General features: G+C 39.0%; 43 protein-coding genes (1 of these 43 cut by a window edge). 21 read left to right on the top strand and 22 right to left on the bottom strand.

The genetic code is table 11. The features are described 5' to 3' along the window. A protein-coding gene (locus ACVWYN_RS09265; protein ID WP_457288568.1) for a hypothetical protein crosses the window boundary here: on the top strand, positions 1-4,057 show its 3' portion. 1,400 nt of this gene lie to the left of the window's left edge; only the last 4,057 of its 5,457 coding nucleotides appear in the window; its start codon lies off the left edge, out of view; its stop codon occupies positions 4,055-4,057. A gap of 23 nt (positions 4,058-4,080) precedes the next feature. Here the strand turns inward: ACVWYN_RS09265 and fmt are convergent, their stop codons facing one another. Continuing rightward, positions 4,081-4,989, bottom strand: coding sequence for a methionyl-tRNA formyltransferase (gene fmt / locus ACVWYN_RS09260; RefSeq protein ID WP_457288639.1), 909 nt, complete (start codon positions 4,987-4,989; stop codon positions 4,081-4,083). Positions 4,990-5,044: 55 nt separating this feature from the next. Here fmt and ACVWYN_RS09255 point away from each other — a divergent pair, with 55 nt between their 5' ends. Next, positions 5,045-6,124 (top strand): DNA topoisomerase IB, encoded by a 1,080-nt coding sequence (locus ACVWYN_RS09255; RefSeq protein WP_457288567.1) that lies wholly within the window; start codon positions 5,045-5,047, stop codon positions 6,122-6,124. Here the strand turns inward: ACVWYN_RS09255 and ACVWYN_RS09250 are convergent. Continuing rightward, positions 6,121-7,395 carry an exo-beta-N-acetylmuramidase NamZ family protein gene (locus ACVWYN_RS09250; protein WP_457288566.1) on the bottom strand — a complete coding sequence of 425 codons (1,275 nt, stop codon included), beginning with the start codon at positions 7,393-7,395 and terminating at the stop codon, positions 6,121-6,123. The genes ACVWYN_RS09255 and ACVWYN_RS09250 overlap by 4 nt on opposite strands. Before the next feature lie 66 nt (positions 7,396-7,461). Between ACVWYN_RS09250 and ACVWYN_RS09245 the strand changes: the two genes are divergently transcribed. From ACVWYN_RS09245 to ACVWYN_RS09235, 3 genes are read left to right on the top strand one after another with little or no spacing between them, the layout of a single operon-like run. Next, entirely contained in the window at positions 7,462-10,347 is a 2,886-nt protein-coding gene (locus tag ACVWYN_RS09245; protein ID WP_457288565.1) for a PVC-type heme-binding CxxCH protein, read from the top strand. Between the two features lie 47 nt (positions 10,348-10,394). Continuing rightward, positions 10,395-11,615 carry an ABC transporter permease gene (locus ACVWYN_RS09240; RefSeq protein ID WP_457288564.1) on the top strand — a complete coding sequence of 407 codons (1,221 nt, stop codon included), beginning with the start codon at positions 10,395-10,397 and terminating at the stop codon, positions 11,613-11,615. Between the two features lie 9 nt (positions 11,616-11,624). Then, positions 11,625-13,379 (top strand): hypothetical protein, encoded by a 1,755-nt coding sequence (locus ACVWYN_RS09235; RefSeq protein ID WP_457288563.1) that lies wholly within the window; start codon positions 11,625-11,627, stop codon positions 13,377-13,379. Here the strand turns inward: ACVWYN_RS09235 and ACVWYN_RS09230 are convergent. Both ACVWYN_RS09230 and ACVWYN_RS09225 read right to left on the bottom strand, forming a co-directional pair. Next, positions 13,348-13,887: a YfiT family bacillithiol transferase gene (locus ACVWYN_RS09230; protein WP_457288562.1), complete on the bottom strand. Its 540-nt coding sequence runs from the start codon at positions 13,885-13,887 to the stop codon at positions 13,348-13,350. The two genes, ACVWYN_RS09235 and ACVWYN_RS09230, sit on opposite strands and share 32 nt — an antisense overlap. Before the next feature lie 32 nt (positions 13,888-13,919). After that, positions 13,920-14,183 carry a 4a-hydroxytetrahydrobiopterin dehydratase gene (locus ACVWYN_RS09225; RefSeq protein ID WP_457288561.1) on the bottom strand — a complete coding sequence of 88 codons (264 nt, stop codon included), beginning with the start codon at positions 14,181-14,183 and terminating at the stop codon, positions 13,920-13,922. A gap of 69 nt (positions 14,184-14,252) precedes the next feature. Here ACVWYN_RS09225 and ACVWYN_RS09220 point away from each other — a divergent pair, with 69 nt between their 5' ends. Beyond that, positions 14,253-16,163, top strand: coding sequence for an ATP-dependent DNA helicase (locus ACVWYN_RS09220; protein ID WP_457288560.1), 1,911 nt, complete (start codon positions 14,253-14,255; stop codon positions 16,161-16,163). Here ACVWYN_RS09220 and ACVWYN_RS09215 read toward each other — a convergent pair whose 3' ends face one another. The 4 genes from ACVWYN_RS09215 to ACVWYN_RS09200 form a co-directional block, all read right to left on the bottom strand. Continuing rightward, the gene (locus tag ACVWYN_RS09215) at positions 16,164-17,363 is read right to left on the bottom strand and encodes an FG-GAP repeat domain-containing protein (RefSeq protein WP_457288559.1); all 1,200 of its coding nucleotides are present in this window, start codon (positions 17,361-17,363) and stop codon (positions 16,164-16,166) included. Positions 17,364-17,396: 33 nt separating this feature from the next. Then, positions 17,397-18,263, bottom strand: coding sequence for an alpha/beta hydrolase (locus ACVWYN_RS09210; RefSeq protein WP_457288558.1), 867 nt, complete (start codon positions 18,261-18,263; stop codon positions 17,397-17,399). Positions 18,264-18,445: 182 nt separating this feature from the next. Next, complete coding sequence (locus ACVWYN_RS09205) at positions 18,446-19,606, bottom strand: aldose epimerase family protein (protein WP_457288557.1); 1,161 nt, start codon at positions 19,604-19,606, stop codon at positions 18,446-18,448. A gap of 2 nt (positions 19,607-19,608) precedes the next feature. Further along, a complete protein-coding gene (locus ACVWYN_RS09200; protein WP_457288556.1) occupies positions 19,609-20,745 on the bottom strand; it encodes a glycoside hydrolase family 76 protein in 1,137 nt (378 codons plus the stop codon). 107 nt (positions 20,746-20,852) lie between these two features. Between ACVWYN_RS09200 and ACVWYN_RS09195 the strand changes: the two genes are divergently transcribed. Continuing rightward, positions 20,853-22,358, top strand: a complete 1,506-nt coding sequence (locus tag ACVWYN_RS09195; protein ID WP_457288555.1) for a glycoside hydrolase family 76 protein — start codon at positions 20,853-20,855, stop codon at positions 22,356-22,358. Between the two features lie 126 nt (positions 22,359-22,484). Here ACVWYN_RS09195 and ACVWYN_RS09190 read toward each other — a convergent pair whose 3' ends face one another. From ACVWYN_RS09190 to ACVWYN_RS09170, 5 genes are all read right to left on the bottom strand, one after another. Beyond that, complete coding sequence (locus ACVWYN_RS09190) at positions 22,485-23,264, bottom strand: hypothetical protein (RefSeq protein WP_457288554.1); 780 nt, start codon at positions 23,262-23,264, stop codon at positions 22,485-22,487. Between the two features lie 12 nt (positions 23,265-23,276). Beyond that, entirely contained in the window at positions 23,277-23,480 is a 204-nt protein-coding gene (locus ACVWYN_RS09185; protein ID WP_457288553.1) for a hypothetical protein, read from the bottom strand. A gap of 437 nt (positions 23,481-23,917) precedes the next feature. Continuing rightward, the gene (locus ACVWYN_RS09180; protein ID WP_457288552.1) at positions 23,918-25,096 is read right to left on the bottom strand and encodes a TlpA family protein disulfide reductase; all 1,179 of its coding nucleotides are present in this window, start codon (positions 25,094-25,096) and stop codon (positions 23,918-23,920) included. Between the two features lie 1,203 nt (positions 25,097-26,299). Beyond that, a complete protein-coding gene (locus ACVWYN_RS09175) occupies positions 26,300-26,908 on the bottom strand; it encodes an alpha-ketoglutarate-dependent dioxygenase AlkB family protein (protein WP_457288551.1) in 609 nt (202 codons plus the stop codon). Between the two features lie 20 nt (positions 26,909-26,928). After that, entirely contained in the window at positions 26,929-27,387 is a 459-nt protein-coding gene (locus ACVWYN_RS09170) for a GyrI-like domain-containing protein (RefSeq protein WP_457288550.1), read from the bottom strand. A 109-nt stretch (positions 27,388-27,496) separates the two neighbouring features. Here ACVWYN_RS09170 and ACVWYN_RS09165 point away from each other — a divergent pair, with 109 nt between their 5' ends. Beyond that, positions 27,497-28,789: a DEAD/DEAH box helicase gene (locus ACVWYN_RS09165; protein WP_457288549.1), complete on the top strand. Its 1,293-nt coding sequence runs from the start codon at positions 27,497-27,499 to the stop codon at positions 28,787-28,789. Here the strand turns inward: ACVWYN_RS09165 and mazG are convergent. Genes mazG through mnmD form a run of 3 tightly spaced genes read right to left on the bottom strand, consistent with a single transcriptional unit; the run spans position 28,786 to position 31,417 of the window. Then, a complete protein-coding gene (gene mazG / locus ACVWYN_RS09160) occupies positions 28,786-29,592 on the bottom strand; it encodes a nucleoside triphosphate pyrophosphohydrolase (protein WP_457288548.1) in 807 nt (268 codons plus the stop codon). The genes ACVWYN_RS09165 and mazG overlap by 4 nt on opposite strands. Before the next feature lie 27 nt (positions 29,593-29,619). After that, positions 29,620-30,732 carry an AI-2E family transporter gene (locus ACVWYN_RS09155; protein ID WP_457288547.1) on the bottom strand — a complete coding sequence of 371 codons (1,113 nt, stop codon included), beginning with the start codon at positions 30,730-30,732 and terminating at the stop codon, positions 29,620-29,622. Between the two features lie 13 nt (positions 30,733-30,745). Further along, complete coding sequence (gene mnmD, locus ACVWYN_RS09150) at positions 30,746-31,417, bottom strand: tRNA (5-methylaminomethyl-2-thiouridine)(34)-methyltransferase MnmD (protein ID WP_457288546.1); 672 nt, start codon at positions 31,415-31,417, stop codon at positions 30,746-30,748. Between the two features lie 99 nt (positions 31,418-31,516). Here mnmD and ACVWYN_RS09145 point away from each other — a divergent pair, with 99 nt between their 5' ends. Together ACVWYN_RS09145 and ACVWYN_RS09140 are read left to right on the top strand one after the other, a co-directional pair. Then, entirely contained in the window at positions 31,517-31,852 is a 336-nt protein-coding gene (locus ACVWYN_RS09145) for an MmcQ/YjbR family DNA-binding protein (protein WP_457288545.1), read from the top strand. A 92-nt stretch (positions 31,853-31,944) separates the two neighbouring features. Continuing rightward, a complete protein-coding gene (locus tag ACVWYN_RS09140; RefSeq protein WP_457288544.1) occupies positions 31,945-35,007 on the top strand; it encodes a glycosyl hydrolase in 3,063 nt (1,020 codons plus the stop codon). A 22-nt stretch (positions 35,008-35,029) separates the two neighbouring features. On the opposite strand, the gene ACVWYN_RS09135 is transcribed toward ACVWYN_RS09140, so the two are convergent. Both ACVWYN_RS09135 and ACVWYN_RS09130 read right to left on the bottom strand, forming a co-directional pair. Next, positions 35,030-37,060 carry a M13 family metallopeptidase gene (locus ACVWYN_RS09135; RefSeq protein WP_457288543.1) on the bottom strand — a complete coding sequence of 677 codons (2,031 nt, stop codon included), beginning with the start codon at positions 37,058-37,060 and terminating at the stop codon, positions 35,030-35,032. Positions 37,061-37,189: 129 nt separating this feature from the next. After that, entirely contained in the window at positions 37,190-38,074 is an 885-nt protein-coding gene (locus ACVWYN_RS09130; RefSeq protein ID WP_457288542.1) for a DMT family transporter, read from the bottom strand. A gap of 134 nt (positions 38,075-38,208) precedes the next feature. Here ACVWYN_RS09130 and ACVWYN_RS09125 point away from each other — a divergent pair, with 134 nt between their 5' ends. After that, positions 38,209-40,920 carry a valine--tRNA ligase gene (locus ACVWYN_RS09125; protein ID WP_457288541.1) on the top strand — a complete coding sequence of 904 codons (2,712 nt, stop codon included), beginning with the start codon at positions 38,209-38,211 and terminating at the stop codon, positions 40,918-40,920. A gap of 7 nt (positions 40,921-40,927) precedes the next feature. On the opposite strand, the gene ACVWYN_RS09120 is transcribed toward ACVWYN_RS09125, so the two are convergent. Next, entirely contained in the window at positions 40,928-41,389 is a 462-nt protein-coding gene (locus tag ACVWYN_RS09120; RefSeq protein ID WP_457288540.1) for a type I restriction enzyme HsdR N-terminal domain-containing protein, read from the bottom strand. A gap of 45 nt (positions 41,390-41,434) precedes the next feature. Between ACVWYN_RS09120 and holA the strand changes: the two genes are divergently transcribed. Beyond that, positions 41,435-42,460 carry a DNA polymerase III subunit delta gene (holA, locus tag ACVWYN_RS09115; RefSeq protein ID WP_457288539.1) on the top strand — a complete coding sequence of 342 codons (1,026 nt, stop codon included), beginning with the start codon at positions 41,435-41,437 and terminating at the stop codon, positions 42,458-42,460. 79 nt (positions 42,461-42,539) lie between these two features. After that, on the top strand, positions 42,540-45,086 hold the full coding sequence (locus ACVWYN_RS09110; protein ID WP_457288538.1) for a zinc-dependent metalloprotease: 2,547 nt from the start codon (positions 42,540-42,542) through the stop codon (positions 45,084-45,086). Between the two features lie 80 nt (positions 45,087-45,166). Here the strand turns inward: ACVWYN_RS09110 and ACVWYN_RS09105 are convergent, their stop codons facing one another. Further along, positions 45,167-45,496 (bottom strand): hypothetical protein, encoded by a 330-nt coding sequence (locus ACVWYN_RS09105; RefSeq protein WP_457288537.1) that lies wholly within the window; start codon positions 45,494-45,496, stop codon positions 45,167-45,169. A gap of 128 nt (positions 45,497-45,624) precedes the next feature. On the opposite strand from ACVWYN_RS09105, the gene ACVWYN_RS09100 reads away from it, so the two are divergent. From ACVWYN_RS09100 to ACVWYN_RS09070, 7 genes are read left to right on the top strand one after another with little or no spacing between them, the layout of a single operon-like run. Next, positions 45,625-46,107 (top strand): c-type cytochrome, encoded by a 483-nt coding sequence (locus tag ACVWYN_RS09100; RefSeq protein WP_457288536.1) that lies wholly within the window; start codon positions 45,625-45,627, stop codon positions 46,105-46,107. 58 nt (positions 46,108-46,165) lie between these two features. Then, positions 46,166-48,160, top strand: a complete 1,995-nt coding sequence (nosZ, locus tag ACVWYN_RS09095) for a Sec-dependent nitrous-oxide reductase (protein ID WP_457288535.1) — start codon at positions 46,166-46,168, stop codon at positions 48,158-48,160. A 57-nt stretch (positions 48,161-48,217) separates the two neighbouring features. Further along, positions 48,218-48,829, top strand: coding sequence for a hypothetical protein (locus ACVWYN_RS09090; RefSeq protein WP_457288534.1), 612 nt, complete (start codon positions 48,218-48,220; stop codon positions 48,827-48,829). Next, entirely contained in the window at positions 48,813-49,262 is a 450-nt protein-coding gene (locus tag ACVWYN_RS09085; protein WP_457288533.1) for a nitrous oxide reductase accessory protein NosL, read from the top strand. Before ACVWYN_RS09090 ends, ACVWYN_RS09085 begins: the two co-directional genes overlap by 17 nt. Then, a complete protein-coding gene (gene nosD, locus ACVWYN_RS09080; RefSeq protein WP_457288532.1) occupies positions 49,255-50,490 on the top strand; it encodes a nitrous oxide reductase family maturation protein NosD in 1,236 nt (411 codons plus the stop codon). Before ACVWYN_RS09085 ends, nosD begins: the two co-directional genes overlap by 8 nt. Continuing rightward, the gene (locus ACVWYN_RS09075) at positions 50,487-51,203 is read left to right on the top strand and encodes an ABC transporter ATP-binding protein (protein ID WP_457288531.1); all 717 of its coding nucleotides are present in this window, start codon (positions 50,487-50,489) and stop codon (positions 51,201-51,203) included. The genes nosD and ACVWYN_RS09075 overlap by 4 nt, the downstream gene beginning before the upstream one ends. Continuing rightward, positions 51,196-51,963 carry an ABC transporter permease subunit gene (locus ACVWYN_RS09070; protein WP_457288530.1) on the top strand — a complete coding sequence of 256 codons (768 nt, stop codon included), beginning with the start codon at positions 51,196-51,198 and terminating at the stop codon, positions 51,961-51,963. Before ACVWYN_RS09075 ends, ACVWYN_RS09070 begins: the two co-directional genes overlap by 8 nt. Before the next feature lie 215 nt (positions 51,964-52,178). On the opposite strand, the gene ACVWYN_RS09065 is transcribed toward ACVWYN_RS09070, so the two are convergent. After that, on the bottom strand, positions 52,179-55,472 hold the full coding sequence (locus tag ACVWYN_RS09065; RefSeq protein ID WP_457288529.1) for a chemotaxis protein CheB: 3,294 nt from the start codon (positions 55,470-55,472) through the stop codon (positions 52,179-52,181). A 1,282-nt stretch (positions 55,473-56,754) separates the two neighbouring features. Here ACVWYN_RS09065 and ACVWYN_RS09060 point away from each other — a divergent pair. Continuing rightward, complete coding sequence (locus ACVWYN_RS09060) at positions 56,755-56,973, top strand: DUF4419 domain-containing protein (RefSeq protein ID WP_457288528.1); 219 nt, start codon at positions 56,755-56,757, stop codon at positions 56,971-56,973. Here ACVWYN_RS09060 and ACVWYN_RS09055 read toward each other — a convergent pair. After that, entirely contained in the window at positions 56,895-57,359 is a 465-nt protein-coding gene (locus tag ACVWYN_RS09055) for a hypothetical protein (RefSeq protein WP_457288527.1), read from the bottom strand. The two genes, ACVWYN_RS09060 and ACVWYN_RS09055, sit on opposite strands and share 79 nt — an antisense overlap. Positions 57,360-57,671: the final 312 nt, after the last annotated feature.

Here is a 57,671-nt window from a genome sequence, read left to right as displayed (position 1 = left end):
AGACAGGAACGATAAGTTGACTGCCGGAAATTTCTCTGTTACCGTGATTGATGAAGATAAGGTGCCTTTTAGTGAAGAGGGGGAAAGTACGATCTTTTCTAATCTATTACTGACTTCAGATTTAAAGGGGTATATAGAAAAGCCCAACTATTACTTTACAAAAGATAATATTCAGGTAAACAAAGCTTTAGATAACCTGATGCTAACGCAGGGTTACAGAAGGTTTGCCTGGAAGGGAATTGCGGGAACTGTTCCTAAGTTTAAAGTAGAGGGCCTTGGTATAGACATTTCTGGAGTGGTAAAAAACCTGGGGAGCAAGGTTGTCCCAAATGCAAAAGTGACACTTATGTCTACCAAGGCAGGTATCATTCAAAATACAACTACTGATGCCAATGGTAGGTTTAAGTTTGAAGGATTTGTACTTACCGATAGTCTAAAATTTGTTGTTCAGGCCAGAACAGAAAAGAACGGAAGTAAAGTGGAGATTGTGCTCGATACGGTACCTAAAGTCCTGATGACAAAGAACAGGAACATTGGTGATTTGAATACCAATATTTCTGGTACAATAAAGGCTTATATCGATAACGGAAAGAAACAAGATTCACTTTATACCAGGCTGGGCATGCTGAATAGGGTCCAACGGTTAAAGGAAGTTAATATTTCTGCTAAAAAAGCGGCGCTAGCGTTGGAAGCCCCACAAGGAATGTTTAAAATTCCGGCAGTTTCTGCCGATCAAACTTTGGTTCTTGATAATGCTGAAAAATGTGCTACGCTACTTACCTGCATACAAGGCAGGTTGCAAGGCGTCAGGTTCGAAAACGTAATGGGTAATACGGTGATTAAGGACACTAGGGGTAGCACTCTGAGTTTTATTGTGAATGGAAGTAGAATAACTGATCCAGTTGATATTTCCATGATGCTGGATGGGACACTTCTTCCTGAAGATATTATAAGAATTGAAGTAGTACGTACCAATCTGGCCATGATCAGTTTTCTAGGAGGGCCGGCAATTTTAATCATTACCAAGAATGGCGCCCTGTTAAGAAGACCTTACAATCCAAATGTAGCGAATATACAACCCAAAGGTTTTAACAAAGCCAGAGAATTTTACTCCCCAAGGTACGATCGTCCGGGCAGCAACATTGAGCTGCCCGACTTTCGCTCTACCATTTACTGGAACCCAAGCGTAAAGACATACAGTACTGGTAAGACCACGCTTAATTTCTTTAACGGAGACGGGCCGGGTAACTATAAGGTTATTGTAGAAGGTATCAACGCTGAAGGGGAACTTGGCCGACAAGTTTATCATTATGCCGTTGAAGGGGATCTTTTTAATGGTAAAGGGTTAAATGCAATGGCAAAGTTGAGTCCGCCGCAAGGGATTGCCAAATTAATCTCTACAGGACTGGACAGCATAAGGAAAAGATTGCCGATGGAAAAGGTGTATGTACACAGCGACAAACCCTACTATAATATTGGTGATACGCTTTGGTTTAAAAGTTATGTAATGGATGGCGCAAACTTATCCGCATCTAAACAAAGCAAACTCCTTTATCTGGAACTGGATGATGACAGTTCTGAGGTGGTTAGAAGAATAAGTATACCGATAACAAATGGCTTGGGATGGGGTCAAATTCCGCTGCCTGCTAAAATATTTCATGAAGGTGGTTACACCTTAAGGGCTTATACCAATTGGATGCAGAACTTTGGCGATGATTATGTCTTTAGTAAGAGATTTTACTTGGGAATTCCTAAAGTGAATACATGGCTTGTTAATTCAAAAGCAGAGATTAACCGGGTTGAGGAAAGAGATCAACTCGATGTAAATATTAAACTGCAGCGCACGGATAAATCACCAGTAGGATTAAAGCAGGTGGAAGTTAAGGTTTATGAAGGTGATCATTGGATTTTTAACGAGAAGATGCAGACCAGTCAGGATGGGAGCCTGCAGTTTAGCAAGCTTTTAAGGGATAGAACTGATGGAACAATTCTTAGGGTAGAAATCAGGAATGTAAATAAAGAAGAGGGATTACAAATATTACAGGTACCACTTACCATTAGCAGGAAAGGGAAAATTGATCTTCAGTTTTTGCCAGAAGGTGGGTATTTGGTAGCAGGACTAAGATCTGTGATTGGCTTTAAGGCCATTGGTGAAGATGGTAAAGGAGCTGCTGTATCAGGTACGCTATTTAATAGTAAAGGAGCCGAAATGCTTAAATTTGAAGCGTTACACAATGGTATGGGTTCATTTGAATTCACGCCAGAAGCCAATGAAATATATACCGCAAAATTGAATATGTCTGATGATGAGCGTAAGACTTATGCCTTCCCTAAAGCAAAAGCCTCGGGTACAGTTTTGCATGCAGATAACACAGCAGATAATTCTGCCATTAAGGTTACTATAAATGCAACAGCAGATGCACTAAAAGCAGATAGTTCCTATTACCTCATTAGTACTTCTAAAGGTGTAATGAATTTTTGGCAAAAGGTAGATTTCAATAATCAGGAAATCAATATCGCTAAAAATAAACTTCCTACAGGTGTTTCTAAGTTTACCCTGTTTCAGGGCAAAAGGCCAATAAATGAGCGTGCCGTATTTGTTGATCATCAGGATCAATTGCTTGTTCAGGTTGATCAAAGTAAGCCTTCCTATTTAAAACGAGATAGTGTTGAGCTGGTGATCCAGGTTAAAGATAAAAGCGGAATCCCTGTTAAAGGTAATTTCTCGCTTTCCGTAACCGATGATAGTCAAGTTAAATCTGATAGTACCGGAAATGGAGGCATAGTTACAAGTTTGCTCTTGTCTGCAGATTTAAAAGGAATAGTTGAATCTCCAGGGTATTACCTGAGTAGAAAAGATAAGAATGCCTGGCTTGCATTAGACAATTTGATGCTAACGCAAGGATGGACAGGTTATAGCTGGGATGATATTTTTAGTGAGGCCATGCCAAAATACCAGGCAGAAAAAGAGTTTAAGGTAAGTGGCGTTGTTACCAACATCTTCAAAAAGCCGGTGGCTAATGTTCCGGTATTGATTTCTTCCAAAAAGCCTTCTTTTATAACGACTACCGTTACAGATTTACAAGGTCGCTATACGTTTAAGAGCCTGCCTGCTATTGATAGTGGATCTTTCTTTATTCAGGCAAGAACCCTTAAAGGAAAGGAGATGACCTTTGGCGGAATTACTGTAGACCGCTTTAATGCACCAGAAATACCTTCTATGATTAAGAGTGCAGCCCTGCCATGGTATGTAAATACAGATACTTCACAAGTCAATTATGTAAAAAGAATTGCAGCAAAAGCTGAAGAATATGGTGTAAAAGGTACGGGAATACGTTTAAATGAAGTGACTATTGCAAAGCAAAAAAATATAAAGGGTTCAAGAAGACCTTTTACCAGTAAGGGTGAGGCTGACCTTGCATTTGACCAACAAGATATTAGAGAATCAGGGGTGATGAATTTATACCAATTGCTTAAGCAGAAGATCCCGGGATTCAAAATCTTTAGAAATTGGGAAATTCCTGGTGGCCCGGTGATGTTTGGTTTTGGAAAGTACAGGGGTATTTTATGGAAAGATCTCGATATCGATGGTAGGAGTTTAGATTTCAGCTCTTTAATTGAAGATACTTCTTCTGTGGCACAAAATACAGATGTTTTCAGTTCTTATCAAATTGAGACCTTCAAAGGTTTGGAGGTAACATATACTGGTTTGGCTCAAATACGGCCTTACTACTTTGCTGTTATAACAATTACAACACTTAATGGTGCTGGTTACCATCTTAATAACAAGCCAGGCGTTGTAACCTACAGGCCGCTCCCAATTCTTTATCCGCAGCAGTTTTACAGTCCGATGTATACTGCAAAGGCAGCAGATGCCTCAGAACCAGATTTCCGTTCTACTTTATTCTGGGAACCTAATGTAGTTACGGATGCAAATGGAAGAGCCAAGGTCTCATTCTACACTTCTGATATTATTGGTAACTATACCATAAGTGTTGAAGGGGCAGACATGAGCGGCAGCGTTGGAAGTGGTATGAAGAAGATAAAGGTGAAGTAATGCTACAAAACTGTGTTTTTATCCTAGAACCTAACACCTCTAAGGAACTCTTCAATGGTCATTCTTTTTTTGCCTTCGTACTGAATATCAAGTAATTTAATAAAACCATCTTTAGCTGCAAACTTTAAAAATGTTTTTCCATCACTTAGGAATTCTCCAGGAGTAATGGAATGTTCTTTATTTTCCAATTCTGCTTTGAAAACCTTAAGTGTTTTGTCATTCAGTTTAGTAAAAGCAGTAGGATAAGGACTCAATCCCCTAATCATATTATAAACAGTTTGAGCGGGCTGGTCCCAGTTAATTAAGCAGTGTTCTTTAAATATTTTAGGTGCGTGTTTTAGATCTTCGCTTTGCGGCTGCGGTTGCTCCTGGTAATTGCCACCTTGTATGGCCTTCACTGTTTTCACAATTAGAACAGCGCCAATTTCCATTAAACTGTCGTGTAATTGCCCTGCATTATCGTCATCTGCTATGGTTATTTTCTCAGAGAAAATAATGTCTCCCGTATCAATCTCCTGTTTTAAAAAGAAGGTAGTTACCCCGCTTTCTTTTTCTCCGTTTATGATGGCATGGTTAATTGGTGCCGCACCGCGGTATTGAGGCAATAGGCTGCCATGTAAGTTTATAGTGCCTTTGGCAGGCATGTTCCATACGATTTCAGGTAACATCCGGAAAGCGACCACTACCTGCAGATCGGCGCCAATAGATTGAAGTTCTGCAATAAATTCAGGGTCTTTCAACTTTATTGGTTGTAATACCTTTATTCCGTTTTGTACGGCATATTGCTTTACGGCACTTTCCTGTAATTTTTGTCCGCGCCCTGCAGGTTTATCAGCAGCGGTAACAACTGCGGCTACCTCAAATCCGGCTTTTACAAGCGCATTTAAAGAAGCAACTGCAAAATCGGGGGTACCCATAAAAACTATTTTCATCATCTTATGTTTATGTGTAACAGCAATCAAATTTAACGGATATTTCTGCATTTTTATGGTACAAACTCTGGAAGAAATTAAATCAAGCGGACTGACTTACGCAACGGATAGTCAGCCAGGCATATACCGTAAAGGTAAACCTGGTAAGTTTCATTATGAGGATAAAGATGGTAACCGCGTTGCAGATGATGATCAGCTCGGTAGGATAAAGGCGCTGGTTATACCGCCGGCGTGGACTAATGTATGGGTTGCAAACAGGAAAAGTGCTTATCTGCAGGTAACTGGTTTGGATGCAGCAGGAAGGAAACAATATAAGTATCATGCCGATTGGACCTCCCGCCGTTCAGACAGCAAGTATTTTAGGTTATTGGAATTCGGTAAATCATTGCCTAATGCTCGTAAAAGGATTGCTAAGGATTTACGCAGAAAGGCGTTTGATGAGCAAAAGGTGTTGGCAATATGTATGCAAGTGATGTTAAAAACGCTGATTCGCGTAGGTAACGAATCCTACAAACAGCTTTATGGTAGCTACGGTTTAACAACACTGAGAAACAAGCATGTTAAAATACAAGGCAATCATTTAAAATTGAACTTCATTGGTAAAAAAGGAGTAAAGCAGAATTTAGACCTGAATGATAAGTCGCTGGCTAAACTGGTTAAGAAGTGTATGGAGATACCCGGACAGGATTTATTCCAATACTACACGGAGGGTAATGAGCATAGGCCGATAGATTCTGGTAAGATTAACAATTACATAAGGGAAATTACGGGTTGCGATTTCACAGCTAAAGATTTTAGGACTTGGGGTGGAACGCTGGAGGCCTTAAGGCAACTGGCTAAGTGTTACAGCACAGATATAGACAAGCCTAAGAAAAAGGCTATTGTTGACGTTTTAGATTGTGTAGCCCACAAATTGGGCAATACAAGGGCAGTTTGCAAAACCTCTTATGTGTATCCTATCCTGTTGGAAGCCTTTGAAAACGACGAACTGGCTAAGTATTTAAAGAAGGTAAATACAAAACCCGCAGTAAGTGCCACTGCTATGGAAAACGACGAAAAAGTATTGATGGCCTTTTTAAAAGCAGCACAAAAGAAACCTGTTAAAGCTAAAGTAAAAAGCAAGAAAGCTGCTTAGTTGTACAACAGATATTTCTTGCGCATTGTTTTATATTGGCTTAATCCAGGCTCCCAGCTGGCCCTGATCTCTTTTTCTGTTTTACCGGCAATTACCTGTTTCCTGAAATCTGCCACACCAATTAGACGTTCTATTGTGCCCATTTGGTTACTCAATTTTGTATTAAAGAAATCAGCTTTATTGGGTGATGCGTTGTATAATGCTATCAGCCAGCTTAGGTTTAACTTTTTGTCTTTTCTAATTTTAGCCGTGTCGTAGTTTCTTAAATCAAGGCCAAAGCATTCCTGATTCATGAATAAGGGAGTCTCCGCCATCCCTTTGATGCTTTTGGGGGTGAAGGAGAAGCTGTATTTTCCTTTCAGGAAAGGAGAACCAATCACAGTAAATGGAAATTGTGTGCCTCTTCCGTGGTTTAAATAGGTTCCTTCAAATAAGCAGGTAGATGGATATAGTAAGATAGATTGTGCCGTGTTTAGGTTTGGTGATGGCTTAACCGGGAGCTCGTAAGGGGTATCGTGCGTATAATTGGCTACTTTAATAATTTTGAGCTTGCACTTCAGCTTATTGTCCAGCCAGCCTTCGCCATTTAACATCAGGGCATACTCTGCCACAGTTAAACCATGTACAATTGGAATTGGCTTTAAACCAATGCCCGACTTAAACTGAGGGTCTAATATTGGTCCGTCAATATAAAAGCCATTTGGGTTGGGTCTATCCAGGATCATCACTTCTTTATTATTTGCCGCGCAGGCTTCCATTACATGTTGCAGAGTGTTGATATAGGTATAAAACCGAACTCCAACATCCTGTATATCAAATATCATAATATCAATATCTGCCAAATCTTCTTTAGTAGGAATGGAGTGTTTTCCGTATAAAGAGATTGCCTTGATGCCCGTTTTCGCATCTATATCGTCATCTACATTAACACCTGCACTGGCGTTTCCCCTAAAGCCATGCTCCGGACCAAAAATTTTCACAACCTGTACACCCAGTTTCAGAAGGCTGTCTACCGATGTTTGTCTACCGATAATAGAAGTGGGATTAACGACCATACCTACCCTTTTGCCTTTTAAATAGGGAACATACAATTCGGTTTGCTCAGCCCCTGTAATTAGCTTATTGACTTTTGGCGGATCTATTTTTGCAAGATCTATTTTATAGGGGTTAGGTACGTTGCTGTTTATAATAATTTTAGGGGTTGATCCGCAGGCCTGGAAAGAAATGACCAGGAATGTTGAAAGCACAAAATGTACAAAGTATAATTTCATAGTTAGCAAAGTTAAAGTTTTCCAAAGAAGTTTATTATATTGTTGGCTCGTAACCAAATGATAACCATGAAGATCAAAATTATTGCCTTTGCAGCGGTGCTAACGGTAGCGTCAGGATATACCCTGATCAAAAAAGATTCACTTAAACTTGAAGAAAAATACAAATCGGATCAGACAAAACTGTTTTTGCCGGATGATCTGGAAGCTACATTATGGGCAGAATCGCCCAAATTTTATAATCCAACAAATATTGATGTGGATATTAAAGGGCGTATTTGGGTTACGGAAGCTGTAAATTATCGCAAGTACAACAATAAAGCTCCCCAATTTAAGGATAGGGTAGAAGGAGATCGGGTAGTTATATTGGAGGACAAGGATGGAGATGGAATAGCAGAAACTTCAAAAGTATTTGTACAGGATAAAGACCTGATTGCGCCACTGGGAATTGCGGTAATTGGAAATAAAACCATTGTATCCTGTGCGCCCTCTATCATCGTTTATACCGATGAGGATGGCGATGATAAGCCAGATAAAAAAGAAGTGTTTTTAACTGGTTTTGGTGGTAAGGACCATGATCACAGTTTACATGCCATGATTGCTGGACCTGATGGTAAATATTATTTCAATGCCGGTAATGCTGGTCCGCATATGGTTACTGACAAAGCAGGATGGAATTTAAGAGCAGGAAGTAATTACAATGGTGGCTCGCCGTATAATAACAGCAATAAAGGTGGCTTGGTGAGTGATGATGGTAAGATTTGGGTTGGTGGTATCGCCATGCGTGTTAATCCTGATGGTACAGGTTTAAAGGTAGTTGGTCATAATTTCCGTAACTCTTACGAGTTTACTGTAGATTCTTACGGAAACATGTGGCAAAATGACAATGACGATGATGGTAATCGTGGCGTAAGGGTTTCCTGGTTAATGGAAGGTGCCAATATGGGCTATGCAAGTATAGATGGAACACGCCGTTGGGAAGCCGACCGCAGACCAGGCCAATCGACCCCTGCTGCACACTGGCATCAGGACGATCCAGGCGTGCTTCCTTATGGAGACAATACTGGAGCAGGCTCTCCTACTGGAGTGGCATTCAATGAAAGTGATGCCCTTGGAGAAAAATACAGGGGTATGCTACTTACTTGTGATGCAGGTCGTAATGTAGTTTTTGCTTATAAACCTGCGGTAAACGGTGCGGGTTTTGATTTAAAGCGGCAGAACTTAATCACTTCTTTATCTGATGAAGAAGTAGCAGTAGCTCAGAGTTCAGTAAGGGAGGATGAGAAAACAAAATGGTTTAGACCAAGTGATGTGGCGATTGGTACCGATGGGGCAATTTATGTGGCAGATTGGTATGACAGCATGGTAGGTGGACATAGAATGACAGATACTACCGGAGCTGGTCGTATTTACCGGATTGCGCCAAAAGGTAGAAAGCTAGTTAACCCTAAAATCAGTCTTAAAACTACTAAAGGTCAGATAGATGCTTTACTTAGTCCGGCTGTAAATGTGCGCAATGCAGGTTTCGTATTGCTTGCCGCTCAAGGAAACAAAGCGGTAAAAGATGTTAAGAAATTATTGGACTCTACAAATCCTTACTATAGAGCCAGGGCAATCTGGTTGCTTTCTAATATGGGTGCCAGTGGAATTACAGAAGTGGAAGCGGCATTAAAAGACAATGATCCTAATTTGAGAATTGCGGCTTTCCGCGCTTTGCGCGAAGTTAAACCCGGTATAAGTGCTTATGCCATGCAGTTGAGCAAAGATCCATCAGCTGCGGTACGCAGGGAAGTGGCAGTCGCTATGCGTGACCTTCCTTTTAATGCGATGAGTGAATTGTTTATGCCTCTTGCTGTTGCCTACCAAGGTAACGACCGCTATTACCTGGAAGCACTGGGGCTGGCTGCAGAAGGCAAAGAAGAAGAATTATATCCTTTACTAAATGCAAAACTTGGTGGAGAGCCATTAAAATGGAGTCAGGCTTTTGCTGACCTGGTTTGGTGTTTACATCCTAAGGCCGCTGTTGCTGCGTTAAAGCAAAGAGCTGGGTCTGATCAGCTATCAGCAGATCAGCAAAAGCAAGCTATAGTTACTTTAGGTTTTATTAAAGACCAGAAAGCAGTTGATGCCATGCAAGGACTGATGAGTAACAAGGATGCCAAGATCAAAGAGCAGGCTTTGTGGTGGTTGCGCTATCGCCAAGGTAATGATTGGAGTAATTTTAAGATGGAGTTGCCATCAACCGGACCTGATAAAGATGCGGATGCCCAGAAAAAGATGCTTGTTCAAAAGCTGAAAATAGAAAACGGAACTACTTCTGCCGCAGATAAAGTAGAAGCCATCAAAATAATGGCCAAAGAAAAGGTGGGTGGAGAAATGCTGATCGGTTTAGCAGTTGATAAAAAGCTTTCTAAGCTGCTTATTGATGAAGTAAGTAAGGTGATATTTAGCAATCCGGATCAAACAGTACGTGTTTTGGCAAGTGATTATTTTAAAAAGCCAGGTGTAACTACTGCGCTATCCATCCCTAAGATTGCAAAATTACAGGGAGATGCCAAACTTGGCCGACTGCTCTTTAAAGAGAAATGCATGACTTGTCATAAAGTTGGAAATGAAGGTGCCAGCATTGGTCCGGAACTGAGTTTGATCAACAAGAAGTTTGAAAAGAACGGCTTACTTGATGCTATTGTTAATCCAAGTGCGGGTATGGCCTTTGGTTACGAGTCTTGGTTAATCACCAAAAAGGATGGTACAACGGTATCCGGATTTTTACAAGGTGACGGAGAAATGGTAGTTTTAAAGGATATGGCAGGTGGTAAACACAACATTAAAGCAGCAGATATTGCGAGCAGAAAGCAGTTTTCGACTTCCGTAATGCCAGAGCCTTCAGCGCTTCAGCTAAGTGAAAAGGACCTTGCTAATATTGCAGAATATCTGCTTACCCTTAAACAATAGTTATTAATTATTTGCATTTTTGCCGGGTAACCTAGAGATCGCAAATATTGAATACAGAATACTTTATTGCAGGGCGCATAGCCATCAAGTCTGAACGAACATTTTCTAAACTCATTGTTCGGATTGCGATTGCCGGTGTTATGCTTAGTCTTGCCGTAATGATGCTGTCTATTGCGATCATTAAGGGTTTTAAAACAGAGATTCAGGATAAGGTTAGGGGTTACATTGGCGATGTCAGGATTTTTAAGTATGACTTAAACAACTCCTTTGAGTTATCGCCTTTTATTCCGGCCGCAGAAACGATAAATAATCTTCGGAAGAATCCACAAGTCGTGTATTTTCAACCGTATGCCACTAAACCGGCTATTATTTCTGCAAATGATGAGGTAGAAGGGGTCAACTTTAAAGGAGTAGACCATACCTTTCATTGGGATTACATCCGTAAACATTTGGTTAGCGGATCTGTGCTGGATTTTACGGATAGTGTAAAGGCAATGAAGCAAATCATGATCTCTCAGTTTACTGCCAACAGGCTGAAATTGAAGGTTGGGGATGATTTTATCATGCACTTTGTGCAAAACCCTCCGCGCAGGAGGCCATTTAAGATTGTAGGTATTTATAGTATAGGTGTTGAAGAAATAGATAAGGGTTTTGTAATAGGAGATCTTAACCTGATTAGGCGATTGAACAATTGGAAGCCTAACGAAATTGGGGGTATAGAGGTTAGGATCAAGGACTTTGATAGGCTTAGACAAACATCAACGGCTATTTACGAAGGATTGGAGATTAAACTTAAATCTGAATCTGTTCAGGAATACTTTCCGGCCATTTTTACCTGGTTGTCTCTTTTAGATGTAAATACTAGGGTGTTGTTGGTGTTAATGATGGTTGTGGGGGTTATTAATATGATTACCGCATTGCTGATCATGATATTGGAGCGCACCAACATGATTGGTATGCTGAAAGCTTTTGGCATGACGGATTTTAGCGTGATGAAGATATTCCTTTATAACGCGCTATACCTGGTTGGGCTTGGATTGTTGCTCGGTAATATTTTAGGTTTGGGACTTGGGTTTTTACAAACGTACACCCACATTTTTAAACTGGATCAAACTTCTTATTACTTATCTTACGTCCCTATTGAAATCCATTTTATTGACGTATTGGTATTGAATGTTTGTATTGCCTTTGTCTGTTTAATTGTGCTTATTTTACCTTCATTGTTGGTTAGCAAAATAAGCCCATTAAAAGCAATTAGGTTTAAATAAAATATTTCGATGCATAAAATCCTGTTAAGCTTTCTCATTAGTACGGCTTCTTTAACCGCCAACTCGCAGGAAAAGTTATATAACTATTCTGTCACATTACCAGCTACAGATGCTTTAGGGAGAAAGCTTCCTACTTATAAAGAAGTTGGAGAGGTTAAGAAAGACCGTTTTGTAGGCATCTTTTACTGGACCTGGCACTATGCCCAGGCTGCAAACAAACCAAACAATACTACTACTTTCCTGCAAAAATACCCTGATGCGCTGTACGATTATAAGCATCCGGCATGGCCTCAAAATATTATGAATTTCTGGGGAGAGCCCTTGTTTGGTTTTTACACCAATATGGACAAATGGGTTTTGTATAGGCATGCAGAAATGCTGGCTGATGCAGGTGTAGACATGATCATGTTTGATTGTACCAATGGGGATTTTGTTTGGAAGCCTGCTTACATGGCCTTATGCGAAGTATTTATAGAAGCACGAAAGAATGGCATCAAAACGCCGCAGATTGCATTCATGATGGGCTTCGGAGCTTCAGAAGCGACAAAGAGTGCTATAAACCAAGTGTATAAAGATCTGTATAAACCTGGTTTGTACAAAGACCTATGGTTTCAGTGGAAAGGTAAACCTTTAATTATGGCTTACCCGGATAATATTGATCCCGAGATCAGGGAGTTCTTCACCTTTAGGCCGGGTCAGCCAGTTTATGATAAGGGCCCTAAAAGGGAAGACCACTGGGGTTGGTTGGAAATTTATCCACAGCATGGCTTTGGGAAAAATACTGATGGAAGCTTTGAACAAATGACAGTAGGTACTTCGCAAAACTGGACAAAGGCAAACGGTTTAAGTGCAATGAATTCAAAAGGTGCATTTGGCAGGAGCTATACGTACAAAAATGGTCAGGACCCGAGGCCAGATGCGCATCAATACGGACTCAATTTCCAGGAGCAGTGGGATTATGCCATAAAGCAAGATGTAGAATTTGTATTTGTTACCGGCTGGAATGAATGGATAGCCGGGCGTTATGAAACATGGCAAGGGCAGCAAAATGCTTTTCCGGATCAGTTCGATACAGAACATAGTCGGGATATTGAGCCGATGAAAGGTGGGCACAATGACAACTACTATTATCAACTGATTGCAAACATTAGAAAATTTAAAGGAATGCCGGCTCCTGAAAAGCCATCAGTACCTAAGACAATTGTTATTGATGGTAAATTCGAAGAGTGGACAAGTGTTTTGCCTGAATTCAAATCTCATAAAGGAAATACGCTACATAGGGATGCTAACGGTTTTGCTGGTACACATTATGTAAATACAACAGGTAGGAATGATATCATCAATGCCAAGGTTGCGCAAGACAAAAATAATTTCTATTTCTATGTAGAGACGGCAGAGAAGCTTACACCAACAACAGACACTGCATGGATGAGGCTTTTTATAGACATAGATAATAACAAACAAACCGGATGGGAGGGTTACGATTACGTAATCAACAGAAAGTCGCCAGCAGAGATGGCAGTGCTAGAAAAAGCTGATCAAGGTTGGAATTGGACAGCTTATGGAAGGGTTCAATACAGCTATGCTGATAACAAAATGGAAATCAAAATTCCGAAGTCGCTGTTGAAATTAAAAGGAAAGAGTTTCCAGTTTAAATGGTCTGATAATATGCAAAAAGAAGGTGACGTTATGGATTTCTTGGTCAATGGTGATGTGGCTCCCCTCGGGAGGTTTAACTTTGAATTCTCTTCTTCAACTCAGTAATGTGTGCCAGGTGATGTTCGCAGTGCCATGCATAAATTCCTACTGTCTCCTTCAATGAAAAATGCTTGCCATGCTCCGGATGTACGAACGTTCTCTCCAATTGTTCAGAGGGGAGCGATGTGAGTAAGGCTACCCAGCGTGTATGAAGACCGTCTAATAAACTTAGACTGGCGGCTACTGGTAATTTGCTGTCTGGTAATTCTGCCCAACGTTCCTCATAATATGGCTTAATTACAGGTTGGTCTTCTGTTAATGCCAGTTTGAACCGAACAAAGCTATTCATGTGACTGTCTGCACAATGATGAACAACTTGCCTTATTGTCCAGCCATCAGGACGGTACGGCGTATCTAATTCCTTGTCAGTTAGCAAACTTGTTTGCAAGTCAATTTTGGCTGGGAAAGCAGCGATTGTTCGCACATAGCTACTGATTATTTCGTCGGTAAAAAGATCCGGCTTAACGAATTTGCCTATCGGAAACTGTAGGATTTCAAGTTGCGCTGCTGTCATTTCTTTAAAGATATTTAAAGCTAACAAATGTTTTAGTAACAAGGTACTAGCAATTGATCTATTTGCTTGGCAAGGCTATGGTCTTTTTCGGTTACGATGTCGCCTGCATCATGTGTACTCAGCCATATTTCCAATTTATTATAGGTATTGGTCCATTTTGGATGGTGGTTGTTCTTTTCAGCAAGAAAAGCCACACGAACCATAAAGGCGAAGGTTTCCTGAAAATCTTTGAATAGCATTACCTTATATAACTTCCTGTCTATCTCTTCCCATTGTTTCTGAACAAAGCTTTCCATAGGTTCCTTTTTAGTAATCATATAAGTAACAACAATGGAGATTCAATTAGGTTTCCTTAAATTTGCAACATGAGTATTGAGGGTTCGGCTGATTCGATTTTTGATAAAATTCTTTCTTTCATTGAGTACACCAGTCAGAATATCTTTCTTACTGGTAAAGCCGGTACTGGGAAGACAACTTTGCTTAAAAAAATCAAAGAACAGACCACCAAAAGGCTGGCAATAGTAGCGCCAACTGGGGTGGCTGCCATGAATGCGAAAGGGACTACCATCAACTCTTTTTTCCAACTTCCGCAGGGATCCTTCTTTCCGGGCGACATCAGTTTGATCAATCTGCAAGCAGGGATACTATCTATTCAATCCATGGTAGCTGATCTTAGTTACAGTAGAGAAAAGACAGCACTTTTTAACGAATTGGAATTGCTGGTGATCGATGAGATCTCTATGGTACGTTCTGATCTTTTGGATGTAATCGATGCTATCCTTCGCACCGTAAGAAGAAATAATTTCCCTTTTGGGGGTGTACAACTTCTTTTAATTGGTGATCTTTTTCAATTGCCTCCCGTTACCAAGCGTGAAGAATGGGCTTTCATGAGGACGGCCTATTTATCGCCCTATTTTTTTGATGCGCATGTGATTCGTCGGAATCCACTGTTGCAAATTGAGCTGACTACCGTATTCAGGCAAACAGAGCCTGAATTTATTAATATTCTAAATGACATCCGTAATAATCAGATAGATCAGGCCGGACTTGCACTTTTAAACCAACGGTACGATCCATTGTTTAAATCATCAGAAACGCTCAATCCAATCATCATTACTTCACATAATGCAGAAGCAAATACCATTAATAAAGTCATGCTGGATGAGCTTGAAGGCGAAGAGCATACATTTGAAGCTGAGGTAAGCGGAGAATTTCGCGACCTGAACTTGCAGGCAGAACAAAGTCTGAAATTAAAGGAGGGTGCACAGGTTATGTTCATCAAGAACGATACTGGTGACGACCGTAAGTTTTATAATGGCAAAATAGGGACAGTTAGGTCTATAAAAAACGGGACTATTTATATTTCTTTTCCAAACGAAGAAGACCTTGCTCTTGAAAAATCATCGTGGCAATCTTTTGAATATAAAGCAGATGAGGAAGCCATTGTTCAGCAACAGGTAGGAGAGTTCTCCCAATATCCCATCAAATTAGCCTGGGCGGTTACTATTCATAAAAGTCAGGGATTAACGTTCGACAGCGCCATTATTGACGCCGGGAAATCATTTGTTGCCGGACAAGTTTATGTGGCTTTAAGTCGGGTTAGGACACTTCAGGGACTTATTCTAAAGTCCAAGATCAATACGGAAAGTCTGCGCGCTAACACAGAGGTAATCAATTACATGAAACCCGCTGCAGTGGAAACGCTTGATGATTTACTTTTACTCGGACAGGAAAGCTTTATTCTTAAGTTGATGCTTGATCATTTTTCTTTAAGTAGAATGGTTGACGGCATGAATGACATTCTCAACGATCCTGAAATCGTGAAAGCAAACCTGCCAGACTTAAAAATTACTTTAACTCAGTTAATGAGTGCTATTAAAGAATTAATTGCTGTTTCAGATCGCTTCCAGTCGCAGTTGCTACAACTCCATAAGCAACATGGGTTTAAGGATCAGCAAGTGTTGCAAAGCAGGATTGAATCAGCACAGCTGTATTTCACTAAAGAAATTACCACTCAACTTTTAAATCCGCTAAACAAAAACATCAGGATCAAGCCCAAGAACAAACTTCAGCAACAAGTGCAGCATTTGCTTTTGAAGTATCGGCAGGTCGTTGAGAATCGGGTACTTCTAATGCAGGTTGCTGCTGGAATGCTAAAAGAGCCGATTGATCAAAAAGAATATATAAACTGGATAACAAGCCATCGTGCTAAAAGTAAACTTAAGCCGGGCTCATCCTCAGGAAACCAGCCGGCCGTTAGTTTACAGTTATTCTAATTATTTGTTTTTTATTTGCTCAAACAAGAATATCCCTTTTTTATTGGCAACCACAATATCAATCAACTTATCCTTATTCATGTCAACCGCATTGGTTTGCAGTCCATTACCAGAATCACTATCTATCAGGTGAGGAGTCCATGAAGGAACTTTACCCGGTTTAAATTCAAACCAATACAATACGGCAGGTTCTCTCTCACCCGGGTCATGGCCCATATGCGCCCAGAATCTTTTGCCTGTTACCAAATCAGGGCTGCCGTCTTTGTTGATGTCTACCAGGCCCAACCCGTGGTTTTGAGAGAAGGTTTTGAATATATCGTGGTGCTTCCAGCTGATATTGCCCTGTGCGTCAACAACCTGCTCATGCCACCATAGTCCATATGCATGTGCGGAACTACTGATCACATCCATATCACCATCCTTATCCAAATCCATTACGTACATCTGCGAAGCATCTTCACCAAGATCTGCAGGATGCCAGGCCCAGTTATCTTGTTTAGGATCTTTTGGAGATTCCCACCAACCAGATTTAATCACCACATCTTTCTTACCATCTTTGTTCATGTCTCCAAAACCAAGGCCATGCGTAAACTGATGTGTACCACGATCTTTTACATCACTGATCATATGTGGGGTCCATTCAGTACGTCCTTTAATTTTAGGTGATTCCAGCCAGACCATTTTGCCTCCTTTAGAATCATTGCATAGTAAATCTATCCTTCCATCTCCGTCTACATCCACAAATAATGGCGATTCATTACCTACAGAAGGATATAAGGGATAGGCTTTCCAGTGCACCGCAGAATTCTTTGGATTTTGATACCATACTGCTGCATCTCCAGGAAAATCTACTCTAATGTAATCAAGCCAGCCATCCTGGTCAACATCCATTACATAGTTCAGGAAGGAGTCGCTATAGCCGGTATTGTAGTCAAATTTACCGGGGGTGTATACTTCATGTTTAGTCCAATTGGGTGCCTCATACCAAAATGCTCCGGCAACGATATCCATCTTGCCGTCTTTATTCAAATCGCCCACTCCGGCGCCTTCTGAAAAGAAATCAGTGCTGATCACAGTCTTTTTAAACTTGATTTCTTTAGACTGTTGTGCATTGGCCACACTCCAGAATAAACTGAAGCTTGCAATTAATGGCGTGAGGAGCAAGTTGAAATTTATTTTAATTGGGGTATGCTTATTCATGCATTTATAGGTTAAACTAATTTAATGACCTCGTTAATACTGGTGGAAAGTATCAGATACAAACTGCAAAACGTTTGGTAACGCTGCTCTCCAATAGGTCCAGGTATGGCCACCATCACGCACCCTGTATTCATGTAGAATCTCTTTTTTGCGCAAGGCGATGTGAACCAAACTATTCCCTTCATACAAAAAGTCGTCATCCCCACAATCAATATACCAGCGTACCGCTTTTTTCTGATCTTCGGGCATATTGTTAACCAAAGCAATGGCGCTGTGGCGGTTGTAGTAATTGGTGATTGTAGAATCTGCCAGGTTAGGATTGTTCTTTTTGATGGAACTTTTTGCTTCTTCTAAGTTAATTGGTCCAACTGATGCACTAAGCGGACAAGCGGAAGAGAACATTTCCGGATGGTGTAATGCGTACATAAATGTTCCGCCGCCACCCATGGAAAGACCAGAAATAGCGCGACCTCTTTTATCCGTTTTCGCATGGTATTTTTTCTCTATAAAAGGAATCAATTCAGTAAAAAAGAAATCCTCATAATTCCAGTCGCCTTTAATATCGTTAAAATAACCCCTGCGACCAGTATTTGCATCAGGCATCACAATAATCATTGGGGTAGCTGTACCTGCCGCAATTGCTTTATCAGTTATATTTAACACCTCACCAAACTGAACCCATCCTGTTTGGTCATCGCCAGAACCATGCAAGAGGTATAAAACAGGATAACTTCTGCCCGACGTTTCATAATCAGGCGGTAGGTATATTGCATACTTGCGTTCACTTTTTAGTATTTTGCTGGGTAAACTAAGGTTGTCGTATACTTTACCGCTTTGTGCAATTGAAACCAGCGGACTTACGAATAACAACAGTACTAATGTTGTAAATAATGTCTTCATTTTATATTTGGTTAGTTAATCCATAGATCTCAAGTCAAGGAATTTACCGTTAAAATAGTAATTTTCTTTGAAATAAGCTTCTTTAATAAAGCCATGTTTTAAAAGCAGTTGCCTTGATGGGGTGTTTTCGGGATTATTGCACCTTCAATTGTATCGTCATAATTTATTTAGAACCCAGTAACTTAAAGTGCTGTTGAAAATTTATATACCGTATGTGATTGATAAGTTGCGCCTGCTTTTAAAACAGTACTTGGAAACTTTGGCTGATTGGCAGCATCGGGATAATGCTGAGTTTCCAGGCAAAATGCCGCATTTTTAGTAGATGGTTTTTGTCCGCGACCAATTACACCTGGATTAAGATGGTTGCCAGTGTAAAAAACCAGTCCTGGTTCAGTAGTGTAGACAGTCATTACACGTCCGCTTAGCGGCTCATATGCTTTGGCTGCAACAGCCAATTTTCCAGATTGATTTCTAAGTACATAGGTAAGATCATAACCATTGCCAGATTTTAAAGACGGACTCCCCTCAATACAACTACCAATTGGATGGGCAGTCGTAAAGTCTAAAGGAGTGCCTTTCACCTTAATCAAGTTTCCTGTTGGAATATTTCCCTTATCGGCCTGCAGATACTCGTCAGATTGGATACTCAATTCGGTTTTTAGAATATTTTCCTCTTTTCCTCCAGAGAGGTTAAAATAGGTATGATTGGTAAAGTTTACATGTGTAGTCTTATCGGTTGTTGCCTTGTAATCTATTTTCAACTCATTGTTTTTAGTCAAGGTATATACGATGGTAACATTCAAGTTTCCGGGGAAACCTTCTTCTCCATCCTTACTAAAGTAGCTCATTTTCAAAGCAACATCACTACCGCTATTGATTTCGTTTGCATTCCAGATGCGCCTATCGAACCCTTTCTTCCCGCCATGTATATTGGCCGTAAGTACATATTCCTTTCCATCTAAAGTAAACTTGCCGTTTGCAATCCTGTTTGCTACACGTCCAACAGCCGCACCCATCAGGGCATTCTGACCGCCTGTATAAGATTTAAGAGAATCAAAACCGAAGGCTACACTACCCATGATTCCATTTTTGTCTGGCGTAACAATGTCTGAAATGCTTGCTCCGTAGTTGATTACCTTAACAAGCATCCCCTTGCTGTTTCTGAGCGTGTATTCATAAATACTAGTACCTTCAATTGTGCCAAAAAGTACTTTACTTATACCTGGCTTTTCTGCCTTAACAACTGGCTTTTCTTGCTGCGACAATGCAGGATAAATGCTAAAGAGGCACAAAATGGTTATTAAAAAAAGCGCTGGGAACTTGGATATATTTAACTTGTTCATGATTAATTTAAGACAGGGTAACGTGTTTCCAGCCAAGCATAACGCGCTAGTATTTCTAGCATGCCGCCGTGCTCCACCAAGTCTTGCGCTTTGTCTTTTTTAGTGAATATGCCTTTTTCATTCTTTTCTGTAGCTAATGCATTATCCAGACACTTTTTAAAGCCAACAATGTATTTAGTGTCTTTATTGAATTTTAGCAGATGTTGATATGCCCTTAACATTACGGCATTAAACCAATAGCCATCTCTAAACTTGCCATTGCCATAAAAGTACTCCAGTGAGCTGTCTGCCACTGCATTTGCTTCGGTGAGGTATTTTTTATCACCCGTGATTTCGTATAAATAGATGTAAGCCTCTAGCATGGTGCCGGTATTGTAAGAAAATGTAGCTTCACCTATACTGTTGTCCTTAGTGCGGATGTTGTCGTAATACAGTTTGGCAGGCGTACGCAACTTAGCGTTGGTCCAGTTAAATAGCTTAATAGCGGTGTCGAGATAGGCTTTATTTTTAGTAGCCTGATACATCTGTAGCGCAACCAATACACCTGGCCCATTTGAGCAAGTATTTTTAGTGCTTTTGTCGCCTTCCTTCCAGTAGAGGCCACCTCCTAAAACTTGGTCATGGCCCGTCATCATAAAATCGTACATCATCTTTCCCAATTGAAGATGTGATTTTTGTTTAGTACGTGCATAAGCATCAAGAGCGGTAATGCCGATCCATTCGTTGTCGTCAAAATAGCGTTCTCCGCGTTTTAAGTTCGTGATGTAATCAGAATATCCAGGTTTTGGTGGAGCAGGATCATAATAATCGTTAATATGCTTTAATAAAGGACCCATTAGGTTAGTCTTCGGATCAAGCTTTTCCATTTCATTTGCTGCTTGGTATAAGGAGCAAAGCGACCAGAAATAAGTGTATTCCCTTAGGTATCCATTTTTGGTTTCGCGCAGTGCGGGATCCAACACAATCAGGTAATGACCAGCTGCTTTATCATAAAAATTATTTTGGATAGCAGTCTGAAGCGATTTCAATTCCTTTTTATAATGACCTTTGTTCGCTGCCTTATTTTGTGCAGATAAACGATTAGAGAAACCAGAAATAAGTAGTGTTAATGCCAGGAATAAGAATTTTTTATTAATCATTTTTAAAGAATTTAGGTAAATCTACAAAATCGTTACCATAGTATTCAGTCAGTAATTAAGTAAAAGATTTTAATAAACTTATATTCGTGGGTCTTAACACACACAATATGAAACATTTTTATTTACGCAGTGCTATAATATTAGCAGTAAGCTTAACCTCTGGGTATGCATTTGCCCAAATGCCTGGCATCAAATCAGGAACAATTTACACCCTTCAGTCTAAGCTAAATGGGAAACTTCTGGATGTACACAATTCATCTGTAGATGATGGAGCCAGGGTAAACTGCTGGACCGATACCAAATCTGATGCGCAACGCTGGTTGGTTAAACTTGCAAGTAATGGCGTTTACACCTTAACTAATATAGGCAGTGGAAAGCTATTGCATCTAGCTTCCGGTGCAGCCGATTCTGTAAACGTAGATCAGCAGGATGCGAATAAGGGGAATGACACAAAATGGAAAATTGTTATTGATAAAGACGGTAGTTTCCAGTTACAACCTGTAGCTAAACCAGATCTGGCATTGGGTATTTATAACAATGTAATTACGGATGGTGCAAAAATAAACGTGGCAATATCGACTGCAAAACCTGCTCAAAGCTGGGTTTTTACTAAGGATGAGGCCCAGGATAAAGCCTTGACTTTAAAAACAGCGAACAAAGTATTTGAAGCTTGGTATACCCATTATAAAATAGAAACAGGAAGGGGTTTTTGGGATAAAGCAGAGATGATGGAGGTGGTACTCGATGCATATGATGTAACGAAGGATAAGAAATATTTGGATAAGTTTAATGCGATGTACACCAATTTTATTACCCGCAATAAGGCCGACTGGATGTATAATAATTTTAATGATGATATCGCTTGGGCGGTACTTTTTAGTGTAAGAGGTTATCTGTATACAGGTAATAAAGCTTACCTGGAAAACGGGAAGGACCAATACGATAAAATGTATGCCCGTGCGCATACTGATAAATATGGTGGTGGATTAAATTGGTTTGAAACCAGGACATCAAAAAATGCCTGTATACAAGGTCCGGCAATGGTTGCTGCTTGTTACCTTGCACAGGCTACAGGAGATAAAACCTATTACGATAAGGCAATTGATTTGTACAAATGGTCTAAGAAGTACCTCTTTAATTCGGCTACGGGAAAGGTTAATGATAATATTGATCTAGATAAAAAGACAGGAGAAATAAAGGTAGGTACCTGGAGTTCAACCTACAATCAGGGAACTTACCTTGGCGCTGCAGTAATGCTTTATAACTTTACAAAAGATCCAACCTACCTTGCAGATGCAGAAAAGATTGCTCATTATGCCAAAAATGAAATGTTTAGGGGTAAAACTATGGATAATGAAGATGGGGGTAATGACTTGCCTGGTTTCAAAGGGATATTTGTCCGTTATGCCCGCATGTATACTGTGGAGACTAAGAAAACAGACTTGGTAGGCTGGCTTCAGCTCAATGCTAAAGTGGCTTATAATAACAGGAATTCTCAGGATTTGATACAAACCAGATGGGCAACAAGAACAGCAGAGGGTAGTCCTAAATCGGCATTTGGATCATCTACGGCAGTATCATTGCTGATGAATACTTTGCCAATTAAGAAGTAAGGGCAACCTTATTTCTTAATCTGGGTGTAGTGGTTTGACTATTTATCACTATAATGAAACTAGTTTCGTTTCTTGGAAAATTAATTAAGGCATCAAAATGCAAATGGCTAAAATCAATTGCCTAATTTATGATATAGGGTAGTATTTTCTCAGCCATATGGATACCTGATCATCGGGAATTGTATCCCATTCTTTTTTGCCTGCGATCACTTTAAAGTGACCTACAAGTCGGTAAGGTTCATTATTGATGGAGTTATCAAAGAAATATCCTTGGTAAGCGATATCTGCCGCTTCTTTAAGCAGTTCCATAGAACGCACATATCTTTTTTCAATCCGGTCAGCAGGAACATTATGACCACCTTTTTTTACTCTTAGTGCTACGCGGAATTTATTAATTTCAGGAGATTCCGTTCCAACGAAATAAAGGTAAACCTTGTAACCTGCTTCAGTGGCTAAACGCATATCATCTAAGTTTGATTCGTGCGAAAACACAGTTTCAAACGAGAAACGCCGCTTAGCATCAATAAATGCATATCTAAGGAACCTTGCGATAATTTGTGCAACACGATCTAAACATTCTTCTACAGTCAAAGAAAGTTTTTGCCCAGAAATTGTGATAGATTTACTAAATTCTTCTACTGAAAAATCGTCGGACAATAGTCCGGAAGTTTCTCCAAATTTAACAAGATCCGTTAAAGTACAGTTTACCTCATATGGTTGAAAAGAGAATATATCAGCTTTTAAACTTTGTGCTATATCATCTGCATTAATGTAAACCCCCACGTCAAGTTTGACGCTCTCATTCACTTTAGTTTCACGAATTCTTTTGATAACGGTACTTTTACCTGAACCATTTGGACCGGCAAAAACCCTGAGACGAAGTTGTGGTGTGATTTGTTCCGACAATAGATGATAGACTTAAGCCTCTTGCAGCTTTTCGATTTGTTCGAACTTTCCGTCCTGATATTCCTTTACTACCCAACCAGCCCTAACAGTCACTACATAGCCCATTAGTTCCATCGCATTCTTAGCAGCAGCTTTACCAGCACTCTTTGCTTTACTTACAACAATTCGCTTAGTCAGATAAGCAAAACCATCGCTTGTTCTTGATTTATTTGCCATAATATCTAAAGATACAAAAATAACATCTTGTTTTAAAACTTCTATTTTAATTTTTGTATACAAGGTCTGGCGATGGTGGCTGCTTGTTACTTTGCACAGGCTACCGGAGTAAGACTTATTACGATATGGCAATTGATTTGTACGAATGGTCTAAGCAATAATGACCTGCCTGGTTACGGCAGTATCTTTGCTGATGAATACTTTGCCAATTAAGAAGTAGGGGCAACCTTATTTCTTAATCTGGGTGTAGTGGTCTTCAAGAACTTTAATCAACTCTTCACCTGTAAGGTTAGAGGCAATGACTTTACCTTGCTTATCCACAAGGTAATTTGCTGGTATAGTTGTTATATTTAATAACCAGATCCTGCATTTCTTCCACCTTTACTGCTGCTTTCCATTTTTCTATGTCTTGGGCTTTGTCTGTTCTAGACTTATACCTATTTGAAAAGCTTGTCAATAGTATCAGTTAGATCCTTCCCCCTAAGATTAATTCCAATTATTTTTCCATCCCTATCCACCAAATAATTCGTAGGTAACGCAGTTATTTTTAAATCAATCGCTATTCCACTCGTTCCACCAAATAAATTCACAAACTGCACCATCTTATCGTCTTTCAAAACTTTTATCCAATTCTCTTTATCTGTGATTTTGTCTGTAGAAACGGTGATTATTTTAAGCCCTTTTAAATTATACTTCATGTAGTTATGAATCATGTTTGGTGTTTCTTTCCGACATGGAATACACCAAGTAGCCCAAAAATCGATCAAAGTATAATTTCCTAAGTTGGAATGAATTGATATCTTTTTACCATTGTTGTCTGATAATTCGTAATCAGGAAACTTGTCACCTAATTTGAAGGCTGGATTTTTAGCAATCTCCTCTATTCTTGCCTTTTCTGCTACATCCTTAAATACATGCTTACCATATTCAGATTCCTGTATAGATTTACTTAAGGATTGAAATGTTTTGGTTGTTTCATTTGCAGAGATATTTGTTGCATAGACAACTGGATCAATATTAAACAATGAGACTTCGGAGTTCGGATTATTATGAATAAGATCAATGACTTGATGATAATAAACTAAACTTAATTTTCTAGCCTGTTGCATTTTCATGTCATCTAATTGACTAGAATCCAGCTGACTAGAATTTATTTCATGATATGAACTATCACGGGAAATCCGGAAGCGCGCTAAAATATCCAAAAATTGATTTTGAATTTCATTTTGCGATCCTCCAATGATTTTAAAGCTCTTTCCTTTTAGGTTATAAGTAACATCAATGGTATCGTTCGCTAAAACGGTACATACACCATATTTAGCTTTTGAAAGTAAGTTTTTGGATGATATTACCTCCTCACTTAAGTCTTCCTTACTAAAATAAATATTCAAGAAAGCAGGCTCACCAAAGCGGTGTATAGATTTGTAGTTTCCAGTCAAAACTGATGATGAATTTCTAACAGCCTCTTTAGATATCAATTTATAATTATTATCAAATGCGTAAACATATTTAATATCATCGGAGCCTACGACATTAATTTTTACATAAAAGGGCTTAACTTGAGCAGACGAAAGCAGGCTCAATGTTCCAAAGAGTAGCGTGAATATATATTTCATTTCAATTAATAATTAAGATTCAAATCAAAAATTATTGTTTTTCCTACAATTAGCAATGAGAGAGGACGATGTTGAAGAGGCTTTGAGATTGACAGCATGTAATATAGATTTGTAATACGAATGTAGAGGGTTGCCTAACAATAACCAACTAAAAATACAGTTTTCAGAGCGTGGTGTATATTTCACACTATCAAAAATGTCATTAAACAGGCTTTTTTAAACAATTAAATGATGTTTTTTTATCAAAATTATTATTGTTATAAAGAGTAACGATCGTGTTACATTTTAATTATAAAAAAGAACCAATTGGCATTAGTGCCAATTATTATGCATGGTAATTCCCGGTAAGATGAAAATTGCAAGGCAATTTTAAAAGGGGTATTGTAGGACTGAAAGTACATTTACAGGTACTTTGGAGGGGAAAAGGGTACCTCTAGTGCTCCAAGATACCTAGTAGCCTGCACGAAAGGCCCTCTAAGCTATGTAGGTGCTATTGAAAATATTGGTAAAACTAGTGCGCAATTATCTTGGTGTGTTTTTCGATTTAAATTCACATCAATCGTTGTTTAATCAGGCGTTTCTGGTGTATGAAGTATCTTAAGTATTGCTGTAGTACTGCCATAATTATAGGGCTAAAACAAGCAGTATTTAAGTTATAAATTCAGTCTCTTTAAAGGCGCATAAAATAAAGTTAATTACCTGTAATACAGTATATTTAATTTGAAATAATACCGAAATTTATTTGCTAATTTAAGCTATTTTGCCTACCTTTGTACATGTAATAAAACAGGCTTTTTTCGGGCCGAAATCGCATTAGGGTATCGGATTAATCCGAACAATTTGTGGTTATTGGGAATACGCTCTGCTATCGCTGATCAGCTAAAAATAATAGGCAAGTATTCAATTTTTAATTAGTCGACTAATTAAATTTAAACTACCAGCTGTGATAGCAGGCAGCAATAGTTCATTGACGTATTAAATTGTGCGGAGTCTGGTATAGTTTCGAAACACGATCAATGATTAATTCTCTTCTCTTTTTATAGTGCTATCATTTTATAGTGATATCTTTATAAGTGTCTCATAGGTATATATAGGGCATTAGACCTATATATACCCTAAGCAGGCCCTATAGAAGCCCTAGAGAGACCCTATATTATTAAAACAAAAACGGAACTAAAAACCCGATTAAATGTGCTAATTAAATTATTTTTCGATCGTTCTAAATGTCAGGTTAATTCTTGGTTTAGAAATTAATTTTGTTGGGGGTAAACGGTGCAACCAGTGGTCCTGTGTGGCACCTTTCATTACCAATAAACTCCCGTGCGCCAGTTGGATGTCTATTTTTTGTTTGGTTTTCTTATGCTTAAAAGAAAATTTCCTTTCCACTCCGAAGCTCAATGAGCCGATGGCGCCATGCTTTTTCAGGTCTTTTTCTCCATCGCTATGCCAGGCCATACCTTCCTCACCATTGTGATATAGGTTAAGCAGACAGGAATTGAATTTTTCTCCGGTCAAGGTTTCAATAATAGTCTTTAACTGTAGCAATTCTCGGGTCCATATTAAGGCCTCTTTGGTGATGCCGGAATAAGTGTATTTAAAATTGGTATCGGCATACCAAGCCACTTTGCGTTTGGTAAGGATATGTTTTCCAAAAATCACAGCTTCATCTGGTTTCCATTCAATAGTATTTAACAATGCCGTATAAATTAGATCTGCTTCAGTTGCAGGGATAATTACACCGTAATAATTTACAATTCCATCAATAGGTAAAAGGTTGATCTTACTATCTGGCTGGGTGCTGAACAGATCCATTTTATATGGAATTTGATTAATTAGTAAACCGAAATGAATATTTCCACTTCCGCATTTTCAGGATTTTGAGCCTTGGCTCCGTAAACCTCAAAGTCTGAATGATAACTTCTTGGAATATCAGTTTCCCAAATCTTTTGCCACTGCTTAAAGACCATATTGTCACTCATTTTACCTGTTGCCAAAAAAGGCGTATAGGTGTCGGCCATTATGCTAATTCCCGTAAATCCTTCAGGAACATTTGTGAGATCGGATACCTGACAGCCCAGTATAGTTGTGTAGGGTTTGGTAAAATCCGATTCGTAATCTGTATAAATGCAATACAATTCATCTGCAATTTTATTGGGGATTTGGGCAATGGTATTGTTTGTCATAAAGGTATTCCAGAGCTCCGGGATGTCGGTTGCTGATTGTCCATTTTCGTTTGTTGTTCTTACCGAAATACCTATAATATATCGGGTTTCCATTTTTATAGTCTTCATTATCTTTGAAATATTTTGCAAAATAAAAAACTAGAGTGACAACCCTATGTCAGTGTAGTCAGGATAAGATTGTGTAAATTTGCGATAATATTAATCAAAATACAGGAACGTGTCGTTAGAGAAGTTAAAATTAAGCAAAGCTTTGGTGTCATCCATGACGGATGCGGGATACCTAAGTACTAAAGAGATTCAGGCTAAAAGTATGTCGAGGATTCTTGGTGGACAGGATATCATTGCGGTTGGCCCGGAAGGTTCTGGAAAGACTACCACCTATGTGCTGGGTGTTTTAATGAAACTAAAGTATAGTACTGACGAGGCGCCAAAGGTATTGATCCTTGTGCCAGACCAGGAGCGTGTTCTTGCTGTTATTGAGCAATTTAAAGCATTAAGTGGCAACAAGAACCTGCGTATCATCGGTATGTATGGCACAGGAGGTATGGAAGAGCAGGTGCTGGATCTTTTGGAGGGTGTTGATATTGTAGTGTCTACGCCTACAAGGGCCCGCGCAGTATATCTGAAACTAGGATTGAACTTGAACAGGCTGCAAATGCTTATTGTGGATGATGCAGAAGTTATTGTGAAGCAGGGTATGCAGTTGCCGGTTTGTGAACTGGCAAGAAGTGCAGGAAAATGTCAGCATCTGATATTTACTACCGTAGTTCATGAAAAGCTGAACAATATGATAGACCAGTTTCTGAGTCTGCCCACTACTTTAGAAGTGGAAGATTTGGGAGGAAAAACGGTTGAAACCCATGACTTGATGCTCTATCAGGTTCCTAATTTTAAGACCAAAATCAATTTACTTGATTTAATGCTTCGTGATGATGAGGTATTTCAGAAGGTTGTCGTTTTTGTAAACACGCGCTTAACCGCACAAAAACTGGCGCAGTCTTTACCTTCCCGTAAGCCTGGTGATATCTCTGTGCTCAATCCTTTGTTTTTTGATGAGGCTGGGTTTGATCATATAGAAGATTTTAAGGCGACCCCTGAAGCCAGGATTTTAATAGTGGCAAATGAGGGGACACCTGCTGCTCTTGACCTTTCAGAAATCCCGTTTTTATTCTATTTAGAAGTTCCTGAGAAAAAAGAAGCTTTTTTAAGCAGGGTGGTAAAGTTAGCTGAGGAGGAGGTTGCTGTGATCACCTTTGCAACCGATATGGAATTGATGGACATTAAAAAGATTGAACAATCTATAGGTGCAAAAATTACTGTTCTTGATTTGCCAGCTGAGCTTTCCATCGATAGACCTGCTAAAGCCCCTAAAGTGAAAACTACAAAAGAGGAGCAACAAGTTCCGAGGGGTGGTGGAGCATATCACGATAAGAAAGAAAGCAATTCAAAAGACTATAACTACGGAATTGGTCAGAAAGCAAAGATGACCATGAAAAAGAAACACGGTTAAAGTTTCTTTGCTTCGTTCCAATAAATATCCATTTCTGCAAGTGTCATATCTTGAAGGGCTTTTCCATTCTCTTTAGCTTTTTCTTCGAGGTACTGAAAGCGTTTGATAAATTTTCTGTTGGTTTTTTCCAGTGCATTTTCTGGGTTAATGTTAATGAAACGGGCATAGTTTATCAGGGAAAATAACAGATCGCCAAATTCTCCTTCGGCTTTCTCGATGTCTATTTCCTGACCAGATGCAACATTAAATTCGTCTTTAAATTCTTGAAGCTCTTCTTCTACCTTTTCCCAAACCTGTTCTTTATTGTCCCAATCAAACCCAACACCACGGGCTTTTTCCTGGATGCGGCTGGCTTTAACCAACGAAGGCAAGCCCTTAGGTACTCCGCCAAGAACAGATTTGTTGCCTTCTTTTAATTTGAGCTTTTCCCAATTCCGTTTTACATCATGCTCATCCACTACTTCAACATCACCATAAATGTGTGGATGTCTGCTAATCAGCTTGTCGCAAACGCTATTAAGTACATCAACTATGCTGAAGTCGTTGGTTTCAGAAGCAATGCGCGCATAAAATACGAGGTGCATCATTACATCGCCCAATTCCTTTTTTACCTCCTGTAAATTGCCTTCCAAAATGGCATCAGACAATTCATAAGTTTCCTCAATGGTAAGGTGACGCAGGCTTTCCATGGTTTGTTTTTTATCCCATGGGCACTCTGTTCTTAAGGTATTTAAAACGATAAGTAAGCGCTCAAATGCGGATGCAGGGTTTTCTGCGCTAACGGGAGGTATGTTGTTGGGCATGGTAATAATTTATGGCTCAAAGTTAAACTATTCCTGTTCTTCGAGTTTAATGTTCTTAGTAATTCTATACACCTTTCGTTTTTTGTTTGGTTTTTCTTCGCCTCCAAGTAGGATACCCCAAGGTTTAAGCTGATCAATGCGATCAAAAATAATTTTAAGCATCGCCAGGTATGGAATACATAAGAACATTCCTGAAATGCCCCATATCATTTCACCTACTACAATTCCGATAAAGGCGAAAAGTGCATTGATCTTAACTTTTGAACCTACAACCAGTGGCATTAGTACGTTACCGTCTAAAGCATGGACTGCAGCAAAAGCTCCAATAACGAAAAACATTTTTGCAGCTCCGGCTGTAGCGAAAGTGATTAGAACACTGATTAGCAAAGCACTGAATATTCCGATATAGGGTATGATATTAAATATACCGGCAATTAAACCTAAAAGTATGGCATACTTTACACCTAGTATCCACAATACCAACATCAAAATAGTAGTAACAATGAACATTTGAATGAAGATTCCGGTGATGTATTTTTTTATAATGTATTGGACGCGCTCAACAATGTCGCCAACCTTTTCTGTGTGCTCTTTTGCAAAAACAGAGGTTAAGAATTTATATAATATTCTTCGGTAGTTTAGGATAAAAAAGGTAAAAAGCAACAGGAATGAAAGGAATAATAGCGTAGACGATAGTGTTGACAAGGTAGCTCCAAGTACTGTGGCGCTAGTTGCTAGTGCAGTAGTTGTGCTTTCTTGTAGGTACCTTATTTGCTTGGTGGTATTGACATGGAATGTTCTGGAAATCCATAATTGCACATCATGAAACGAGGTCTCTGCTTGTTTTTTTAACAATGGCCAGTCCTGCCCAAGATCGGTAAGCTGGTTGATAAGAAAGTATAATATTCCTGAAATTACCACGATCATTAAAACCACTGAGAAAATAGATGCGATGCTTCTTTTGAATCGAAATTTTTGTTCCAGAAAATTTGCGAGCGGGAGCAGTAGCAAAGCCAGTAAAAATGAAGTTAACAGTGGCGCAAGTAGCGTTCGGCCCAATATGGCAAGATATCCCAAACAAACAATAGAAAAAAGTACCAGCGCTAGCTTGGCGTAAATTGGAATAGAGATTTGTTTCATAGGTTGTTTGCGGTTACTTGTTTTTAATTGCCCTTAGCATCTCTCTTTTTCCTGCTGCCCCAGGGAGTTTTTGAATGGTAAAACCTACATTTTTTAAAGCACGCTTCAAATTGCCCGTAATAGCGTAAGTAACAAAAATACCCCCAGGTTGCAAAAATTGACAAACATGTGCTATGATTTCATCAGTCCACATTTCTGGTTGATGTTGCACAGAAAAGGCATCAAAGTAAATTAACATAAATCGTTCCATAGTATCAAAGCGATTTAGGTAGGTATGCACTATTCTCAATTGCTGTTCAGGCAAAATGTTTGCAGATTGTTGCAGGGCTTTGCCATAATTTGTAATTAAACCGTTCCAAATATCGGCTGAGAGGTATTGATCATAACCTGTGGATTCTAATTCTTCAGATCTTAGCGGAAATGCTTCCAATCCTGTATACTGCAAACTAATATTTTGCTCTTTACAATATGCAGCAGACATCAGGAAGTTAAGGCCAGTTCCAAAGCCTACCTCAAGAATACTGATTTCCTGTTCTGGAAAAAGTGCTACGGCGTGTTTTAGTCCTGCATCTATGAATACGTGCTTGCTTTCCTGTAAAGCACCATGTTTAGAATGGTAATGTTCACCAATTTTTTCATTATACAGCGTATTTGAGCCATCAGCAGTTGCCGTTAATCTGTTCATAAAACAAACTTAAATAAAAAGCCAGAAGGCTTTAGTAATTGCCACTATACTTTTAACTTTATCTTACAGATTTCAAAATGCAGATTAAAAAACTATTTTATGGATATAGAAACTTTTAGAGACTTTTGTCTCGATTTAAAAGGTACTACTGAAGGTATGAAATGGGATCACCTTTGCTTTATGATTGAGGAGAAAATTTTCGTGCTTTCTTCTCTTGAGGACGGGGCTTTGTGTTTTAAGTGTGATCCTGACGACTTCGATTCTTTAGTAGGTCGAAATGGAATTAAGCAGGCGCCTCATTTCGCCAGAAGGCAATGGGTGGCAGTAGAAAATTTGGAAGTAATGCCAGATGGTGAACTTAAAGAACGAATAAGACAGTCGCGTGCACTGGTTTTAAAGAAGCTGAGCAGGAAGGTTCAGGACAGATACGAATAAGCTTTCAGTATATTTGGGATTGCGCATTCTTACCAAAACCAATTCTACCATGACACTCCTCCCTACACAAACTATCATTCAGAGAAATTAAGATGAAGAATGTTAAGGTACTTAGCCTTCTGCTGATCGCAGGATTATATTTTCTGCCAAGCTGTAGCCAGAAGGTTACTGTTGATCCTGCATCTTCGAGTTTGGTAAATGGTTTTTTAAAACCGCCCCCATCTGCAAAGCCTGGCGTGTATTGGTATTTTATGGATGGTAATATGACCAAAGCTTCAATGACTGCAGACTTGGAATCTATGAAAAAAGTTGGCATTGGAAGTCTTGTGTTTCTTGAAGTCAATGTTGGAATCCCAAGAGGTAAAGTAGATTTTTTAAGCGAGGAATGGCAGGAAATGTTTACCCATGCGGTTAAGGAGTGTGAGCGGTTGAATATCGCAATGACACTGGGTATTGGTCCGGGTTGGACTGGTAGCGGAGGCCCCTGGGTTAAACCAGCAGAATCTATGCTACATCTGGTCTCCACTACCACTATTGTTGATGGAGCTGCGAATGCAAAAATCATTTTGCCCGTTCCTAAACCAATGGCGCCATATTTTGGTGAAGGTGCATTTACAGAAGAGTTAAAAAAGGAATGGAATAATTATTATGAGGATGTAGCCGTATTGGCCTATCCAGTTGCAGATATAGCTGATCAGTCTAAGCTTCCCCGTATCGATGATATCGGAGAGAAAGCATTGTATTACCGCGCGCCTTACTCTTCTGCCCCTGGTGTAAAACCATATTTACCATATACAACCGCTTATAAAAATATTTCACCGGAATTAGTGATCCATAAAAAAGATATTATAGATCTGACTGGTAAATTAAAAGCCAATGGAGAATTGGACTGGAAAGTTCCTGCAGGTAAATGGAACGTAGTTAGGTTTGGAAAGCGGAACAATGGCGCGATAACCAGACCGGCACCAGTTCCCGGACTAGGATTCGAGGCAGATAAGTTTGATACGCTGGCGATAAAAGACCATCTGGATCACTATACTGGTGTACTACTGAATAAACTTAAAAAGAATTATAAAAATAGTGTGGGTGGGTTGAAAATGCTGCATATGGATAGCTGGGAGATGGGCTCACAAAACTGGACCAGTCGTTTTAGGGAGGAATTTACGCGCAGGCGTGGATATGATCCTTTACTATTTTACCCTGTTTACAACGGAAGTATAGTAGAAAGCACCGAGGTTAGTGAGCGATTTTTGTGGGACTTGCGACAAACCTCTCAAGAACTAATTCTGGAAAACCATGCCGGTTATGTAAAAGAATATGCCCATAAAAATGGGATGGGTTTATCCATAGAGCCGTATGATATGAACCCAAATTCGGATCTGGAATTGGGGGCAGTTGCTGATGTGCCTATGGCGGAATTCTGGAGTGCGGGATATGGATTTAATGCTGCCTTTAGTTGTATTGAAGCCACTTCAATTGCGCATGTAAACGGTGTATCTGAGGTGCCGGCCGAAGCGTTTACCGCACAAGATAATGAAGGTTGGAAGCAACATCCTGCATCAATGAAGAATCAGGGCGACTGGGCTTTTGCTGCTGGGATTAACCGCTTCGTATTTCACACCTTTCAAAATCAGATACTGGCTGATTCATTAAAGCCTGGGATGACGATGGGCCCTTATGGTGTTCAATGGAATAGGAATCAGACCTGGTGGCCAATGGTAGGAGCATACCATGACTATCTTTCGCGTTCGCAATACCTTTTGCAACAGGGAAATACTGTAGCAGATCTTTTATATTTAACCCCGGAGGGCTCTCCACATGTTTTTAAACCTCCGCTTTCTGCATTAATTATGGAAAATGGGGTAATGCCAGACAGGAAGGGTTATAATTTTGATGGCTGCGCACCATCACAGCTTTACAAAGCCACTGTAAAAGATGGTCGCATTGTATTTCCAGGGGGTGCTTCTTATAAGATATTGGTACTGCCAGCGGTGAAAACAATAACACCAAAATTATTGGAGAAAATAAGGGGTTTGATAGCAGAAGGTGCTGTCGTAGTGGGTTCTCCTCCTACCCAATCGCCCGGCCTGGCAGGCTATCCGGCAGTTGACGATACAATAAAAACTATGGCGAATGCAATTTGGGGAGGGGAAATAGTTCCCGCGAATCAAACTACAAAGGAATTTGGCAAAGGAAAGGTAATATGGGGTACAGAATTGGAGACAAAATTAGATTATTTATACCCGGAATATGAACTGACTTCGAAGATATTAAAAGACTTGCAAGTTGCACCTGATTTTGAATCAGATGGACCAATTCGTTATACGCATAGGTCTTCCACTAAATGGGACATTTATTTCGTTTCCAACCGTACAGATAAATTGGTAAGTACAAAAGCTAAGTTTAGGGATTATGTAAAAGGCAAGCCTGTGTTTTTTGACGCTACAACGGGAAAAATTAGCAACCTGACAGTATCAGTAGTTGGAGCCGGGTCTGCTGAAATTAGCTTAAACTTTGAGCCTTATCAAAGTTTCTTTGTCGTATTTTCGAAAGATAGGATAGAGGCCGTTGTTCCGAAGGTGAATTTTGCACATGAGAATTATTTTGCGGTCTCAAAATCTAAAACCGTTCTGGAAGGTCCTTGGCAGGTAAGCTTTGATCCAAAATGGGGCGGACCAAAAGAGACAACTTTTAAAGAATTAACCGATTGGTCGGCCAATGAAAACAATGGAATAAAATACTATTCTGGGATTGCGTTTTATAAAAAGCAATTTGATCTATCGGCAGTTACAAATCCAGGCGAAAAGCTCTATTTGGACTTGGGGGAAGTAAAAAATATGGCAAAAGTAAAGCTAAATGGAAAAGATTTAGGCGTAGTGTGGACGTCCCCCTGGCAGGTTGACATCAGCAATGCTGTAAAAGCCACTGGGAATGTGCTGGAAATAGAAATAGCTAACCTTTGGCCTAACAGACTCATTGGTGATGAATTTTTACCCGATGATGGAATAACGAATGGTCAGTGGCCGGAATGGCTAAGCAAAGGACTTCCAAGGCCAAGTAAAAGATATACTTTCACAACATTTAAACATTACTCCAAGAACTCTCCTTTATTCAAATCGGGATTGCTAGGCCCAGTGTCTATAATTACGAAGTAAATTTACAGGGCAGGCAGGCTTTTTACCACATCCTTATTCTGTCTTCTGGCTTCTTGTATAATTTATCTCCTGGTTTAACATCAAATGCCTTATACCAAGCATCCATGTTTACAGGAGCACCAATTGTTCTATAAGGACCAGGTGAATGCGGGTCAGTTTTTATGAATTGTGCAGCTGTTTCTGGTAATATATTGCCTCTCCAAACCTGCGCCCATGAAAGAAAGAAACGCTGATCTGGTGTAAAACCGTCTATAACTTCGTTTTCCTGACCTTGTTTGGTCATTTTAAATGCAGTATAAGCTACATTTAACCCACCTAAGTCGCCAATATTCTCCCCCATAGTTAACTTTCCATTTACATGAACAGTATCCAAAACAGTGTAGGTGTCAAATTGGTTTCCAAGTGCTTTAGTCTTTGCGTCAAACTTAGCTTTATCCTCGTCAGTCCACCAGTTGCGAAGATTTCCTTCTTTATCATACTGGCTGCCCTGATCATCAAAACCGTGGGACATTTCATGCCCAATTACAGCGCCGATGCCACCATAGTTAACCGCGTCATCTGCTTTAGGATCAAAGAACGGAAACTGCAGAATTCCGGCAGGAAAAACAATTTCATTCATGGTTGGGCTATAATAAGCATTTACTGTAGGCGGCGTCATGCCAAAGCGTGTTCTGTCTACTGGTTTACCTAATTGGCCAATCATTTCATTGTATCCCCATACACCAGCATTTCTCAGGTTTTGGAAATATCCAGTCCTGCTAATTGCTAATCCATCATAATTTCTCCATTTATCAGGGTAGCCAATTTTAGGTACAAAAGCATGAAGTTTAGCTAACGCTTTTTCCTTAGTGGCCTCACTCATCCAGTCCAGATTCTTAATTCTTATTTCAAAAGCTTTTCTAAGGTTGTCTATTAACTCAGCCATGCGGGCTTTGGCTTCGGGCTTAAAATATTTAGCTACATAAAGTTGTCCCAATAATTCGCCAATTGTTCCATCTGTTAACTGAGACATTCTTTGCCACCTGGGTGTTTCTACTTTTTGTCCGCTCTGCGCCTGACTAAAAGCAAAACTGGCTTTTACAAATGCTGAGCTAAGGTTTGATGCAGAGCCTTTAAGGATGTTCCATTCCAGATAAGTTTTCCAATCACTAATAGATACGGATTTAAGCATGCCATCCAGGCTCACAAAGAATTTAGGCGCAGAAACCAGCACGGTATCCTGTCCAGATACCTTAAATTTAGTAAATAGTTTTGCCCAGTTGATGTTTGGCGTGGTTTTACTGAAATCACCTACCGTAAATTTGTTGTATGTTTTATATTGATCACGCATTTCTAATCGAGACGTGCTTGCCTGCGCAAGTTGTTTCTCTATAGCCATTACAGTTGTAGCCTTTTTCTGCGCATCAGCAGGTAAAGTACCTGTTAAAGTGAATAGTGTATTGAGATAAGTATTGTATGCTTCTCTTATTTTTATGCTTCTGGTATCTTTGTTTAAATAATAGTCGCGATCTGGCAATGTTGTTCCACCCTGACTTAATTGAGTAACATACTTAGAAACGTTCTTCCTATCCTGACCAACGCTAAAACCAAACATGGGGCCTGCGATACCTGAAGTACGCATATCGGCAACCTGATCTAAAATATTTTGAATGGTTTTAATCTGTTTTACCTTTGCCAGATCAGCCTTAATTGGATTATATCCCAATTTTTCAATAGTGGTGCTATCCATTGCAGACGCATAAAAATCTCCAACACGTTTTTTCACAGAACCTGTCCCAGCAGTTTTGTCGGCAGCTGCATCCTCAACAATGCTTTTTACTGCAATGATGTTAAAGTCTCTTAATGAATTGAAGGTTCCCCATCGGGTTTCCTTAGCTGGTACTGGATTATTTTTAACCCAAGTTCCACTGGCATAATTATAAAAGTCATCACCTGGTTTGACCGAAAGATCCATATTTGCGGGATCAATTAATTTGGTAGGAACCTGTGCATTGGCAGTATAGCTTGCGGCTAAAATGCCTAAAGCTGCAAAGCAACGTTTTAATTTAATCATAATCATAAGTTAGTATTGAAATTAGATCAGCTTTAATATGGAGCAAAAGTAGCTAATACATTTACCTGTGCTGTTTTATATTCAAAATATTACCTATTGAAACATAAATAGATGGAAGCCAATCCCATTCTATGTTTTGGTAATTGATTTGAATTTGTTCCGCTGGCCAAGGTATAGGCCAAAAATAACAAAGAATGTTCCACCAATGGTGTAAGAAGTTATGGGTTCATCAAGTAACCACCAAGCGTAAAAGAAACCAAAAAATGGACATAGAAAGAGATATAAGGAGGCTTTCACGGTATCAATTTTTAGTAAATAAAACCAGCAGATTAACCCCATTATTGAAACTGCGAGGCTGAGCCATAAAATTGAAAATATAAGAGTGGCATTTAAGTTTACTGCAGAGAATTCTCCAAATGAAATCGTAAGAGGGAGCAGTAAAATGCCTCCAATTGTTACCTGCCATCCATTGATAAGAATATTGGGGAGCGATAATTTTAATCTTGCATAGTAAACGCTTGCAAAAGAAACGGAGATCATACTCAATGAGAGCAGTAATAAACCGGTTAATGTGGTGCCATTATTTTTTAATAAGGGATAGCTTGCCAAGAAAATGCCCAGCATTCCTATTAAAATACTCCATATTTCTTCCTTTGAGGGTTTTCTGCCTATAATCCAGGAAGAAAATAAGACGATTAATAAAGGGTTGGTAGATGTAGATAAGCTGCCAATACCGGCAGCGGTGTATTTCATGGCATAAACATAAAGCCCAAGATAGATGCTGGTATTCAGTGCGCCAAAAATGGTGATTTGAAGCCACTCCTTTCCTCTTGGCAATCGGTAGCTTACGTCTTTCTTAAACGTATAGCCATAACCTAGCAGTAGTATTCCGGCAATGAAGAACCGTGTATTGGCAAGAATAAGTGGTGGAGAATATTGGATACCGAATTTTGTGGCTACAGAAGCAGAAGCCCATAACATGGCAAAAACAACACCTATCAGGAAATTTTTCACGGTGCAAAGTTAATATTGCTACTAATTCTTTTTATAAACAAGAAAACTTAAATTTGTGGCATGGAAACACTGATTGTATAGCTAAAAGACAATCATCAGTTATCCGTGGTAAAGTCGTTTACGATACATAAAACATGAGCATTTCTACTAAATATAATCCAGCAGCAACTGAAGACAAATGGTACAGCTACTGGATGGCTAAAAACTTTTTTCATTCTGAACCGGATGAACGCGAACCTTACACCATTGTAATTCCTCCTCCTAACGTTACGGGTGTGTTGCATATGGGTCACATGCTCAATAATACGATTCAGGATGTACTGATACGAAGGGCAAGGATGCAAGGTAAAAATGCGTGTTGGGTGCCTGGTACAGACCATGCTTCCATTGCTACAGAAGCAAAGGTAGTTGCCATGCTTAAGGAAAGAGGTATTAGTAAAAAAGACCTGACCAGGGAAGAGTTTCTTAAATATGCATGGGAATGGAAAGAGAAATATGGGGGCATCATCCTGGATCAGTTAAAGAAGCTTGGTGCCAGCTGCGACTGGGAACGGACGCGCTTTACCATGGAAGATGATCTTTCTGATGCCGTTATTGATACCTTTATTCATCTTTATAAAAAGGGAAGGATTTATCGGGGTGTAAGAATGGTGAATTGGGATCCGGCAGGTAAAACTGCAGTTTCTGATGAAGAAGTAATTAGAAAAGAAGTCAATCAAAAACTCTATTATATAAAATACCTGGTAGCTGGAAGCAATGATTTTTTAACCATCGCTACTACTAGGCCGGAAACGATCATGGCCGATGCTGCCATTTGTGTTAATCCTAATGACGAGCGTTATTTATATCTTAAAGGCAAAACTGTTTTTGTTCCGTTGATTAACAGGGAGATTCCTGTTATTGAAGATGATTACGTGACCATGGATTTTGGTACAGGCTGTTTAAAGGTAACTCCGGCTCACGATCTTAATGATTATGAACTTGGTGTTAAACATAAGTTGCCGGTAATTGATATACTGAATGATGACGGTACGCTAAATGAGCTGGCTATAATATTGGTAGGTGAAGATCGTTTTGCGGCCAGAAAAAAGATAGCGGTTTTGCTGGATGAAGCCGGTCATTTAGACAAAGTAGAAGACTACAAATCTCAGGTTGGTTTTTCAGAACGCACAGATGCTGCCATTGAACCTAAGCTTTCTCTGCAGTGGTTTTGCAAAATGGATGAGATGGCCAAACCTGCGTTAGAAGATGTTTTAAATGGAGATGTAAAGCTTATTCCAGAGAAATTCGTGAATACCTATCGCCATTGGATGGAGAACGTGCGAGACTGGAATATCAGCAGACAGTTGTGGTGGGGACAACAAATTCCAGCTTGGTATGGACCTCATGATATTTTGTGGGGAACTGATACTAATGCTTCTAGTAAAGATGCTTTAAAAGTAAGTGCTCAGCATGTGGAGATAGCAAAAACGCGAGAAGAGGCAGAGATTTTATTTACAAATCATTACAAAAGCATTCTAGGTTATAGTGACGAAACTATTAGTAATCAGTTAAAACATATATACCAGGACCCAGATGTTATGGATACCTGGTTCTCCTCATGGTTATGGCCAATCTCTGTATTCGATGGGTTCAAAAACCCAGACAATAAAGACATCAATTATTATTACCCTACCAATGATTTAGTAACAGCTCCTGAGATCTTATTTTTCTGGGTGGCAAGGATGATTATGGCTGGCCATGAGTTTAGAGGTCAGAAGCCTTTTACCAATGTTTACTTAACGGGTATTGTTAGGGACAAATTAGGTCGCAAAATGTCTAAATCTCTTGGAAACTCACCAGATCCAATTGGATTGATAGAAAAATATGGTGCAGATGGTGTTAGGGTGGGCATGTTGCTTTGCTCGCCAGCGGGCAACGACTTGATGTTTGACGAAAGCTATTGCGAACAAGGAAGGAATTTTGCCAATAAGATTTGGAATGCATTCAGGCTGGTAAAGGGCTGGGAGGTTGATGATAATTTAGAAAACCCTAATAAGCAGGCTATCCTTTGGTTTGAAAATAGATTTAATGAGGCATTGGCCGAGATTGAAGATAACTTTAAGCAATACCGTTTATCAGAAGCTTTAATGGCTTGTTATAAACTGGTTTGGGATGATTTCTGCGCATGGTACCTGGAAATGGTGAAGCCAGATTATCAGCGCCCAATTGATGCAGAGACCATAAAGATTACTACTGGTTTCTTTGAGAAAATAATAACCTTATTACATCCTTTTATGCCATTTTTAACAGAAGAGCTATGGCATGATGAGCTGTTTGGGCATACAGATGAAATGGACTGCTGTATAGTGGCCAAGTACCCAATTTCTGGAGCTACAGACGCAAAATTGCTTAAAGAAGTTGAAGTGATCAAAGGCTTGGTTGCAGAGATCAGGAGTATTAGAAATACCAAACAGATACCTTTAAAAGAATCTTTGCCACTTGCCATTAAATTGAACTCATCTTTGGAATATGAAAAATGGTTAAACATTGTTTTTAAACTGGCAAATATCAGTGAGGTTGAATTCGTTAACGAGAAAATTCCAGGAGCCGTCACTTTCCTTGTAGGTAACGATGAGTTCTTTATTCACTTAAACGAGGCTATAGATGTTGATGCAGAACGGGCACGACTGAATGCTGATCTGATCTATTTGCAGGGCTTTTTGAAATCTGTAGAGGTTAAACTTAGCAACGAACGGTTTGTACAAAATGCAAAACCTGAAATTATTCAGAACGAGCGCAATAAGAAGGCCGATGCGGAAAGTAAGATCAAAATTATTGAAGAGAGTTTGCAAGTTTTGGACTAATTCAAGTTTATAGTAGTCTGTATTCCGGTAATTCTTTTACAAAGCCAAAGTTTTGCGTAATGTGGTCGATCTGTGCGTAGCAATGCATCATTCCATTGGTTACAACTAACCACTTCGTCTTATGTATAGAGTTATAGCGTGATGCCTGATCAAACACCGATTGGTTGATCTTAATGGATGGCGCTTTACATTCTATAACCATTATTCTTTCACCGATATTATTAAATATCACAATATCTGTGCGTTTCTGTAATTGGTTAAGACTCAGTCCGCCTTCTATTTGTATCAGACCTTTTGGGAATTTTTTGTGTAAAATCAAGTATTGGATAAAGTGCTGTCTAACCCATTCTTCTGGTGTCAACACGAGGTGTTTCTTTCTTATCTCATCCAAAATATAGTTTTTACCTTCCTTAAAAGTCAGTTTGAAAGGATATTCAGGTAAATTTAACGGGGTGGGTATAAATGACATTTTTGTAAAAATAGGGAAAAATTTTATCTAAGTTTGAAGAATTATATGAGTGCTGCAGATATCATCAGAGACATAAAATCCCGAAAGCTTAAGCCTGTTTACCTGCTTCATGGAGAGGAACCTTATTACATAGATCAGATCATTCATTACATGGAAGCGAATGTACTGAGTGATATGGAAAAGGGCTTTAACCAAACAGTACTCTATGGTAAAGATACAGATATGGCTACCATTATGAATGCTGCTAAGCGTTATCCAATGATGTCCGATTTTCAGCTGATTATCGTAAAAGAAGCACAGGATTTGAAATGGGCTAAAGAAACAGAAGGTAGTAGCAAGGAAGCAGAATTTGTACTTAACTACTTTGAAAAGCCGATGCCAACAACCATTCTGGTACTGGGCTATAAATATGCAAACTTTGATAAGCGTAAGAAAATATACAAAGCGATTGACAAGAGCGGAGTAGTGTTTCAATCAGAGTTGGTTAGAGATTACAAACTTGCAGGTTGGATAGAAGACCTGGTAAAAGATAAAGGATATAAAATAGCTCCCCAGGCTGCCGCACTGATGGCAGAATACCTGGGTACAGACCTTTCCAAAATTTCAAATGAGTTGGAAAAACTCATGCTCAATATTAATAAGGAGACGGCGATTGATATAGATCTGGTTCAAAAAAATATTGGCATCAGTAAGGAGTATAATGTTTTTGAACTTCAAAAAGCGCTTGCTGCAAGAAACGTGTTAAAGTGCAATCAAATAGTAAATTATTTTGCTGATAATCCCAAAGCCAATCCTATGGTAATGGTAATGGCCAATCTAAATGCCTATTTTTCAAAAGTACTTAAATACCACTATCTGCCTAATAAAGGCGATGCAGCTAAAGAATTGGGTGTTAACCCATTTTTTGTGAAAGATTTTGAAGTAGCTTCCAGAAGCTATAACCTCAACAAAACGTTCGATATTATCAGTCTTTTGAGAGAATATGACCTTAAAAGCAAAGGAGTAGATAGTACAGGTAATACCACAGATGGTGAGCTATTAAAAGAATTAATGTTTAAAATGTTGCATTAATGTAACTGTAAAGTTATAAGGTAACTTAGCCAAATTAGCTTGCAGTTTTTATCTTTACCACACTTACACAAACTTATTCATGAAAAAATTTCTTTTGTTAACCTTATTGGGGGTAGCAACGGTGTCTGTTGCTAATTCCCAGACTAAGCCAGCCAAGCCAACAACTATTCCAATTGTTAGTGATACGACGAAAAAGACTGGCGGTCCGGGTTTTCCTGGTGCTTCAAAAGCACAGCCTAAGCCTTACGAACAGGTAATTACTGATAAAGCGATAACCCACAAAGGAATGATCACTGTCCATAAGCTGGATGATAAATTCTTTTTTGAGATTGCAGATTCAACCCTTGGCAGGGATATTTTGGTGGTTAGTCGTATTTCAAAGGCAGGTGCCGAAGTTCGTTCTGCATCTGGCTACGCCGGTGATCAGATTGGAGGTACAGTAATCCGTTTTGAAAAGGGTCCATCTAATCGCATATTTATGCGTAAAATTTCTTACAGAACTTATGGTCCGGATAGTACCACGGCCATGTATAATAATTTGCAACGCTCAAACATCCAGGCAATAGCTGCGGCATTTAACATTGCAGCTTATTCTCCAGATAAAAAAGGAAGCGTTATTGATATGACAGAATTTATCAATAGCGACAACGATATCTTCTATTTCGGTTCCCCGGCTGTAAAAGCGAATTTCAGATTAGGTACACCGTTAGCGGACAGAAGCTACATCTTAGGGGTAAGGAGTTTTCCTACTAATGTAGAAATCAATGTTGTTAAAACCTATACACTTACAGCAGCACCCTCGCCTTTTGGCCCAGCCGCACCGGCTGGCACACCATCCGGATCGTCTACAGTAGAGTTGAATGCTTCTCTGGTTATCCTTCCTAAAGTACCTATGAAACCTAGGTTTTTTGATCCGAGGGTAGGTTATTTCACTGTCGGTTATACAGATTTTGATTCCAATCCGCAGGGGGTTAAGGAGGTGGAGATGGTAAAACGATGGAATTTGCAGCCTAAAGCTGTTGATATGGCTAAATACAAAAGAGGTGAACTGGTAGAGCCTGTTAAGCCTATCATTTTTTATATTGACCCGGCAACACCAAAAGAATGGGTTCCCTATTTAATGGCAGGTGTTAATGATTGGCAAAAGGCCTTTGAAAAAGCAGGATTTAAAAATGCGATCATGGCTAAGATGGCTCCTACTGCGAAAGAAGATTCAACCTGGAGTTTGGATGATGCGCGCCACTCGGCAATCGTTTATAAACCATCAGAGATTGCAAATGCCAGCGGACCAAGCATTTCAGATCCTCGTAGTGGTGAGATTATGGAAAGTCATATCAACTGGTATCACAATGTGATGAAACTGGTGCACGATTGGTACATGATCCAGGCTGCAGCTATAGACCCAAGAGCACGAAAAATGAACTTTAGTCCGGAGCTAATGGGCGATCTGATTCGTTTCGTATCCTCACATGAAGTGGGGCATACCTTAGGACTTCGTCACAATTATGGGTCAAGCTCAACAGTTCCTTCAGAGAAACTACGCGACAAGGCATTTGTAGAAGCAAATGGACATACACCTTCAATAATGGATTATGCACGCTTTAATTATGTTGCGCAGCCAGAGGATAATGTTAAGCCAAAAGGGATCTATCCCCGTATAGGAGATTATGATTTATGGGCTATTGAGTGGGGTTATAAATTGCTTGATGGAAAGACGGCGACTTCTGAAGTGCCTGTTTTAAACAAGCTAACCATGGAGAAACTAAAAAATAACCGCTTATGGTTTGGAACAGAAACCAATCCCGATGATCCACGTTCACAGAGTGAGGATCTTGGAGACAATGCCATGATTTCCAGTAATTATGGAATCAAAAATTTAAAAAGAATTTTGGTAAAACTTCCTGAATGGACAAAAGAAGAAAACCAAGGTTACGAAAACCTTGAGGTAATGTATGGTCAACTTACTACACAGCTTGGTCGTTATATGGGGCACGTTGCAAAGAACATTGCAGGGGTTTTAGAAACGCCTAAAACTGTTGAACAGGCAGGTACCATTTACCAGCGTAACCCTGCTGCAAAACAAAGAGAGGCAATAGACTTTCTTGATAAGCAATTGTTTACTACGCCAACTTGGTTGCTGGACAAGACCATACTTGATGATATAGGACTAGACCCAACAACGGTTATATCAAGACTTCAGGCTCCAACTATCGGGAGATTGGTAAGTAATACTACACTGAATAAACTGATTACAGCCGAAGCTGCCGATGGGGCATCTGCTTATAAGATTACCGATTTCTTTACAGATATGAATGCATCTATTTTTTCTGAATTGAAGTCAAGCATTGCTATTGATGTTTATCGCCGTAACCTTCAGAAGAATTATGTGGACAAGTTAATTTCTCTCATTAATCCAGTTGCAAATGCTTTACCAACTCAGGGTGGAAGAGGCATGTCTACCATTGCAGCACCTGCGCAAAGCGATGTAATATCAGTAGTTAAAGGTCAGCTAAAGGAGTTGTCAGCTTCCATAAAAATAGCTGCTGGCAGCGCTACCGGATTAACAAAGTATCATTTGGATGATTTGTCAGACCGTATCGATAATGCTTTAAAAGCTAAAGATTAGTTGTAAATACATTTTATTAAATAATACCAATAAGCCCTTTCGAATTATCGATGGGGCTTATTCGGTATATTTATTTAATGCTATTCTTCCTCTTGGCCTGCTGCACCCTTTGATTCAAGGTAAAAAGCACCCTTTGTTACTACTTTTGCATTCTTTTTAAGACTGTCCAAAGGAGTTACCTGAACATAGCCAAGTTCTGAAATCCCTGTTTTAACCTCTTTCTTGACAAAACGGAAAATGCCAGTCTTGATGTCTTTTTCATCATCCACTACAAAAATGTATTGTTTGCCTTCTACCCTGACTACCGCCTCTAACGGCAGGGATGGGATTAATTGGTTTCCTGTACTAATCAATGCGGTTACATACATGCCTGGTATTAAATTGCCGAATAGAATAATCAAATACTTCATTTTCAAAACAAATGTAGCAAATCAACCCATATTCTATGATCTAAATCAACAAGCTATATGATTTAGATCATGAGTTGCTTACCTATCTAGTGGTAATATTGTATCATAATAGACCAAACTCTTTTATTATGAGAAAATTGACAATAATATGTTCACTTGCATTTATACTCGCAGCCTGCGGTGGATCCAATCAAGACAATAATGCAAACACTTCAGATGCATCTTCAACAGCAGCAGCATCCGGTGATCAATCAAAACCTGCTTATGACCCCAATCGTGGAGAAGGGAAATTTCATGACATAAAGCTAGAAGCTAAATTAGACGGTAAAATGGCTATGAATGGTGAAAAAATTGCCGATTTGAAATGTACTTCCTGTCATAAATTGACTGACGAAAAATTAGTGGGTCCGGGTTGGAAAGGTGTTACTGGTCGTCACAAACCAGAATGGATCATGAATTTCATTACCAATACCGATACGATGATTGATAAAGATCCAAAAGCGCAGGCGATGCTCGAGCTTTGTATGGTTCGGATGCCCAATCAAAATTTAAGTGATGAGGATGCCAGATCTTTAGTTGAGTTTATGCGTAAAAACGATGGGTTAAAATAGCCAACAATCTACAACTCCGCTTTCTTAATAATATTTAAAACTCTTTAAATAAAATAGCATGAAAAAATATATATACTCTTTTTTACTCTTATCCACAGCCACATTGCTATTGGGCATTGCTGGATGTAAGCCTAAAAATACGGGGGATGCAGTTGAAGGTGATGCTGCCTCAAGAGTTTATGTTGCTCCAGGAAAATACGATGAATTGTATAATTTCGTTTCTGGCGGTTTCAGTGGGCAGGTAAGCGTTTATGGAATTCCTTCCGGACGTTTGTTGCGGGTTATACCCGTGTTTTCTGTAGATCCTGAAAAAGGTTGGGGTTACAGTGAAGAAACTAAGCCGATGCTCAATACCTCCCATGGCGAAATACCTTGGGACGATCAACATCATTTGGACTTATCACAAACCAACGGTGAAACTGATGGACGTTGGTTGTTTGCCAATGCAAATAACACCCCCCGTGTTGCTCGTATTGATCTTAAGACCTTTCGTACTTCAGAAATTATTGAGATCCCAAATAGTGCTGGAAATCATTCCTCACCTTTTATCACTGAAAATACAGAGTATGTTGTAGCGGGAACCCGTTTCAGTGTACCAATGGACAACGACAATGGCGACGTACCGATTAGTACTTACAAGCAAAATTTTAAAGGCACCATTAGTTTTATCAGTGTAGCGCCAAAGGATGGTAATATGAAAATTGCCTTTCAACTATTACTGCCTGGTATGAATTTCGATTTAAGCCACAGCGGTAAAGGTCCGAGTAGCGGCTGGTTTTTCTTTAGTACCTATAATTCAGAGCAAGCGCATACTTTATTGGAAGTGAATGCATCCAAACGTGATAAAGATTACATACTTGCGGTTAACTGGAGAAAAGCAGAAGAATACGTAAAACAAGGTAAAGGTAAAAAGCAAGTTGTAAAATATGCACACAACAAGTACAATGAGTCAACACATACGGCTACCTCTACAATGGAAAATGAAGTAACAGTTCTTGATGTAAAGGACTTTCCAGATGTAGTATATATGATACCATGTCCTAAATCTCCGCATGGAGTAGATGTAGATCCTTCCGGAGAATACATTGTAGGTAGTGGTAAACTTGCGGCATTAATCCCCGTATTCTCATTCGCTAAGATTCAAAAGGCGATTGCTGATAAAAGTTTCGATGGTAAATATGGCGGCATTCCTGTACTAAAATATGAATCTGCGTTGTACGGTGAGGTTAAAAAACCAGGATTAGGCCCTTTGCATACAGAGTTTGACGGAAAAGGAAATGCCTATACCACTTTCTTTATTTCCTCAGAAATTGTAAAATGGAATATAAAAGATTTGAAAATTCTCGACAGACATCCTACTTATTATTCTCCAGGACACTTAAGTATTCCGGGTGGAGATACCAGGAAGCCTTATGGAAAATACCTAATTGCTTACAATAAAATCACTAAAGACAGGTATTTACCTACCGGACCCGAACTAGCACAAGCTGCTCAGTTATTTGATATTAGCGGAGACAAAATGAAATTGCTGTCAGACTATCCAAGCATTGGAGAGCCGCATTATGCACAAGCAATTCCTGCAGAAAAGCTGGTAAAAAATTCAGTTAAAATCTTCAAACTAGAAGACAATAAAAATCCATATGTTACCATGGGTGAGAAAAACTCCAAGGTAGTTCGTGAAGGCAATAAAATTCATGTTTACATAACTGCAATGCGCTCACACTTCTCTCCAGATAATATTGAAGGAGTAAAAATGGGCGATGAGGTTTATTTCCATGTAACTAATCTGGAGCAGGATTGGGACGTTCCACACGGCTTTGCTGTAAAGGGCGCTAAAAATTCAGAATTATTGGTAATGCCAGGAGAAACCTCCACTTTAAAATGGATTCCAGAAAAAGTAGGCATCTATCCTATATACTGTACGGATTTTTGCAGTGCGCTTCACCAGGAAATGCAGGGATATGTCAGGGTATCTGCAAAAGGATCGAAAGTTCCCATTTCATTTAGTCTAGGCAAGAATTCAGATGCACCAGATTCCTTATTAAACAGATAGTTATTTCAGAATGAGCGGAGCTTTTATCTTCCGCTCATTTTTTATATAAACCAACAAATGAAACACGGTATTCCTTCTCAAAATCTAAACATCACAGCTAGGGCAATTGCATTTATCTGTAGCCTCTTACTTTTAATTGTGCTGTTTGTTCCCTTGTGGCAAATAGAATTGAGTGCACCACAATATCCGGAAGGATTAATTATGAAGATGTACCCGCATAAACTTGCTGGAAATGTAGACATCATAAATGGGCTTAACCACTATATTGGCATGAAGACCTTGCATACCGAAGATTTTCTGGAGTTTACAGTATTGCCATATATTATCGGTTTTTTTGCTGCTTTTAGTCTTGCGGTAGCATTTTTTTTGAAGAAGAAGAAATGGCTATACGCCCTATTTACCATCTTCGTTTTATTTGGGGTTATTGCAATGGTAGATTTTTGGCGTTGGGAGTATAATTACGGCCACAACCTAAATCCTGATGCTGCCATTATAGTGCCTGGGATGTCTTACCAACCACCGCTAATTGGGTATAAAAAACTACTAAACTTTGGGGCCTATTCCATTCCGGATACCGGGGGATGGATATTTATTGGTGTTGGAATGTTATTGTTGGTTGCTGTAGTTGTAGAATTAAAAAGAAAACCTAGCTATGAAAAAGTTAAGTAATCTAATACTGTTTTTCACCATCCTTATGGTGAGTTTAACATCTTGTTCTACCGGTCCGCAAAAGATAGAAATTGGTAAAGATGCCTGTAGCTTTTGTAAAATGAGTATAGTAGATAGTCACTTCGGTGCAGAAATACTAACCAAAAAGGGAAAGGTTTATAAGTTTGATGATGTACACTGTTTGCTGGGGTTTATAAAGGCGAATACTATTGATAATAAACTTACTAAGGAAATTTACTTCGTTAATTTTGATGACCCACACAACTTAATTGAAGCTTCTAAAGTCATTCTTTTAAAAAGTAATAATCTGCATTCACCAATGGGCGGCAACATTGCTGGTTTCAGTGATCGAAATAAAATGAATGAGACTTTGTCAAAAACGACAGGCGAAGAAATCAACTGGCCAGAACTATTAAAGAAAACGAGTGAGTAAATTATCGATTTTTATAGGCTTATTATTTTCAGCTGTAGTTGCTAACGGGAATACGCTTACTGTAGGTAAATCAAAAGCTTTCAAGACGATACAGAGTGCTGTCAATGCGGCAAGGGCAGGAGATACGGTATTGGTAGATTATGGCATCTATAAAGAAAGAAACATTATCATTAAGAAGCCCATTGTAGTAAAAGGAATTGGATTCCCTATTCTGGATGGTGAGAATCGTTTTGAAATAGTCTCCATAAGTGCTAGTCACGCTACCTTTGAAGGATTTAAGTTGCAACATAGTGGCCGATCGGAAATAAGAGATATTGGCGCCATTATGATTTATAACAGTTATAAGGTATCGGCAATTAACAATATTTTAGACGATACGAATTTCGGAATCTATGTTCAAAATAGCAGAAACTGCACGATAAAGGACAACTCCATTACTTCTTACGGAAAAAGTGAAGTGCAAAGCGGCAACGGTATCAATTGCTGGAAAAGTGATAGCCTGATTATTATAGGCAATAAAATTAAGGGGCATCGCGATGGTATCTACTTTGAGTTTGTCACCAATTCACTTGTTTGGAGAAACGTTAGTGCCAAAAACATTAGATATGGAATACACTTTATGTTTTCTCATCATGATACCTACATCGCAAATGTATTTGAAGAGAATGAATCAGGAGTAGCGGTAATGTACACGAATCATATCCGCATGTATAATAATTTCTTTATCAACAACTGGGGAGATGCAGCTTATGGTATTCTGTTAAAAGACATTAGCGATAGTGATATATCAGGAAATCACTTCACAAAAAATACAGTAGCACTGCATATGGAAGGTTGCAGTCGTATTAATTTGTATAAAAACATTTTTTTCAACAATGGCTGGGCAGTTAAAATCCAGGCGAGTTGCGATAACAATGATTTTACCAGGAATAATTTTACGGGTAATACTTTCGACATCGGCACAAATGGTTCCCTTGTTCTAAATACATTTAATGGGAATTATTGGGATAAATATGAAGGATATGACCTCGGTCACGATAACATTGGCGATGTTCCCTACCACCCGGTAAGTATGTATTCCATGATCATAGAAAGTAACCCAGCCGCCCTTATGCTTTTTAGAAGTCTGATTGTTAGCTTACTGGATAAAAGTGAAAAAATATTACCCGGTATTACCCCGGAGAATTTACAGGATAAAACCCCTTTAATGAGAAGACTTTCATTATGATCGTAACTGAAGATATTGTTAAACGTTTTGGCAGCTTACGCGCGCTTTACGGAGTTTCTCTAACTTTTTCAAGAGGAGAATGTGTGGCGTTGCTTGGCCCAAACGGAAGTGGCAAAACTACATTGATTAAATCCATACTAGGAATGGTGGTTCCAGATAGTGGTACTATTAATTTCAATGGAGAAAGTATATCCAATAAATGGTCTTATCGTGAAAAACTAGGTTACATGCCGCAAATTGGTCGGTACCCAGAAAATATGACGATAACAAATGTCATAAATATGATGAAAGACATTAGAAAAGACCATAAGATTAAACTTGATGAGGAACTTATTGAAAGCTTTGGTTTGAACAATATGCTTCAAAAAAAGATGCGCACACTTTCTGGAGGTACCACACAAAAAGTAAGCGCCTCCCTTGCTTTCTTATTTAATCCAGATGTGATGATCCTGGATGAGCCAACAGCCGGCCTGGATCCTTTAGCAGCTGAAGTGCTAAAGCAGAAAATTTTAAAGGAAAAGCAAAATGGAAAGCTGATCATTATCACCTCCCATGTATTAAGCGAGCTAGATGATCTGATTACTGAAGTTGTTTACATGCAGGATGGTAATTTAATCTTCCACAAAAAATTGGCTGCATTGAAAGAAGAGACTGGAGAGGAAAAGCTATCTAATGCAATTACAAAAATAATGAAGACTAACCATCATGCATAAAATATTCAAATATGTAGTTCTTGATATTGTACAGAATAAAATTGTACTTGTCTACACATTTTTATTACTGATAATATCGTTAAGTATCTTCAACCTGGAAAATAACTCTGCTAAAGGATTGGTCAGTTTACTCAATATCATTTTGATCATTATCCCTTTAATCTGCATTATTTTCTCCACCATTTATATCTATAACAGTTCGGAGTTTATCGAGCTGCTTGTTAGTCAGCCGGTAAAGAGAAAAACAATCTGGCTAAGTATTTTTGCTGGACTTTCTTCTTCTCTATGCTTCGCTTTTTTTGTAGGGGCAGGGATACCAATCTTAATCTATCATGCTGATGCAACCGGGCTAATGATGATAACAACAGGTCTTTTCCTAACTGTGGTGTTTGTTAGTATTGCCATGCTGGCTGCAAGTAAGACTCGGGATAAAGCAAAGGGCATAGGTCTGTCTATATTGTTGTGGCTATATTTTTCTTTAATATTTGATGCATTGGTATTGTTCTTCCTGTTTCAATTTCAGGACTACCCACTGGAAAGGATTATGGTTTTTATGAGTTTCTTAAACCCAATAGATCTTAGTCGCATTCAAATACTGTTACAAATGGATATTTCTGCGCTAATGGGATATACAGGAGCAGTTTTCCGTGAATTTTTTGGAACCAATGTGGGTGTATTAATTTCATTCGTAGGCTTAAGCTGCTGGATTATTGTTCCCTTAATGATTTCGTTAAAGACATTTAACAAAAAAGATTTGTAGGAAGAGGAACAAATTTAACTCTACAACGAAGATGGCTATCCATTAACAGTTAAGTCCACAAATAGCGAAGGAATTGTTGTCTTTGATTATAAGTTTGAGTATGGTACTTTTCATTTCGATTGCTATTAGTATACTGTTTCAGCATATTGATATTAATCCGTCAGTAATGATACAGGCAAGTCAATTTTGGGTCTGCTTTTTATTTTGAATTGCCATTAAATTGGAAAAGTTAGTGTAAAAGTTGATCCTTTGTTTATTTTACTTTCAAATTTAATCTCGCCGCCCATAAGGCTGGTGTATCTGGTTACTATGTTTAGTCCCAAACCTGTCCCCTGGATATTCCCAGTATTATGTGCCCTAAAAAATGCCTCAAATAGGTGTTTTTGATCCTCTTCTGGAATCCCGATTCCATTATCCTTAACCACCAGCGTTAAAAGTTTGCCCTTTATGGTTGAATTGAATTCTATCTGGCTTTCCTCCGCAGAATATTTGATGGCATTGCTGATTAGGTTCATTAAACAGTTCTTTAAGAAGGACTGATCAAGCTTAATTTTATGGCTGCTGCCCTTATGGTAGTAAATAATATTTTGATTAAGCTTTGCAGTCAGCTGCATTTCCTCAGTAATATTTTCACAGAATTTAATGATGTCAAACTGAGTCATTACCTGTTCAATTTTACCGCCTTCCAATCTGTCCAGAGATAAAAAGTCATTAAGTATCGCGGTCAGGTCCGCAACAGAGCTCTTTATTTTGTTAATGTGGTTTTCTATCTTGGTATTGTTGTAAGGCATGGCATACTTATCAATTAAGGAGGCCGATAATTGAATGGTGCTTAAAGGTGTTCTGAATTCATGTGATGCCATTGAAACAAAGCGGCTTTTCATCAAACCCAATTCCTTTTCTTTTATCAGCGACTGGCTCACTTTTTCTTTACCCTCTTCCATGATTTTTATGGAGTGATGCAAACTAATATTGCTAATATCTAGCTCATCTAGTAATTTTTTAAGGGTGGATATGTCATAAAATGTGATGATTGCACCATCTGGCCTACTGCTGTTTTTTTTCAAATAAGGCATAGTCATCACCTGGTATATCTTACCATCAATAGCTTCAGCTTCCTTAGTTATGGTTATTTCTTCCGATATCACTTTTTTAATATCGTCAATTAGCGTTTCAAATTTAATGTTGGTGGTAATATTACTTAGCGGCCTACCAATATCACTTTCCCTGATATTGATATGCTTTATTGCTCCTGGAGAATATCTTTTGAGTAGCAATTCCCGATCTACAAAAAGCTGTCCGTTGGTATTGCTGCGGAAATAATTATTCAAATCATCATTAAGATCTGTCAATTCATCAATCGTCATTTGATGCTCCTTGTTAATGGTCTGCAGTTCTTCGTTTACAGATTGCAGTTCTTCATTGGTGCTTTGCATTTCTTCATTAGCCGATTGCATTTCTTCATTAGCAGACTGTAGTTCTTCGTTAAAAGACTGCATGTTTTCGCTGGAAGACTCTATGCGTTCATTTGCTACGGCAAGGGTCTCTTTTAATTCTGCATTTTCCATTTCCAGGCTAATCAGATGCTCTTTGGTGATCTCGCTAATATCTGCGTTGGTAATAACGTTCTGGTCTAATTGTTTAAGCTGGGATTCCTTAAACAAGATAATAAGCATCCTTTCTGCCGAATTATTTACATAAAATGGGCTGATCACAATATCAGCAACCTGCTCTTTTGAAGTCGGAGAACTCTTGATGCTGATCTGATTGAGTAAAACTCTCTCATCAAGCATTAAAGCTTTATGGACAGCAGATTTAAACAGAATAGCAATGTTTTCCGGCAGGAGTTCATTCAAATTAAAATTAAAGATCTCTTTTTTCAAGTAGGAGCTAATATCGCCGAATGACTTGACTACCATCAGATTCTCATCAGTGCATAGTCCGGCCAGACCAGATTCTTTATAAAAAAAGAAATCTACCTGTTCTCCTAAAGCAGATTTGGAGGCTGGCGACAAGACCTTTTTGCTCATTCCATTTTTAATAGTTTTTACCTCATCTACTACCTGAGATGAAAAAGCATCAAATCTTACCGCACGACCAGCCTTGTTACTTTTAAAGATGTTCCACTTATTGCTTATCTCATCAAAATTTTCTTTTAGATCACCAGAATTCTCACTCGGTCCGAGGAATAGATAGCCATCCTTTTTTAAGCCAAAATGCATCATAGCATAAGCTTTTTTCTGCGATACCACATTCAAATAGATCAGTAGATTTCGGCAACTGATCAGATCGATGTTACAATAGGGCGGATTTTTAACCAGGTCATGTTGAGCAAAAATCAGCATCTTCCTCAGTTCATGCTTCACTTTATATTTATTGCCATCTTTGATAAAGAATTTATTCAGTCGTTCACTGGAAACTCCTTTTTCTATTTTGTCGGTATAGATTCCTTTCGATGCAATATCTAAAGCAGCTTTACTGATGTCTGTGGCAAATATTTTTATCTCCAGATCTTTTGGGTGTTTGGCCAAATACTCTTTAATTAAAATTGCCATAGTGTAAGCCTCCTCTCCGGTGGCACAACCAGCTATCCAAATTTTTAATACTTCTGTATTGTTTTTGATAATCTCCGGGATTACTTTTTCTTCAATGATTTTAAAGGCCTTAGGATCACGGAAAAAAGAAGTTACACTAATCAAAAAGTCATTTGCAAGCAACCCAATTTCAATTGGATTGGTCTTCATATACGTATAATATTTGCTAAAGCGGTTAAAATCATGCCCCAACATGCGCCTGGTAATTCTTCTGATAATTGTTGGTCTTTTGTACTCAGAAAAATCAAGCGGAAGGTTACCTTTAATCAGGTCGAAGATCTGTTCAATCTCTTCTTCCGTTATATGGTTATCGTGGTGACTGTTGGGTAATGCTAGTTTCCCATCTCTAACATAAGTTTCAATCACTTCCGGCATACCTGCAGGAGTAAGAACCAGGTCGGCGCACTCTGTAGCGATTGCAGCTATGGGCATGCCCTGATATTTTGAGCTTTCAGGATCCTGCACCAGGACAAGTCCGCCCGCATTTTTAATAGCTTCAATACCTCTAGATCCATCATTGCCAGTACCAGAGAGAATAATTCCTATGGCTTTATTACCACGCTCTTTAGCCAAAGAAGTGAAAAAATAATCTATGGTCATGTATGGGCGAGACTGTTCTTTTTTATCAGACAGTAAGAGTCGGCCATTTTCTACAGTCATAAACTTAGAATTTGGAATCAGGTATACTGTATTTGGCTTAATATCCATATTTTCCACCGCCTCAATAATTTCCAATTTGCTATGTTGCTTGAGGATATGCGCCATTTGGCTTTTGAAATCAGAAGAGAGGTGCTGTATTAAAATGTACGAAACTGCATCAAGTGGTGTATAGTCAAAAAAGGAAGAGATTGCCTCGAGGCCTCCGGCAGAAGCGCCTATGGCTATAATATATTGTTTATCGACAATTTTAGCCATGATGTTTTTAGTTCTTAAAAAAAAGTACGATGAAGAATTAAAGAATAGCAATAAAGATAGCTGAATAATTCTGGATATATCACTCCATTTAAACCCCAAAATTTAAAAATACGTCAAAGAACTTTTTCACATGCATCACTGCTTGCTAACATCGCGTTGTGTAATACAAATTTACCCAATAGAAGTGTGCTAAAAAAGTTCATATGACCGATGTTGGTACATCATTTGACTATGTTTTGGTACCTCATATGACCGATAAATGGTACAAACGAAAGATTATTAGTAGGTTGTAGATGCATGGTTTAATTGTGGCTTAATCAGGTACTGCCTAAAGACAGAATGCTATATTAGGAAGGGAGAGCATAAAACATGTCAGGCACCGGAACGGTACTTCTTCGATACAAAGACCATACTTCTTCGCAAAAGGGTACCTGTTTAGTGTAGAAGTATTGGCTAAGTATGGTTCTTGTATGGTATTTGTGTAAAGGCAGGTTTTTTTAATTCAAAGCCCAACCGGCTTTTAATACGTCAATGAACTATTGCTACCTGCTATCACAGCTGGCAGTTTAAATTTAACTAGTCGACTAATTAAAAATTGAAAACCGGAACACTTGCTTATTATTTTTAGCTGATCAGCAATAGCGAAGTGCGTTCCAAATGCCTATAAATTATTCTTATTTAACCTATAGGCTGGTATAATTGTGGCTTATGAAAAGCTCGTTTTATTACAAGTGCAAAGGTAGGTAAAATAGTTGATATTTCCAAGTAAAACCGTGGATTATTTCGAATTAAACCTATTGGTTAACAGGTGTTTAGTTGTGGTTTTTGCAGTTATAAAATGATATGTTTTATAACCAATTTAAAGCGTGTTTTCGGACCATAAATATGGTAGCTGAGAACCATAATTATAGTATCTTTCAGACAGGCTTTTCGAAGGATTCACTGCAATATTTCCGAGCGTAAATTTTTTAGTTTACAGCGGGTTGTCGACCAGGTTTGGTTTTTAAATTGCATTTGTACAGAATTAAAACAGTGTGACTTTCAGTACTAACGATGTAGGTTTTTCCCGAATAATAATGATAGCACCTACATCGCTTAGAGCACACTTGGTGCAGGTTACTAGGTATCTTGTAGCACTAGAGGTACCCTTTTCCCCTCCAAAGTACCTGTAAAAGTGCTTTCAGTCCTACAATACCCCTATGTGTAAGCCTTGCTTTATTACAATTTGAGTAGTAAACAAAACACAGGGTTATAAATTCTGCTTATCCAGCAAAGAGATTGTATGTTCATCATAAAAGAATTTGTCAAAGCATCTAAGGGAAACGCAGACAAAGATTTTTGGCGGAATATGTTTAAATACCATACGCTGAAACAATATGGGGCACCAAAAGTAATTGATGGCTGGATCGTTAAGTTTTTTCCCTACACTAAAATAGGTAAGAGAAATACGCTAAAATCTTTATCGGATACTGATGGATTGCGCTGTAGCTTAACCTTGTAATAACCTGGCTTTACTACCTCATCCTTATGGCTAAACAGTGAAACATAACGGGATTGAGGGTTTTCTAAAGTGCCCTTGGTCACTTTTATGGCGCCAGTGGTGGGCATAAAGGAAATATCACCCAGGTCACCGATACCTGTGCCGCTGAGGTGGGTATGCTGGAAGCCGATGATGGTGGAATCAGAGATATTGTACCCGGAAGACCAGTCCCAACCTTCAGACAAATTGGTTGGACCTAGCTGAACAGCACCAAATGGTACGCTGGCCCCAACAAAAACATGCCCATGCAAGCCACTGCCAATATATGGATCTACATATTTTGTAAAATTTAACCTAGCCGGTTTGTTGGTCTGACTAAATAGATTAACGGTAAAAATTGTTAGCATCCCAGCTTAACATATCAGCTTTTTCATTTTAAATATTGTTTATATAAGTTAGTTTTCATTGAAGAAACGCAAAATATAGCGTCTTGTAATGGCAGCTCGTTTATAAGGTTGTCATTACAAGAGATATTAGATTCACACGTTTATTAATCAAACTTAATGATAAAGAAAATTAACACTGTCCTGAACTGTCTGTTAAGAGATTTAAATGAATTGTCGACAACAAGTAATATCAGGATCGGACAACAGAATTGCCAAATTGGGGAACGACCGCATTCATTAATCTGCACAATATTGGAAGTTTCAATGACGATT

This window comes from Pedobacter sp. UYP24, assembly GCF_054057295.1.
This window is presented reverse-complemented; position numbering and strand designations above follow the sequence as displayed.

What these genes read in the sequence shown, in the direction of transcription:
- holA (WP_457288539.1), top strand. Translation starts at nt 41,435, where the DNA reads ATGAGTGCTGCAGATATCATCAGAGACATAAAATCCCGAAAGCTTAAG.
- ACVWYN_RS09120 (WP_457288540.1), bottom strand. Translation starts at nt 41,389, where the DNA reads ATGTCATTTATACCCACCCCGTTAAATTTACCTGAATATCCTTTCAAA.
- ACVWYN_RS09125 (WP_457288541.1), top strand. Translation starts at nt 38,209, where the DNA reads ATGAGCATTTCTACTAAATATAATCCAGCAGCAACTGAAGACAAATGG.
- ACVWYN_RS09225 (WP_457288561.1), bottom strand. Translation starts at nt 14,183, where the DNA reads ATGGAAAGCTTTGTTCAGAAACAATGGGAAGAGATAGACAGGAAGTTA.
- ACVWYN_RS09070 (WP_457288530.1), top strand. Translation starts at nt 51,196, where the DNA reads ATGCATAAAATATTCAAATATGTAGTTCTTGATATTGTACAGAATAAA.
- ACVWYN_RS09100 (WP_457288536.1), top strand. Translation starts at nt 45,625, where the DNA reads ATGAGAAAATTGACAATAATATGTTCACTTGCATTTATACTCGCAGCC.
- ACVWYN_RS09135 (WP_457288543.1), bottom strand. Translation starts at nt 37,060, where the DNA reads ATGATTAAATTAAAACGTTGCTTTGCAGCTTTAGGCATTTTAGCCGCA.
- ACVWYN_RS09090 (WP_457288534.1), top strand. Translation starts at nt 48,218, where the DNA reads ATGAAACACGGTATTCCTTCTCAAAATCTAAACATCACAGCTAGGGCA.
- ACVWYN_RS09210 (WP_457288558.1), bottom strand. Translation starts at nt 18,263, where the DNA reads ATGAAGACATTATTTACAACATTAGTACTGTTGTTATTCGTAAGTCCG.
- ACVWYN_RS09065 (WP_457288529.1), bottom strand. Translation starts at nt 55,472, where the DNA reads ATGGCTAAAATTGTCGATAAACAATATATTATAGCCATAGGCGCTTCT.
- ACVWYN_RS09105 (WP_457288537.1), bottom strand. Translation starts at nt 45,496, where the DNA reads ATGAAGTATTTGATTATTCTATTCGGCAATTTAATACCAGGCATGTAT.
- ACVWYN_RS09075 (WP_457288531.1), top strand. Translation starts at nt 50,487, where the DNA reads ATGATCGTAACTGAAGATATTGTTAAACGTTTTGGCAGCTTACGCGCG.
- fmt (WP_457288639.1), bottom strand. Translation starts at nt 4,989, where the DNA reads ATGAAAATAGTTTTTATGGGTACCCCCGATTTTGCAGTTGCTTCTTTA.
- ACVWYN_RS09145 (WP_457288545.1), top strand. Translation starts at nt 31,517, where the DNA reads ATGGATATAGAAACTTTTAGAGACTTTTGTCTCGATTTAAAAGGTACT.
- ACVWYN_RS09175 (WP_457288551.1), bottom strand. Translation starts at nt 26,908, where the DNA reads ATGGATCTGTTCAGCACCCAGCCAGATAGTAAGATCAACCTTTTACCT.
- ACVWYN_RS09230 (WP_457288562.1), bottom strand. Translation starts at nt 13,887, where the DNA reads ATGACAGCAGCGCAACTTGAAATCCTACAGTTTCCGATAGGCAAATTC.
- ACVWYN_RS09215 (WP_457288559.1), bottom strand. Translation starts at nt 17,363, where the DNA reads ATGAATAAGCATACCCCAATTAAAATAAATTTCAACTTGCTCCTCACG.
- ACVWYN_RS09220 (WP_457288560.1), top strand. Translation starts at nt 14,253, where the DNA reads ATGAGTATTGAGGGTTCGGCTGATTCGATTTTTGATAAAATTCTTTCT.
- ACVWYN_RS09060 (WP_457288528.1), top strand. Translation starts at nt 56,755, where the DNA reads ATGTTCATCATAAAAGAATTTGTCAAAGCATCTAAGGGAAACGCAGAC.
- nosZ (WP_457288535.1), top strand. Translation starts at nt 46,166, where the DNA reads ATGAAAAAATATATATACTCTTTTTTACTCTTATCCACAGCCACATTG.
- ACVWYN_RS09235 (WP_457288563.1), top strand. Translation starts at nt 11,625, where the DNA reads ATGCATAAAATCCTGTTAAGCTTTCTCATTAGTACGGCTTCTTTAACC.
- ACVWYN_RS09140 (WP_457288544.1), top strand. Translation starts at nt 31,945, where the DNA reads ATGAAGAATGTTAAGGTACTTAGCCTTCTGCTGATCGCAGGATTATAT.
- ACVWYN_RS09205 (WP_457288557.1), bottom strand. Translation starts at nt 19,606, where the DNA reads ATGAACAAGTTAAATATATCCAAGTTCCCAGCGCTTTTTTTAATAACC.
- mnmD (WP_457288546.1), bottom strand. Translation starts at nt 31,417, where the DNA reads ATGAACAGATTAACGGCAACTGCTGATGGCTCAAATACGCTGTATAAT.
- ACVWYN_RS09250 (WP_457288566.1), bottom strand. Translation starts at nt 7,395, where the DNA reads ATGAAATTATACTTTGTACATTTTGTGCTTTCAACATTCCTGGTCATT.
- ACVWYN_RS09155 (WP_457288547.1), bottom strand. Translation starts at nt 30,732, where the DNA reads ATGAAACAAATCTCTATTCCAATTTACGCCAAGCTAGCGCTGGTACTT.
- ACVWYN_RS09180 (WP_457288552.1), bottom strand. Translation starts at nt 25,096, where the DNA reads ATGAAATATATATTCACGCTACTCTTTGGAACATTGAGCCTGCTTTCG.
- ACVWYN_RS09110 (WP_457288538.1), top strand. Translation starts at nt 42,540, where the DNA reads ATGAAAAAATTTCTTTTGTTAACCTTATTGGGGGTAGCAACGGTGTCT.
- ACVWYN_RS09245 (WP_457288565.1), top strand. Translation starts at nt 7,462, where the DNA reads ATGAAGATCAAAATTATTGCCTTTGCAGCGGTGCTAACGGTAGCGTCA.
- mazG (WP_457288548.1), bottom strand. Translation starts at nt 29,592, where the DNA reads ATGCCCAACAACATACCTCCCGTTAGCGCAGAAAACCCTGCATCCGCA.
- ACVWYN_RS09055 (WP_457288527.1), bottom strand. Translation starts at nt 57,359, where the DNA reads ATGCTAACAATTTTTACCGTTAATCTATTTAGTCAGACCAACAAACCG.
- ACVWYN_RS09195 (WP_457288555.1), top strand. Translation starts at nt 20,853, where the DNA reads ATGAAACATTTTTATTTACGCAGTGCTATAATATTAGCAGTAAGCTTA.
- ACVWYN_RS09170 (WP_457288550.1), bottom strand. Translation starts at nt 27,387, where the DNA reads ATGAAGACTATAAAAATGGAAACCCGATATATTATAGGTATTTCGGTA.
- ACVWYN_RS09200 (WP_457288556.1), bottom strand. Translation starts at nt 20,745, where the DNA reads ATGATTAATAAAAAATTCTTATTCCTGGCATTAACACTACTTATTTCT.
- ACVWYN_RS09085 (WP_457288533.1), top strand. Translation starts at nt 48,813, where the DNA reads ATGAAAAAGTTAAGTAATCTAATACTGTTTTTCACCATCCTTATGGTG.
- ACVWYN_RS09255 (WP_457288567.1), top strand. Translation starts at nt 5,045, where the DNA reads ATGGTACAAACTCTGGAAGAAATTAAATCAAGCGGACTGACTTACGCA.
- ACVWYN_RS09185 (WP_457288553.1), bottom strand. Translation starts at nt 23,480, where the DNA reads ATGGCAAATAAATCAAGAACAAGCGATGGTTTTGCTTATCTGACTAAG.